The organism is Acetivibrio cellulolyticus CD2 (assembly GCF_000179595.2).
Classification (GTDB): domain Bacteria; phylum Bacillota; class Clostridia; order Acetivibrionales; family Acetivibrionaceae; genus Acetivibrio; species Acetivibrio cellulolyticus.
The window spans coordinates 214,799-272,469 of sequence record NZ_JH556659.1; the positions used below are offsets into that span (position 1 = coordinate 214,799).

Below are 57,671 nucleotides of genomic sequence, written 5' to 3' on the forward strand. Positions count from 1 at the left end.
AAAATACTTGTTCAGTTTTGATAGTTCCTTATTTGAACTGTTCAAGCTCTCTTCCAAAGGATAAAAGTAGAAAAGAACAGCCATTTGGGGAAGTCCCGCTTGTTTGGAATACTCGTTAATAAATTTTATAAAAATATTATTTAGTGTCATTTTTCGTAGTTTAGTTAAAATAAGTTTTGAATTCCAACCTTCAATAAATGATTTGTAACAAAATACTAGCTTTTCATAAGGATTACCGTTTATTGTATTTAGGAATAGGAAGTCATATAATATTATTTCTCTGTTTAGGGTCATAACATCATATAACAGGTATTCATCCTCCATATTTTTGAGGAATACATATTCCGACTTATAGCACTCAAAAACCATTCTTTGATAATAAAGTTCGTACTGGTCAACTATTTTGCAGAACAAGTCAACATATTTTATCTTATAATAATCTGTATTTTCAGATTTCATGGTAGTTCCATATAAGTTTGTGTTTTTTTGCATCTGTTTTTTACGTTTGTATTTATTATAATAGTATTCCAGCATATATAAATCTGTCCTGAAATATAACCATGTCAAAAGCTCCTTGTCGGACAAGCTTGAATTACTTAGATCGAGGTTTTCAAATGCTGCTGCAAGTTTGATAAAATCATTCTCACAGAGCGAATTCAATTTTATATATCCAAGCATTCTATTCCTATACATTGGAAAATCATTAATTGTCATTATGTATATCTCCTTTAAAATCAAAGAAATTCAACATAATTATATAATACATACATAAAAAACCCAAATACATTTTTGTCAAATTTCATATTAACATATAAATATTTTTTTCTGACGGTTTTTAATTAATTATAAATAATTTTTATTAATCAGAATTCAAATCAAAGTTTGATATATTGTTCATGACATTAATATTGTGCAGACATTTCACAAAATTTATATTTTATGTGGGGGGAATATTATGAACAAGAAAAGTATGGTTAAAAAAACACTGGGTATTGTTTTGACTACACTCATGCTATTGGGTTTGATTTTGAATCCTTCAGCAGGAGTAAATGTTTTATCAGCACCTAAGGACGATTTGAAGGTAGAATTTTTCAATCAGGTTAAGACTTCTACAACCAACTCAATTGCACCAAGATTCAAACTATCCAATACTGGGACTTCAGCAATAGTTCTATCAGAAATAACCCTTAAATATTATTATACAAACGAAGAAGAAAAGGCACAGATTTTTTTCTGTGACTGGACTACCGTAGGAAATTCAAATGTAACAGGGATTTTTGAGCAAATTATACCTGCTGTAACCGGGGCTGATTGCAGCCTTAAAATAGGCTTTACAAGTGGAGCAGGCAGCCTGATGCCCGGACAAAGTATTGAAGTACAGACAAGATTTTCAAAATCGGACTGGTCTAATTACAATCAATCCGACGATTACTCTTTCAATATTACAAGCAGCAACTATTCAGAGTGGAACAAAGTAACAGCCTTTTATCAGAACACTTTAATCAAGGGAAGCGAGCCTTTTGTTTCTGTTACACCAACATCAACACCAACTCTAGCATCAACACCAACATCAACTCTAACACTAACACCAAAATCGACTCCTACTCCAACTCCCATAGCGACGGATAACAATGATTTGAAAGTAGAATTTTTCAATCAGGTTAAGACTTCTGCAACCAATTCAATTGCACCAAGATTCAAACTATCCAATACTGGGACTTCAGCAATAGTTCTATCAGATATAACTCTTAAATATTATTATACAAATGAAGAAAAAAAGGCACAGATTTTTTTCTGTGACTGGACTACCGTAGGAAATTCAAATGTAACAGGGATTTTTGAGCAAATTATACCTGCTGTAAACGGGGCTGATTGCAGCCTTAAAATAGGCTTTACAAGTGGAGCAGGCAGTCTGATGCCTGGACAAAGTATTGAGGTACAGACAAGATTTTCAAAATCGGACTGGTCTAATTACAATCAATCCGACGATTACTCTTTCAATAGTACAAGCAGTAGCTATTCAGAGTGGAACAAAGTAACAGCCTTCTATCAGAACGCTTTAATCAAGGGAACCGAGCCTTTTGTTTCTGTTACTCCTACTCCAACTCTAACACCAAAATCGACTCCTACTCCAGCTCCCATAGCAACAGATTACAACAATTTGAAAGTAGAATCATATAATGTAGATATAGGCTCCTTAAGCCAACAAATAACAACACAGTACAGAATAACTAATACTGGTACTTCTATAGCAAAATTATCAAAAATAAAACTGAAATATTATTACACAAACAAAGACAATTCCAGTCAAACGTTTAATTGTAATATGTCATCCGTAGGACTTATTAATGTGACAGGCACCGTTGAGAATATTCAGCCAGCTCTAACGGATGTAAATTGTATTCTTACCGTAGGTTTCACTGAAGCTGCCGGAAATCTGATTCCTGGAGAGAATATTGTAGTTCGAACTATGTTAAAAAGAGGAGATCGCTTACAATATCAGCAATGGGATGATTATTCATTTAATAGTACGGCTGCAAATTATACAAACTGGGACAAGATCACCATGTTCTATAATGACAAAAAAATCAGCGGACAAGAACCTGTAGGCTTGCCTTCACTTACTCCATCGCCAACTCCCAGCAATATAACTACTCCGACAGTTACACCCACACCCACACCTATAATGGTGGATTTCTCTTGTGGCATCGGAGAATGTTGGAAGGAATTGCATTATGCCGGTGTTATGGGCAAACCGATTGATGTTTCCCGGGATTTTTATAATGGAACACGTCCGGGTAAATTCCAACAGTTCCCCGAGGGCTTTATCGTTTATTCAAACGCTACAGGCGCGGTATTTATCTCAAATAGAGCATTTAACAAATGGTCAATAGCTGGTGGTATGACTACGACTGATAACAGAAACATGTATATAGCAATGGGATTTCCAAAAGAACATTCACAAAATGATTCCGGAATTGAGTATACAGAGTTTGAAGGAGGTACAATTATAAACGTTGTCGCTCAAGACAAGCAGTATATTCTATTTGGTAAAAATGCAGTTTGCTACAACAACCAATTACAAGATATTAATGGCTTGACAATTAAAGATAAACTTGGCTTGCCTATCGCAGATGAAGTGCTTATACCATCCACAGGTGAACCTGGATCGGTATCCAGATCCTATCAGAATTTTGAACACGGTGCCATATTTTATATTGAAGGTTCTGCCAATAATGCAATTGCTATATGGGGAAAAACATATGAAACATATATAAGTACAGATCCAAGCATGATGTATGTTGGTTTTCCTTTAGAGTCACCTCAGGATATTATAAAAGATTCAAAAGTATTTTACCAAAAGTGCTTGTTTGAAAACTTTGCGATGTATTATGACATGGTAAACGAACCATATTTTATGGATTTTAGGATTTCAAATGTGTATGAAGCGAATGGCGGAGTTTTAGGCTGGATGGGATTGGCAAAAGCTCCGGAAGGTATTACTGCAAAGGGAACAAAATATTTATATTTTGCAAATGGTATTATTGTTGCAAATGGCCTAGGTACTGCTGCCTTCAAAGACTTGTCCATATGTGTTGACAGTTATACGGCCTATGGAAGTGATGGCGCAGCCGGAGCCAATGATTTATATGTAAATGGAAGCATAAAGGGTTCGGATGGTCATGTGACAAATATTCATCAGCCTTATGCTCAAGGACGAGAAACTATTGTAGTAAATAAAAACTACTTAATAACAAGCAGTTTAACTCATGATTATTCGGTAGATGTATATCTTGAAGGAAAAGATGCAGATGATACCAGTCCAGATGATGATAAAGGAGTCATTGAAAAGAAATATGATATTGAAAATTTATGGGGATACTTTGAAAATCCATCTAAAAGAAAGAACAATTTTGAGGCAGTATATCGTTTTGACAGTGTAAGTATACCTTATAGCTTATCAAATTTCAGAAGGAGTGTTTTTTGGTCTTTTAGCAACTTCAGTACCTCAAGACTATCTCCGGATCAATATGCAGATACTTTTGCAGATGTTGATCATGACGAGTCATGGTATTGGCATCCATTTAACAGCACTTTTTACCACCAGGTGTATAAGACAAATGCAGCTTCAGGCAACTGTTTCGGGATTTGTCTGGAAGCGATCGATGCCTTGTCGGGTAATTCAATGTATACTGAGCCGCTATTCTCCAAATACTTCAGCGATACATTGGACGGTAGAGATTTAACTGCGATTGATGATGCCCATAAAGGACTTATTAATGAAATTAATATTAAGCAGGCATACCAAATAGGAAGTAAAAGCATTAACAGTGTTTTTACAGAATATTTTGACAGAGGTTTGTCAAATCCTGGTTATACTTTCGAGGATACCTATGAAGCTTTTAAGAAAGGCAACTATTGTATAGTAAATATATCTAAAGATGGAGTGTTGGATAGTGGAGGGCACTGGGTCTTACCATACAGGTGGGAAACAGATAATCCAAAATATCCCGGAAAATGGTTGATGTACGTTGCAGATCCCAATAAACCTGCCGGACTTAAGGGGACTGATAATAAAGGTGTTATTCATGATTACACCAGTGACGAATCGAGTATAATATTCATAGATCCTATTAAAGACACCTATGAGTACGAAATGCCCAGTGGAGAAAAGTGGCATGGAAGATTTTATGCATTGGATTATAGCATTCTCAGAAACCCTCAAAACCTTCCATTCAATTCAATATGTTCGTATATAGGTAATTATGTTAATATGAACATTTATGGAGCCGTTTCATTGTATAGAGGAGATATTCCTTTGGTCAATTATTTTGGAGGTTCCCTTGATAATGGCGTTCAAACAGGTGATACAGGTTATTATTTTGGAAAAGGCAAGGGTCAGATTTATTTTGATCTTGAGACCAAGGATATTGATGACAGGAGCCAAATTGCATTAGAGACATCAGCATTTTCTAGTGAAATTACCTTATATGGAAAAGGTAAGGATAACATATCCCTACTTAATATTAATGGATATAGTAATCACTATACTGATTTCAATAATGACACTCGAGGTATTATTGTATACAATTACTCAGATTCCAGTGATCAAAAAGTGGACATTTCGCTTCAAGCTGTTAATAAACAAAGATGGATAAAGCTTGAGAATGTTTCATTGAAAGCTAGCGGCCGTTTTAGCATTAATGTAATAAACGGAGGAAAATCGTTAGACGTGGAATATTACGGAAATGGATCTACACAATGCAAATTGATATACAAAGAAGATGGTAATAGTGAGATAAAGGAAATTGAAAATGTTTGGTTAAATCCGGGTAATAACAGAATCTCCATTGATGGAAAAGTAGTTGTTCCGGAGCCGCCAAGACAAAGGCAAACAACTGAAGACATGAATGGTATACTGGCTTATTGGAAATTTAATGATTTTGACAATGTTTTGGCAAAGGACTCTTCCGGTAACAACAATCTCCTTGACACTTCATCCACCTATAATGAAAATGGCGTAAGCGGAAGCGGAAAAGCTATCAGCTTAAATGGTGTAAATCAGTATGCATTTATGGCAAACAAGGAAGATTTCAATTTTGACTCCAATGAAAGTTTTTCAATTTCAACGTGGGTTAATGTAAAAGATCCTGAAAGCACCAAGCTTCAATCAGTATTTTCCAAGGGCTCACCTGCAACATCAAGCAATTGGTTTGGAATTTGGATTAATAATAAAAAGTGGTATTTTGGTGGCAAAGTGGGACTTAGCGGAACTTCTAATGTCTTGAAAGGATGGAATCATGTAGCTGTAGTTCAGGATGGTTCGGCAAATATGAGATATCTTTATGTAAATGGAGTTCTGGAAGCAACCGGAAATGCCATGAATGGCGCTTCAGTTGAAGATATAAGGGTTGGCGGATCTACAGCCGGAAATGATTTTCTTAATGGATGTGTGGATGAAATGTATGTGAGAAGCTATCCTCTATCTCAAAGCGATATAACAAAAGAGTATAAAAGATACCATGAAGGAGTACTGGCAAGATGGAATTTTAATGAGACATCCGGAACAACTGTAAAAGATGAGATGGGCAACTATGACGGTATTTTAAAAACCGATTCCGATTGTGAGAATAACTGGAGTGGAAAGGGTTACATAAAGCTCAATCCATATTATAGAGATCATGTTGTAATTCCAAATGACAAGTGTTTTTACTTTGATAGGGATGACAGTTATATGATTTTTGCAAGAGTATACATTCCTGAGCCAATAGAAACCTTCCAACAGGGAATATTCAGCAAAGGGCGCTCTACAAGTGTATGGAAAAATTATGCCAACTGTTGGGAAATAGGATCAACTTCATCTCGTATTGACCCGTGGGGTAGTGCTACTTTATCACCAGGATGGCATGATATTGCATTGAAACAAAACGGACCGTACAAAAATAGAGAACTGTTTATTGATAATATAAAAATATTAACAACTAGCTCAATTAATGATATCAGTGATTTTAATTATGATATGATAATTGGTGCAATATCTGATTACGATTGTAGTTCGTACGGATTCTTTAATGGGTATATTGATTATGTGGAAGTTTGCAATTACAGCGATCAGCTGGTAATTCAGTAAATTTTTACGTAAAGAACGATACTTCCCGAAAGTTCTTCCAAAAACAAATAATGATTCTAAAAAGGCAGTGTATGGGTATTAGCCCTACGCTGCCTTTTTAAGTAATTTGTTTGGAGTGAAGAAAATTCTTATATCCTTTTTCCTTTTTCTTGATTACTCTGTCCTTCCTAAGTATTCTATTAATTTCGATAATTCGACCTGAATCTCTGAAAATCTGTCTGATTTCCCTGATATTAAGAGACTTGATAATCCTGTCATCCTTAGCAAGCCATATGGCTTGTGAAACCACGCCTTTAGGCGTAGCAAGTAAAAAAGCAAACCACCCTTTGAAAGGGTGGTACAGCGTGATTATATAATACATACATTCCGTTGAATTCCTTTGAACTTTCCAATAATGATATTTCACATAATTAAAGGGTTAAAAGATGCAAATTCGTGAATTGAATTTGCATGGTCAATATACTGATTCAGAATGTAAACAAAATGGCAGGTCGCTATCTATAATTATATATTTGATTTTTTTAAAAATAAGAACAGCAAAAGTATTTCCACCTATTTTCTCGTTATTGACAACTGGTGAGAATTTTGATAACATATTTTAAAAATACTTAAATGCGTTGATAGGGATTAAACTCTGCATTATGGTGCTTTAGAGAGCTGTTGGTTGCTGAAAAACAGTGCGCGTGGCAGAAGTGAACTCACCCTTGAGTAGTCGGCTGAAAGTTTTATTGGAATGAGTAGGTTCGAACCGGTTTCTCACCGTTATGCTGAGAGGCGTTTTACGTTTTGTCAAATGCCGTATAGTGGGTATGGTAAATACCAAAAAGAGTGGTACCACGGAAGTGTAATGCTTTCGTCTCTAGCAAAAATGCTGGGAGACGAAGGCTTTTTTATTGAGAAATTTACGTGGTAAATTTCTTAAAACCGAATGGGGCTATGCCACCAAGTTTTTTATATTTGAATATGCAGGGCCGCACTAATAGACGGACCCAGAAATTTATAGGAGGAAAATTATTATGAAAATTGCGTTTTCAACTCTAGGTTGTCCCGACTTCAGCTGGAACGACATATATTCAATGGCTAAGGATTTTGGATTTGATGGAATCGAAATCCGTGGGCTTGGCAGTGAAATATTTGCTGTTCATGCGCAGCCTTTTACAGAAGCTCAGCTGCCTCATACTGTAAAAAAGCTTTCTGAGTTGCGTCTTCAAATTCCATGTCTCTCTTCCGGCTGCTGCTTGAAGATTGCTGAAAATGCAGAACAAAATCATCAGGAGATTATGCAGTATATTGACTTGGCATCAAAGCTTGGAACGCCATATATACGTATATTGGCTGACCTTGAGCCTCAACCTAATGGCGAGGTAGATGACAGTGTTGTTCTTGCTGCTTTAAAGCGTTTGGCTCCGATTGCTGAGGAAAAGGGCGTGACACTGCTTGTAGAAACAAACGGTGTTTATTCCGATACCTCACGTTTGTGCTCGCTGCTTGACCACGTTGCAAGTGATGCGGTTGCAGCTTTGTGGGATTTACACCATCCTTACCGATTTGCAGGAGAAAAACCTGGAAAGACAGTACAAAATCTTGGTGCATACATTAAATATGTGCATATTAAGGATTCAGTAATGGAGAATGGCGTGCCTAAGTATCGTATGATGGGAGAAGGAGATTTGCCAATTGACGATATGATGAGGGCATTGCGTTCGATTAACTATGAAGGATATGTTTCGCTCGAATGGGTTAAACGATGGGCTGCTGACCTTGATGATGCGGGCGTTGTATTCCCGAATTTTGCAAACTATATGGAACGCTATTTGGAAAAGAGTGCAATAAAGGGTCACCTGTATGACAATAGCGCAAAAACCGGGAAATATGTGTGGGAGAAGGACACATTAATTGATTTGACTTTTCCGCAGGTACTTGACCGTATGGTAGATGAATTTCCAAATCAGTATGCTTTTAGATATACCACATTGGATTATACAAGAACTTATTCAGAATTTCGTGACGATGTAGATACATTTGCCCGCACGCTGATCGCGTTGGGAGTCAAACCTGGTGATCATGTTGCTATTTGGGCAACCAATGTTCCCCAGTGGTTTATTACGTTCTGGGCAGCTACTAAGATTGGTGCTGTTTTAGTTACTGTAAATACTGCATATAAGATTTATGAGGCTGAGTATCTGCTTCGTCAGTCAGATACACATACGCTTGTAATGATAGATGGATTCAAGGATTCAGATTATGTCGGAATTATTAAGGAACTCTGCCCAGAACTTGAAAGTTCAGAGGCAGGAAAACCACTGCATATTAAAAAACTGCCTTTCCTGCGTAATATTATTACTGTTGACTCGAAGCAGAAAGGCTGTCTGACATGGGATGAGGCTATAGCGATGGCTGACAGTGTTCCGGTTGAGGAAGTATATCGCCGTGCAATTTCCATCAATAGACACGATGTTTGTAATATGCAATATACTTCGGGAACAACTGGATTCCCTAAAGGTGTTATGCTTACTCACTACAATGTTGTGAATAACGGTAAAAACATTGGTGACTGTATGGATCTTTCAACTGCTGACCGCATGATGGTTCATGTACCCATGTTCCATTGCTTTGGTATGGTACTTGCAATGACGGCTTCAATGACTCATGGAGTTACTCTCTCTCCGATACCTTATTTCTCTCCAAAGCAGTCACTTGCATGTATTAATAAGGAGAAGATAACTGCTTTCCACGGTGTTCCGACTATGTTTATAGCAATGCTCGAACATGAGGATTTCGCCAAGACAGACTTCTCGTACATGAGAACCGGAATTATGGCAGGAAGTCCGTGCCCTGTAAAGGTTATGCAGGATGTAGTCGAAAAGATGAATATGTCACAGATTACGATAGTGTTTGGACAGACTGAGTCTTCACCAGGATGTACTCAGAGCCGTGTGGATGATTCCATTGAACTGAGAGTTAGTACAGTCGGACGTGCACTGCCTGGTGTTGAGTGTAAAATTGTTGATCCTGAAACAGGAAAGGATTTACCTGATAATGTAGATGGCGAATTTGTTGCACGTGGCTATAACATCATGAAAGGTTACTACAAGATGCCTGAGGCAACAGCGGCAGCTATTGATGAAAATGGATGGCTGCATACCGGCGATTTGGCAAGGCGTGATGAAAATGGGTATTATAAAATTACCGGCCGTATCAAGGATATGATTATTCGAGGCGGAGAGAACATTTATCCTAAGGAAATTGAAGATTTTATATACACACATCCAAAAGTAAAGGATGTCCAGGTTATCGGTGTTCCTGATAAACAGTACGGTGAGGAGATTATGGCCTGTGTTATACTTAAGGATGGTGAAGCGCTAACTGAAGAAGAACTAAAGGATTACATCCGTTCACACATGGCGAAACACAAAACTCCGCGTTACATTGATTTTGTAACTGAGTTTCCAATGAACGCTGCTGGAAAGATTATGAAATATAAGATGCGTGAGCAGGCTGTTGAAAAATTAGGTTTGCAGGCTGCAAGTAAAATAGTAACTGCATAACAGATATAATAAAGGAGCGGAGAGTATGAAATCTCCGCTCCTTTTAAATTTTGGTTCTTTTTTATGTCCAGAATAATAATCGCAAAGTCTATAATGTTTAAAATATAGATTTTATGAGTCTAAAAAACCTTGGTAATATTGCGCCTGGAAAAAATACAAAAGGTTCTTTTGTGGGAAACAAAACTGCAAATCTTGCTACATAGACCCCAAAAATAACTACTAAAAGAGAAATAATCAATCCATTATATAGTTTTTTATTAGACCGAATTTTCTCATGCATAATAAAAATAATTACAAAAGGCATAAGAAATAAAGGATGGTAGCTAAACGCCTGTGATAAGTTTCCCCTAAATAATGAAACATAAGCTCTTGTCATTCCGCATGAAGGACAAGGTATTCCAGTTAGATTTAGAAATAAACAAATACTTCGTTTAAATATTAAACTATATAAAAGACTAATACTTCCTATAATTAAAAGCAGTGCAAAACCTTTTTTCACTCAATCAACTCTACATAAAAATATTTTGTTACATTACATTTTAGACATATCCAGATTATTCATATTATTTTGCATAATAGCCAAAGAAACAATACCTAATCCAAAGATTGAAAGAATTAAATACAGTATTGAGTCATCGGAAGCAGAAGAACCTGAGTTTAGGCGAGCCTGTAAAATTCTTTTACCCATTTTGTAATTCCAGTAAATGGAGTAAATACCGCATGTAACTAATGAAAGAACAAGCTCCATCCCTGGGTTAGCATTTTCATGGTTATATTCGGTTATTTCCTGTGTTACTTTGTACATCCAATAAAGCGAATAGATGCCACAGGTAACAATAGACAAAAGAATACCCACCCCAACATTTCTTTGAGTCATAAATTCACCCCCTAAAAAATTAAATTATGCATATTATTTTGCATAGAAATAAGAAAATGTATTTTTTCTATGAATATATTCTATATTGAGATGGCTGCATAGTCAAACCTTTTGTGCGTATTTTATCAATATTTTGTCAATCGACTATCTTTATGGCGGTTTATAGCAGTTTATAGCAGGTTATAGCAGGTTGTTTTCGCGACAAAGGATGCAAAAAAGTAACCAATTCCTTAAATAAAGAGCAATAATTTTTGAAGTGCAATTCGTAATTATGATTACTTGAATATATTGGACATTATTGATAGAATAATGTTACTAATTGCTTGATTGTTGCAAATGTAATATTAGTTTTCTGTTATAAAGATATTATTATGCAATATTTAAATTCATCTTGTAATGAGAGTATTGCACAAAATATAAAAGAAAAAATGCAAAGGGGAGAAGTACAAAATGTTCAGAAAAAAGCTTGTAAAACTTCAGGCGCTAGCCCTGTCAGTAGCAATGCTGGGAACATTGTTTCAAGTCAGTTTGGTATCTGCAGAAACTGCAGAAGATGTAATTTATCAAAATGATTTTGAAGCAGATGAAACTGCAGTACTTATTGGTGGAAACAAGGCATTGGAATTTACAGCAGAGGGCGACATAACTAACAGTTGGGTCAGTGTATTTCAACAGGATTTATACACTGAATATACAAACAAAATAAACTCAGGAGCAACATTGAGCTTTGATTTGTATCTGCCTGCTGAAAGTACATACGCTGGTACATTAAAAGCTCAGGCAGTTACAAAAATGGGAAGTGCCTGGACATGGACACAGTCGGCAACAATCCCGGAAATTGGTATTAATAAGTTCGCGGATTCGGGAGATGGATATTTAAAAGCAAGTGTATCCATTCCATTTGGAAGCGAAATTGAAGAAATTCAAGGACTTAAATCAGTTGTACCATGCTTGGCAGCAAGTAATTGCGATTATACCGGCAAAATTTATCTTGATAATGTTAAACTTGTAAATAGTGTAGTACCGGTAGTAGAAGAGGTAATTTACCAGAATGATTTTGAAAAAGATGCAACAGCAGTAGCAATTGGAGAAACAAAAGCATTGGAATATACAGTTGCCGGAGATGTAACTAACAGTTGGGTGAATGTATTCCAACAAGATTTATTTACTGAGTATACAGGCAAAATATATGAAGGCGCAAAATTAAGCTTTGATTTGTATTTGCCTGCTGAAAGTACATACACAGGTGCATTAAAAGCTGTGGCAGTTACAAAAATGGGAAGTGCCTGGACATGGACACAGTCAGCAACAATTCCGGAACTTGGTATTAATAAGTTCGAAGATACAGGAGACGGATATTTAAAAGCAAGTGTATCCATTCCATTCGGAAGTGAAATTGAAGAAATTCAAGGACTAAAATCAGTTGTGCCATGTTTGGCAGCAAGTAACTGTGATTATACAGGTAAAGTATATCTTGATAATGTTAAACTTGTAAATGGCATATCAAACGAAGAGCCTCCTTTACCTGAAGTAACTCCTATTGTATTTGACTTTGCAAAAGCAGAAGATATTACCGGTTGGGCAAATGGCGGCAGTTACGCTTATAACGGCGGTTTGACAATTGGACATGATGCTGCAGTTGGTGAAGGTTCAATGATGTTGGGTGTTGATTATTCAGCAGATTCTGCTGCATCATGGAGCGAAGCAAAGGTTATGTATTCATTTGCAGAGCAAGCACAGTTGGAAGGATATAATCAGTTCTCATTTGATTTCATTTATGATCCTGCAAAAATGACAATGGGTTCTTTTAAGGTTAAGTTGTTTGCTGGAACAATAGACAAAAACGCTAATATCACTGATGTAGAAGATTACGGAAATGGATTAAAAAAGGCAACAGTAGTGATTAACTTTTCAAGTTCAGCCAATTCTATTATTAATTTTACACTTGGTATAGTAGGAAGTAATATAGATTATAAAGGAATTATCTATATAGATAATGTTACATTTAGTCAGGCAGTAATAGAAGATAATTATGTGTTAGCTACAAAGACTGTTGAAGAGCAAATCCCTGTCAGCGTAACTTCTGATTCTGTTACAGCTAATGGCATGACACAAGAAATACCAAATAGTGTAAAACTGACTGATGATAAAGCTATTAAATCTGCTGCACAGCTTTATGCATATCTTGAAGCAGTAGGAAAAACAGATAGTGTGTTGTTTGGACATCAAAATGATATTACTTGTAAGGCTGGAAATGTTGCATTGTCCAAATCGGATGTTGAAGATGTAACAGGTTCTACTGCAGCAGTTATGGGTATTGACGCACTTGCACTTACAGGTAACGAGCTTTCAGTAGCACAGTGGAATGCAACCTTGGAAGAACGTGTTGCTGCATGTGCTAAAGTCACAAAGGAAGCTGCCGACAAAGGTGCTGTTATTACTTTTTCAGCACATATGCCAAACTTTGATGTAATTGATAAGAGAGTTAAGCTGGGCATAGGTTTAGATAATCCTACATACGGCAACAATTCAGAAAAAGTAGGTATATTAGCAGACGGTTCATACAATTTCTCCGGATATACTCCAAATAATTGTACAGGTGATGTTGTTGCTAGGATTATGCCACGGCAGGATTTAAACAAATATTTTACTGCTTATCTGGACATGATTGCTGATTATGCTAAGGTTTTGGAGAAGGATAACATCAGTGTATTATTCAGACCTTTCCATGAATGTACAGGTGGTTGGTTCTGGTGGGGTAAAGGTAATTGCGATGCAGAAGCATATATAAACCTATATAGATACACAGTATCATACCTCCGCGATGTAAAAGGGGTTCACAACTTTATTTATGTATATGGACCAAGCAGTGAAGCAGCAAGTACTGCTGAATATGGTATCCGCTATCCTGGTGATGATTATGTAGATATGGTTGGATTTGACATGTATCATCAAACACCTGCAGAAGGAGATAGCTTCATCAGCAATTTCACTACTGAGTTGAGCATTGTACAAAAGTTCGCTGAAGAGCATAACAAGCTGTTTGCTGTGACAGAAACAGGTATGGCTAGTGGCAGTACTCCGGTTTTGATTAAAGGAAATCCAAGAAAAGACTGGTACAATGAAATACTCGATGCTGTTGTAGGTTCAAAGGCTTCATATTTCTTGGTATGGGCAAACTTTGATACTACCAATTTCTATACACCTTATGTAGTAAGTAATGCAGGTGAGCCTATGAAAGGTCATGAAATGCTGGATTATTTTATTGACTTCTATAATAAGCCAAATTCAGTATTTGCTAAGCAGATAGGTGATTATACTGCAATAGATGTATCTATCCAAACAAACACTAATACTTCAGGCTATATTATGGCACCGACATCAGGCAGCCGTGTACTTGAACCAATGACACTAGAAGCAAATGTTTCAAATGCAAAGGATAGCTCAGTTGTTAAGTTTATTGCAAAAAACAAGACAGGTGCAGTAGCAAAAGAAATAACAGCTGCAAAAAATGAAAGTGGAATTTATACAGCAAGCTTAACTAAAGAAATACTTAATGCTGTTGGCGAAACATTAGGAACTATTTCACTTTCAGTTGACGGGAAGGTTGTTAATACAATTAATGCTAAATTTAATATGCCGGAACCTGTAATTGACCCATTAGTAGTAGATACTTTTGAATATTATTATGGAGATAATGAGCTCCTTAATTCAAATTGGACTATGGGAAATGGTACAGGTTGTACGCTTGTTCCTTCGTTAACAAGCAAGAGCTATGAAAGCAAATACGGCTTGGAATTCAAATATTCACTAGCTTCCAACGGCTATATAGGTATAGTGAAGAATATGAATGGTGCGGATTGGTCCAGCAAAAATGCCGTGCAATTATGGACAATTCCTGATGGTAAAAAACAAAAAGTTGTTATTCAGGTTACATCCGGCAGTAACGTATTTGAGGTATATCTCAATCAGTATGCGGATTATTATGGTTCAACAGAGCCTGTTTTAGTAACCATTCCATTCTCAAGCTTTGTTGGAAGAGATGATAAGACAGCAGTGTTCGATCCAGCTAATATTGAGAGCTTTGGCTTGTGGAGCAATACAATAGTTCCAGAAGGTGAAGATGCTTCAACATATAAATTGGATTCTGCTCTTTATTATGATGACATCAAAGTGGTAACTTCGGATGTAACAACTGTTACGTTTAAGAAAATATCAACTGGTGACGAAATAATTTTAGGTGATGTTAATGGAGACACTCATGTAAATTCAATTGACTTTGCACTGTTAAGGTGGCATTTATTAGGGTTTGAATATTTGGAGGGAGATGCCCTGAAGGCTGCTGACGTTAACAAAGATGGTAATGCAAATTCCATTGACTTTGCATTAGTAAGAAAATATATTCTTACAGGCAAGTTTTAAAGCTTATTAAATAACGTTCCAATCTCAAGGGTAATGCTTTTACCAATGAGATTGGGCGTTTTTTATTTACGATAATGTTTTCAAGGCAGCTGGATAAAGTTTTAACAAAATAATTGGTTTCTGAATAATATATAAAGACAGGAATTTAACATTGCCTGTCTTCCTTCTTGGGGAATTTTCAAAGCAAATGTAATAAAATCAAAGAGGTAAGTACTTTCGGAATTTTGATTGTTTCTTGCCAAAACCTTGTAATGTCAGTGTATTTCACAATTATTTTACTCAAATACAATTTGTTGCAAGTAAGCAGCAGGCTGTTACCTGACTTTTTTTATCAAAGTTGTAAAATGTGTGACATTTATGACACACATAATCAATTTAGGGTGTATAATTATTCTTGAATATGTCATACTGCTGTCAAATCTGAATGAATACAATTAAAAGAAGCCGATTATGGTTGAAAATAATGAAATGGGTTTTATCAAGGTTTTGCATCCTATGAACATATACAAGGAACTAGTTTGGTGATAGTAAGGAGGTGAGAAAAAATATAAACGTTAAATAAGGAGCTTAAACAATCACTTTATAATTATAGTTGAGGATATATAATTATTCACACAAAACAACGCACTTATGTTTTTGCCGAAACAGGTTTCTTTAAAATCACGATTCATATAGGAGAAAAGTAATTACCAGGTTAATTAAAAAGCTTGAATCCTTTCGCACTAAGACCCAATAAATATTTATTAAATTTGGATATAAATCATCAGCTTGAATCACTCGAAAATATTAGTGAACTTAAAATAGTAGCTAAACTATTATGAGGATAATTTATGGTATAAATAACTATGTTAGTATTTACTTACACGTTTGATATTGTGGAATGAGGTGGAAGGTAGTGAATATTGTAGTTTTGAGTGGAAGTCCCAAGGGAAAATACAGCATTACGCTTCAAACCGTGCTTTATATCCAAAAGCGTTTTCCTGAGGATTGCTTTGAAATTATATATGTTGGACAGCAGATTAAACAATTTGAAAGAGATATGAAATTGACTATTGAGAAGATGCTGGCAGCTGATCTCATATTATTCTGTTATCCGGTTTATACTTTTATTGTGCCATATCAGCTCCATAGGTTTATAGAGTTGATAAAAGAATACCAAGTGGATTTGAGCGGAAAATTCGCTGCGCAGATCAGCACTTCAAAACATTTTTATGATATGACAGCTCATAAGTTTATTGAACAAAACTGTTCAGATCTTAACATGAAATACATCCATGGTCTTTCGGCTGAAATGGACGATTTGTTGTCTGAACAGGGGCAAAAGGATGCGCTGAAGTTTTGGGATTATGTACATTTCTGCTTCAAATCGAATTTGTATGAACTTCCAAAAAAGTTGCCAGAACCTGAAAAAAAGCTTTATCAGCCGGTTTTACCTGTAGTAAAAAAATCAGATCAATATAATACGGTTATTGTTACGAATTGTGAAGACAATGACCAAAACCTTTTAAATATGATTTCTGACTTTCAGAATGTTTATGCCTACAGTACACAAGTTATCAATATCAGCAAGTTTGCATTTTCGGGTGGATGCCTGGGATGTTTTAATTGTGCTGCTTCCGGAAAGTGCTCATATAGAGATGAATTTGATGTTTTCCTAAGGGAAGAGATTCAGAAGAAGAATGCAATTGTTTATGCTTTTACTATCAAAGATCATAGTATGGGTGCATCTTTCAAGCAGTATGATGACCGTCAATTTTGTAATGGACACCGTACTGTAACAATGGGAATGCCAATGGGATATATCGTCAGCGGAGCGTATAGCAGCGAACACAACCTTAATGTCATTATAGAAGGGCGCTGTGAGGTAGGGCATAATTTCCTATGTGGTGTAGCCACTGATGAAGGGGATACGCCAAGGGCGCTTGTGATGCTGGCTGACAAACTTACCTATGCTCTGCAAAATAGACTGGTATTGCCTCGGAATTTTCTGGGGGTAGGTGGTATGAAAATTTTCAGAGATATTATTTATCTTATGAGGGGACTGATGAAGGAGGATCATCGATTCTATAAAAAACATGGAATCTATGACTTTGTGCATAAGAAAATTGGTACTATTCTTAAAATGAAAATTGTCGGGATGTTGCTATCTAAGCAATCTATTTGGAATAAACTTAACTTCAGGCTAAATGAGGTTATGCTACAACCTTATCAGAAGGCTATAAATAAGGATTAACACTTATCAGTTTTTCATACTGAAAAGGCATTTCGTTAAACTATTTTAATTTTGGAACTGCACTCCATTTTGTATTAATAATTAATTAAAAACACCTAAGGAAGAACCTAAAGAAAAGGACTTGCCCATAATATTACAGACCCAGTCCTTTTCTTTGAAAGTTTGCCGTAATTTTATTATAGTATATTTACAATAAGCTTTTGTGATTGTTTGGTGAACATTCACAATTAATGAATAGAATGTAACATGAGCCAATATGTTAGGTATTGCGAGCTTCTCTGCCTATGCAAATATAGTGCATTTACTATAAAAGGCAGAAAAATAAAACAACCACCCTTTGAAAGGGTGGTACAGTGTGATTATGTTAGGGGAACAATATTTCCCCAATTTGTTTTTTGAGATACACCTATTTGCTTTTTCGATACTAAATGAGCTTTCAGATTTTCTGTATTAAGCTTTAAGATGTCACCATAATTACTATAATGTTGTAAAATACTATCTGCTAATCCTTTAATTTTTTTACCTGATACAGGCATAGTACAGAATTTCTTTATTGATGGGGCGAAATAAGATCCATCTTGCGCCTGCTCATATTTTTTCAATGAATAGCTTCCATCGGAGTGTTTTAAATAGGTAATTGCTGAGGGAACAATTCCACCTGAGCCTTCGGTAACCAATTTACCATAAAGATTGTAGGCAGAAGCATAGGTAGTAACAAATACTTTCAGCTCATTTCCTTCTTCATAGCTGCCGTGAACATGAGGTGCCACAATTAGAAAGCCTCCGTTATATTTCATGTTCTGGTTCTTCTCTATTTCAGTTTTATAAACTAATTTTAAAATAGGATCATTACCTTGATAACTAAAATCAGGCAAAATAGTTTGCTCCTTGATATCCAGCTTCGAATACCATTCTATTGGCGGTAAACTTTCATCTGTAACATTATTCTTTGGACCCAGAAGCTCCTTACACAACCGCATCATAATCTGCCCACGCAAGTCATTTTTTGCTTTACCATTTTTGAATTCTTGCAGCATATAGTCTAGTGCATCCGTTCCTCCATATTTTATAATGTTTGCATATTCTTTTTTATGAGCCGAAATGTAATCAGCAGGATTTGATGAGCTTAGTGGTGAGGACAAAATAACCTTCAAGCTCTCCTCAACAGAAAACGATGTCTCCTTTGAGGCATCTCCTATATACTCTGTCCTATTATTCAAATAGGATTCCGATTTTAAAACTGACTCTGGTTTTTTAATTTGAGGATTGGATATGAGACCTATTCCAATCACGATAATAAGAATAGCAACTGCTATCGCAACCCAAAATGAAGGCTTTTTGTAGTTTAATACATTTTTTATTCTACTTTTTACATTACTTTCACCAAAGGCAAGAGGACTTCCAGATACAAATCTTCTGTTTACAGCCATTGTAAGAAGAGATGTACTATATTCGCGCTTAATCTTATTTCCAAGCTCTTTAATTACCTTTTCATCACAGGACATTTCCATATCACGGCTCATTAAAATAAAGCTCACCCATACAAATGGGTTAAACCAGTGAATGCATAGCACCAAAAAGGCAAACGGCTTAACAAGATGGTCTAATCTTTTTATATGTGTCTGCTCATGCTTTAAAATATACGTTTTCTCATTCTCGTTAAGACCTATGGGTAGGTATATTTTTGGCTTTAAAATTCCTAAAACAAAAGGTGATTTTATGTTTTCGCACTCAAAGACATTATCATATACCAAAATGGCAGAATATATTTTCTTCTTAAGAACTATATAGGATGTAATACTGTAAATAACCATAAGTAGCAGGCCAATAATCCATATCACGGAAGCAATGGACAAAATAATTTGCATTGGATTAGCACTGGCATAAGGTGTTGCAGCAGGTAACGAATTGTTCATTATGTTGTTTACTCCGTTAATGCTACCACCAATAGTGGTCTGTTCCGTTAGTCCTATGTTTATTGGAATATGGTTAGTTTTATTACTTGAAAATGAAAAGGATCCTAAAAGACTAAATGCTGATGAAAATGAATATGGGCAAACAAGCCTAAAAATCACAACGCTCCATAGACTATAGGAAAAAATCTTCGGCAACCTCTTTAAAGGAAATCTGATTAATAGCACAAATAGAATCACATAGGTTCCTGTTAAACTCATATTAACAATATTAATAAGAAGGTTTTGCAAGTTAAATTCCATTGTCAATCCTCCTTATAGCTGTCTATTAGTTTTTTTAGGTCCTCTGCCTCTTGCTCGCTAATTTTTCTATTTCCCATAAATGCCGTTAAAAATTGTGGAAGCGAACCGGAAAAAGCTCTGTTGATAAACTGTTCACTCTCATACTTTTGAACCTGTTCCCTTTTAACAAGAGAGTGTACTATTGAATTTTCATTTTTTAGAACACCACGTTCACATAGTTTTTTTAACACTGTATATGTAGTAGATTTTTTCCACCCAAGCTGTTCGAGACACAGTTTAACAAGCTCTCCAGATGCAATAGGTTCATTATCCCAAACTATAGAAGCAAAACGATATTCACTTTCGCAAATTTTCAGTTTATCCATTATTGTATTCACTCCTCGCAGGTCTATAGTGATAGACTTAAGATAAAATTAGTCTATCACTATAGACCTGCGTTGTCAAGAATAACAGTCATGTATATTTTTGGTTATATATAATTGATGTGTTATTATAAAAGTTATTGTGCGTGTTGGCTATACAAATCGTAAAACGTCAGCTCATTTAACATTAATGCTTTAACTACTGCATCAACTCTGCTGTTGGCGTTTAGCTTTTTAAATATGAGCTGATTGTGATATTTTACTGTAGCTAAGGACAAGTTTAATTCCTGTGATATATGTTCATCTGAAAATCCCTGTGCTATCATGCCTAAAATCATATTTTGCTTTTCTGTAAGCTTATGGGACAGATTTGGATCTTCAAAGCCGGAATAGTTAATTTGCGGACTTTCGTTATAAATATTAATTGACAGCAATTCAACAAGACCAACCAGAGCATTCATTATAGGATTGCACAGGCTTATAACTGATATATAACAATAGGTTTTGTTTTTATGTGAAATTGGAATACAATACTCATACCAGTTTTTTAATTTGTTGCTGTAATGGAAAGCAGGGTATATGTGAACAGGTCTTTTGAGCAATTTTGCCAATGAAACAGAGTTTGTTCCAATACTTTCTTCATAAAATGAAACTCCAGGTTCGAGGAATTCATTATATTCGGACCAGCATAAAGTTGAACCGGGCCTTTTCTTTTGAGCTATCAGATAGCCTTCCGAATTAAACAGTAGAAAACAGTATTCACCCTTAACATTCTTTATTGTATCTAAATATCTATACATAAAATCATTAAACTTATTTGTAAAGTCACTTTTTTTAACAGCTGTTTTGAGCTCATCAGCAGAAAGCTTTAACAATGGTTTTTTTAAATCTCTGGAAATACCTTTCTCACTGCACACTTCCCATGATCTTAATAAGCTTTGATATAATTGTATGTCATTTGTCATGCTGTATGTCCCCCTGTAAACTAAGATTGAATGATTACATAAAATCACTTTTATCTGTTTGCTGCTGTATGATTGTTGGGTAAAAAGTCAGGATAAATAATCTGACTTTTCCAAGGAGCTTAGTATTTCAACACCTAGATCAACAGTTTTTTCAGAACCCATAAAGTTTAGAGCAACTTTAGCTCTTCCCCTTCTTTTGTCTACTTTTCTTATTAGCCCTTCCAACCCTAAAAGTGGGCCCGAGTTTACCGATACTTTAGAATTCTCGATGAATATTTTTGAGTAATCGATAAGGTCACTATCTTTTAAAAGTTTTAAAAGAGGATTTATCTCTTCATCGGAAATTCTGGAGTAGTATTCACCATCTTGCTTTAAAACAGTATAAACATTGGGAATTTTCCTGATTATATAGTATATATCTGTGCTCATATCCAAATTTATAAGTACATAGCCTGGGAAAAATATTTTAATCACTTCATAGCACTTACCTTTTCTTACTTCAGTGAGTTTTCTTTTTGGCACAATAGAATGACATTCATTACTTTCAAAGTTGTAATGGAGAAAATTCTCAACGTCGTTTTCAGCTCCGGTTTTTACATGAAGTGCATACCAACTCATCTAACTCCCCCTTATAACACAGCAAATATTATTAAATATACTTTAGCACAGTAATACTTTTGTTATAACAGCTTAACTGCAGACTTATTCTGCTTATTTGCAGGAAATAGCCGATGTGCTGTTTTCTGAATATAGAATATCATTGATATTTTTTATCCTGTACTATACTTTTGATAAAAAAATTCCTGTTTTTATGAACTTCTTCTCGTAATAACGAATTGTCAGAAGCTCAAGATATTATTATAAATGTATTCTTGGTTGTTTGGGACTTAATGCGATAAACGGCAGAACAATATCTTCTAAAGGAGTGGTCAAAAAATAATCTTTTTAGAAGAATTGTAGACTCATACTAAAGTATAGTAAAAAATTGAAAAATTTGTATTATGATTTTAATTAAATAAAATCCAAGGGAAGTTAATCGATGTTGCGACACGTTAGCGGAACGAAGATGGCATAATTTCTTTTATCATTCGTAGTGCTTCGGTTTTTGGGGGACGAAAGGGCGAAGCTATATTGCATGGGTTTGGAAAAAGTCTAAAAATAAGCAGAGCGAATCGTAAATTTATCTTTACAGTTGGTTATCTATACGAAAGGGTGGTTTTAGTGTTTGATAGTGGGTTATCACTAACAATTATACTTGCATGTGGAGCGGTTACTCTTGTAACCCTTTATTTTATTGGAGTTATAATATGGGAAATTATAAAAAAAGAAAGAAGTTTCCAGGGAAACGGAATTAAAGGATTTTCCGCTTTTTTAATGTCACTTTTAATGATGGGGGGTATAGCTTTTTGTCTTTACAATGCGCCATATATTCTATTTGATGGAGTTTCGTGGGAAATGATTGAAGAGGCGGGGCCATCGGCTCTTATTTATGCAGTATCGGCTTTTTCTTTTGTAATACCGGTATTTTTTCTATATTTCATGCTTACGAATTATTTCGTAAAGCCTAATGACAAGCCTTTTCTAATGATTATTGTCTTAAGCATAGTAAGCGGGATCGGGAATTCGCTTGTTGTGTTCATAATCAATGAAGCACTCAATAGGAATCTTGACTCTGAAACGAGGAACGCAGCCTTAAAGAGTGGCCTGTACGTGTATTTTATAATGGGGATACTGCTTTTTACCATATGTGCAATGATAGTTAGAAAGAGGTTAATTAAGATTACCAGCAACATCGTATACGAAAAGCGTATGGAGATAGTTAACAGTATTCTTAAAGCTCCATATCATAAGTTTGAGGCTATAGAAAATGGTAAGGCGCATGCAGTTCTTAATAATGATACTGAAACTGTCAGCGGATTTGTCAATATGTTTGTAAGCTTCTTTTCAGGTGTAATCACAATGCTTACATGCTTTATTTACCTGGGCACGCTAAATCTGTACGGAATGATACTTTCGGTATCAATAATCATTTTGGCAGTTGGCATGTTTTTGAAGATCAGCCAGTCGGCTGAAAAACTGTTTGACAAGAACAGGGATATACAGAATATTTTCTTTAAGTATATAAACGATATGGTAATGGGATTTAAAGAACTTTACATAAACAAAAAGAAGCGGTTTGAGTTCAGGAACGATATGCAAAATAAATGTGAGATGTACAGAGATACACGGGTAGAAGGTGAGTATAAATTTGTAGGTGCTTCTATCATAGGAGAGATTATGTATATCTGTGTAATAGGAATAGTAGTTTTTACTTTTCCGGTGATTTTACCTAATATACAGGGAAGTACTTTGAGAAATTATGTGCTTGTGTATTTATATATGGGTGGGATTGTAAATCAGGTAATATTCCTTATTCCTGAATTTGTACGTGTAATGGTAAGCTGGAAAAGAATAAATGGTTTTATAGAAGAGATCAAGTCTATTGAAGAAGAATCCGTTGAAACTGCGGAGATCGAGGAAAAGCCAACTATCGAACTCAAAGGGGTAACATATCAGTATAAAAATGAAAATGGTGAAAAGTTTTCTGTTGGACCTATTGATTATAGTTTTAAACCTGGGGAGATTGTTTTTATTTCGGGCGGAAATGGAAGTGGGAAATCAACACTGGCAAAGTTAATCACAGGCTTGTACAAACCAGATAATGGAGAAATCACTGTTAACGGAAAGAATGTAGATACAGAAACTTTGGGTGGTTATTTCACGACTATTTACAGTGATTTTCATCTCTTTGACAGGTTGTACGGTATACGACAAGAGGAAAAACAGGAGGAAATTAACAAGTATTTGGAGATCCTTCGCATTGATGACAAGGTACAAATTGCTGATGGAGCTTTCAGTACATTAAAGCTTTCAACCGGGCAGAGAAAAAGGCTGGCTCTATTGGTAAGCTATCTTGAGGAGCGCCCGGTATATCTTTTTGATGAATGGGCTGCAGATCAGGATCCCGAGTTCAGAAAGTTTTTCTACAAGACACTTCTTCCGGAGTTAAAAGCCAGGGGGAAAACAGTTATAGCAATCACTCATGATGACAGCTATTTTAATGAAGCGGACAGGCTTATCAAAATGGAGATGGGGAGATTTGCAGAAAAAAGGGAGGAAGTAGGATGATAAAGAGATTTATATGCTGCTGCATGGTGTTTTTGCTATTTTTGCAGGTTGGATGCACCAGAGTTGTACCTGTGATTAAAGGAACAAGCAGCTATCAGGAGAAAGGAATTACAATTACAGATAAAGGTAATTATTTTGACGCAGTATTAGATTATACAAGCGGATTAACACCTAGAGATATGGGAGCAGCTTTTGCCAGGGGCATTCTTAAGGTGGTGCCCGATTATGAAACCCTGATAGATTCTTATATTGCTGAAAGCCTTCCTGACTACGAATATTCTTTTATTTTCCCAAGAGTAGATGATATAAAACCTCAATTGGATCAGAATTATATAGAAGAAATTGAGGGGATGGCATCGGTATTTTCAGGAGGTAGTGAAAATATAAGAAAGGATAACAAGATATCAGTCGGAGAGCTTTATGTTCTGAATTTGTTTACAGATGTACTGAGGGGGGCTCAGTGCAGTTTTGTGTCGGTATATGGTGCGCGTTCGGATACGAATAAAACTATTACCGGACGAAATCTTGACTGGTTTGGAGGACGTCAAAACCAACTTCCAAGGATTCAGGCCGTTATAACTATCAAAAATAAAGAGAGTAAAATTTGCTCTGTCGGCTACCTTGGATATATGGGGATATTAACAGGATTTAATGACAGCAAAGTATTTGCCGGAATTCTGGATTCAATAGTCGGTACAGCATATAGTTCTCAAGGCAGGAGGTCATATACTTTAGATCTTCGTTATGCATTGGAAAATTACAAGACCATGGATGAAATCGCTGAATTTATGAAGGATGCTAAAAAACTATATGCAGTTAATCATATAATTGCATTTTCCGATCCTGACAGAAGTGAAATTCTTGAGAATAATTTCAGCGGCAACCGGACAGATGGACGAAAAGTTCAAAGGGCACTGAGAGATGCGGACTCAAAGCTTAACAAGGGAGTTACATGGGGAATAAGTGATGCTGTAGGCAGCGTTAATTCCTTTATTTTAGATGGAAATTACGATAACCACACAACAAACGGATATAACACAAAGAGATGGAAAAATATGAAGAATGAACTCCTCTCAAAGGGGACTGCAGTAAGTGCCCAGGAGTTGAAAGAGATTATTTCCTTTAAACGTGGTGAACCGGATGCATTATCTGAAGCGTCAGATTTATATAACAAGATGACTCTTTATATGGTTTTGTTTCAGCCTGACAGTCTTTCACTTGAAGTGTATTTCCGTCCGAGGGGTATTAGGGAATCGCCTGATAATCCTGTCTTTGAGAAAATTGAAGTTTTTAAATAGACTATTTGAAAAGGGGAATAAGTGAGATGTATGGTTATAAAACTCTAACCAATATGATTGTTTCCAGAGAGAATGAGGATAATAGAGGAATTACTTTTATATTAAGTGATACAGAGGAGTGTTTTGTATCATATAAGGAACTGTATTTTTCAGCGCTGAGCCTTTTACACAGGCTGCAGTCTGCGGGGTTTAAGCCAAAGGATGAGGTAATTTTCCAGATAGATGACAATCATAAATTTGTATGTACTTTCTGGGCCTGTATATTAGGTGGCATGATTCCGGTTCCGGTAACGACCGGCACAAATGATGAACACAAACTAAAACTATTTAAGATTTGGGGAGTTCTAAATAGCCCTAGAATAATTACAACAGAGGATTTTATCGGAAAACTTGCAGCTTACGCCAATAAAAACGGCCTTTCGGACCAAATGGAAGTTATAAAGGACAGAGCTGAGTTTGTATATGATAAATTGAGTATAGGATGTTATGGCAAAATTCATGAGGCACAACCTGATGACATAGCCTTCATACAATTCTCTTCGGGCTCTACAGGAGACCCGAAAGGGGTCATTATTACGCATCAGAATGTTTTGATAAACCTGACTGCTGTTATTGAGTGGACTAAAATGGATTCAAATGATGTGGGCTTGAACTGGATGCCACTTACACACGACATGGGACTCATCGGAACACATATTAAGGGAATTCTGGCATGTATGAATCAGTATAATATCCAGACCCAGTTGTTTATAAAACATCCTACCTTATGGCTGCAAAAGGCAAGTGAACATAAGGCTACTTTGTTGTATTCGCCTAATTTTGGGTACAAACATTTTATGAAGTTTTTTAATACAGATACTAAAAAGGATTGGGACCTGTCTAATGTAAGAATTATTTATAATGGTGCAGAACCTATATCACTGGATATATGCAATGAGTTCCTGGATTTGATGGCACCCTATGGACTGAAAAGGAATGCAATGTATCCTGTTTATGGCCTTGCCGAAGGAACAATTGCCGTAACCTTCCCAAAGCCGGGAGATGAGATTAACCCCTTTAACTTTAACCGGAATAATCTTGGTGTAGGCGATACTATAGTCGAAACAGTCAAAGATGACCATAATGGTGTCATGTTTGTAGATGTAGGCTATCCCATATATAACTGCAGCATGCGTATATGTGACCGGAATAACGTAGATTTGGGAGAAAACCGAATAGGTTATATACAGATACGAGGTGGAAATGTAACAAAAGGTTATTACAATAATAAGACTGCTACAAAAGAAGCTATTACCGATGATGGATGGCTTAATACAGGCGATTTAGGACTGCTTAAGGATGGCCGCCTCATTATTACGGGCCGAGCAAAAGATGTAATATTTATGGCCGGTCAAAATTATTATTCACATGATATAGAGAGGGTAGCCGAAAGTGTTGACGGTATTGAACTTGGGAAAATAGTTGCTACAGGCGTTTATAACCAGAACACGAAGTGCGATGAACTCGTGCTCTTTGTTTTATTTAAGCAAAAAGCCGAGAATTTTATGAACCTGGCGGCAGAACTGAAAAGTACTATAAATCGTGCAATAGGGATTGAAGTGTCGGAGGTTATTCCTGTTAAGAATATTCCCAAGACTACCAGTGGAAAGGTTCAGCGTTATAAGCTCCGGGATAGCTTTACTAAAGGCGAATTTGACAGGATAAGAAGTGAATTGGCTGTTCTAATGGATAATGAACGAAACAACAGGAAAATTGATTTGCCGCAGAATTCTACTGAAGAGAAGCTTGTTGCCATATGGTCGGAAATGCTCGAAACACAAAGCCTCGGAACACAGGATAACTTTTTTGAACTGGGAGGAGATTCACTGAGGGTTACGCAGCTTATTTCCAGAATTAAAGAGATTTTTGGCATTGAAATGGAACAGACGGAAATATTTGAAAATTCCGATATTGTAAGTCTGGCTGAAGCAATCCAAAAGCATAAAAATAAATGTGTAAGGGAACATGATATTATACCGCAGACAAGTGCTGAAACTGGCAATCTGTCGCTTTCCTTTTCACAAAAAAGGCTGTGGTTCCTTGACCGTTTAAACGAAGGAAGCGCGCAATACAACCTTCACACAGCTTTAAGATTACACGGGAATGTGGATAGAGAATGCCTTGAAAAGAGTCTGAATGAAATAATGGACAGACATAAAATACTTAAGATGACCTTTAGGGAAGAAAATGGACAGCCGGTTCAAGTATTTAATCAGGAAGTAAAATTAAGTTTACCGTTGGTTGACTTAAGAGAGGTTCCAGAAGAAGAAAGGGAAAAACAGGCATTAGAAATTGCAAGTAGAGAGGCAGCTAAGGTTTTTGAACTTGATAAGGCTCCTCTTTTGAGAGCTAAGCTATTATGCCTGAATAATGATGAGCATATTTTAGTTATGGCTGTGCATCATATTGTATTTGATGGCTGGTCATTTGGAATCTTTCTAAAAGAGATGACCAATTACTATGAAATGTTCACAACCGGAAAAGGTCAGAATTTAAGAGAGTTGGAGATTCAGTACCCTGACTATGCTTACTGGCAAACCCGGAGACAGGTTGACGGTCTTCTTAATAATCAATTGGAATATTGGAAAAACAAGCTTTCGGGAGATATTCCGGTATTGGATCTTCCTTTAGATGGTCAAAGACCTGCTATTCAGACGTACAACGGAGCAAAATTTACAGCTTCTATTCCGCCGGATCTGGTGAAAAAACTTAAAAAGCTTGCAGCGAAAGAAAATTCCACTTTATTTATGGTTTTGCTTGCAGCATTTAAAGTACTTCTCCACCGTTATACAGGACAGGAAGATATAGTAGTGGGCTCGCCTATAGCCAACAGGAACAGAAAAGATATTGAAGATTTAATAGGCTTTTTTACAAATAATCTGGTTATGAGATCTTGTTTTTCCGGAAAGATGAGCTTTTTGGAACTATTGAAGAGGGTTAGAAGCACAACACTGGAGGCATATTCGAATCAGGATGTACCGTTTGAAAAGTTGGTGGAGGAGCTTCATGTTGAACGTGATATGAGCCGCAACCCACTGTTTCAGGTATTGTTCAGCCTTCAGAATACGCATATATCCCTTGAAGGTTTTTCAGAAATAAATGCTTCAATCATAGATACTGACAGCGGCTTTGCAAGGTTTGACCTGGCCTTGGATATCCGGGAGGTTGGAGAAGGGCTTGCTGCTGATTTTGAATATAACACCGATTTGTTTAACCAAGACACAATAAACAGAATGGCAGGACACTACAGGCAGCTTTTAGAGAGTATAGCACAAAGCCCGGAAAAAGAAGTGGATATGCTTTCAATTCTGACAAGTGAAGAGAAGAACACAATGGTCAGGAAGTGGAACAGCACAGAAGTTGATTATGGAGACGTTCCATGTTGGACTAAGCTTTTTGAAGAACAGGTGAAGAAGAATCCACAGGCATTAGCCGTTAGGGATAAAGAACGCAGTTTGACTTATGGTGAGCTAAATAGCTGTGCTAACAGGCTTGCACACTATCTGGTTTCTAAGGGAGTTGGACCTGAAACGGTAGTAGGTGTTTATCTCGATCGTACTGTACGGATGATCATTGCGCTGCTTGGCATTCATAAGGCCGGTGGAGCTTACCTGCCTATGGATCCTATATTTCCTAAAGACCGTTTGATGTATATGCAGGAAGATGCAAAGGTTGGAATAGTTTTATCGGAAAGCGGGCTTGAAGGAACATTGCCGCAAAATGGTTCTCAGATAATTTGCCTGGATAGTGAATGGGAGACAATTTCGCGGTTCAGTGAAGAAAATCCTGAAGCTAAAAATAATGGGGAAAGCCTTGCATACCTTATTTATACGTCAGGTTCAACCGGAAATCCGAAAGGGGTCCAGATTGAACAGCATGCACTTATAAACTTCCTTTTATCAATGGCGGAGAAGACAGAGCTTAAAGAAAGTGACACTCTCCTGGCAGTTACTACACTATCCTTTGACATTGCCGGGCTGGAGCTGTTTATGCCGCTTATATCAGGAGCTGGTATTGTACTTGCCGGAAGAGATGAAGTAATAGACGGAAGTAAGTTGATTGCTTTGCTAAATGAGCACTCTGTTTCTATAATGCAGGCTACACCTGCTACGTGGAGACTTATGGTTGAAGAGGGGTGGAAAGGAAGTAAAGGGCTGAAGGTTCTTTGCGGAGGAGAGGCACTGGCGAAAGAACTGGCGAAACAGCTTCTAGATAGATGCGGTACCCTTCTGAACGTATACGGACCTACAGAAACCACCATTTGGTCGACGATTGCAAAGTTGGAACATGGAACAGATACAATAACGATTGGACAACCTATTGCAAATACTCAAGTTTATGTCCTGGATGGTAATATGAACCCTGTTCCGGTTGGGATACAGGGAGAACTTTACATAGGTGGAGATGGTTTGGCTAGAGGCTATTTGAACCAACCCCACTTAACGGAAGAAAAATTTATTAAGGATCCATTCAGCAATAAAACCGGTGCTCGGCTTTACAGAACCGGGGATACGGTAAAATTCCTGCCCGATGGAAATCTTGAGTTTATAGGACGAAATGATCATCAGGTAAAGATTCGAGGTTTCAGAATAGAGCTTGGAGAAATTGAGAACCTTTTGAACCTGCATGAGGCTGTAAGGCAAAGCATTGTGGTTGCAAAGGAAATTGTCCGTGGAGAAAAATCTCTTGTGGCATACATAATTCCAACTGATGAAAAGACGGTTTTAGCTTCAGATAATTTAAGAAGCCGCCTCAAGGAAAGGCTTCCTGATTATATGGTTCCGGCCGCTTTTGTAATGATGGACTCTTTTCCAATGACGCCAAATGGCAAAATTGACAGAAAGGCACTTCCAATGCCGGAGAGTTTTCGCCCGCAGCTAAGAAACGGTTATACAGCACCGGAGAGTGAGATTGAGAAAAGTATTGTGTCTATCTGGCAGGAAGTTTTAAAGCTTGACCGCATAGGAATAAATGATAACTTTTTTGATTTGGGAGGCCATTCACTGTTACTTGCACAGGTTAGAAATAAAATTGCCGGTGTACTTGGAAAAGACGTCACAATGATGGATCTGTTCAGATATCCAACGATAAATGCATTGTCGGAATTCCTTGAAGGAAAGCAGATATCCGGCTCGAAAGGCAAAATAGATAAAAAGGGTGTTACAGGAAAATGTGATATTGCTGTCATAGGCTTAAGCGGTAGGTTTCCAGGTGCCAAAAATACAGAGGAATTCTGGAATAACCTTTGCAATGGCGTTGAGTCAATTACACGGCTAACAGATGAAGAGATTATCGCCGAGGGAGTTGACCCTGATGTAATTAAGAAGCCCGAATATGTTAAAGCCTGGGGTGCTTTGGATGAAGTTGATAAGTTTGATGCAGGTTTCTTCGGTTACAACCCGAGGGAGGCAGAAGTACTTGATCCCCAGCAGCGAATATTCCTGGAGGAGACCTGGAAAGCACTCGAAAATGCGGGTTATGATCCGGCAAGGTTTCCTAGGAAAATAGGGGTATACGCAAGTGTGGGCATGAATACATATGCACAAAACCTGTCTGAAAACTTTAAAGAAAAAGGTTTAGCGAGTGATTACCAGATTATGATCAGCAATGACAAGGATTTTATCGCCACTCGAGTTGCATATAAATTAAACCTTAAAGGACCTGCAATTACTGTACAGACCGCTTGTTCATCCTCTATGGTTGCAGTTCATCTCGCAAGCTCAAGCCTTATAAATGGAGAATGCGATATGGCTGTAGCGGGAGGGGCAAGTATAAGGCTTCCACAAAAAACCGGATACTTGTATCAGGAAGGAATGATTTTATCTCCGGATGGACGTTGCAGCGCTTTTGACGAAGAAGCAAAAGGTACTGTTGGAGGAAACGGTGCAGGTGTTGTTGTACTCAAGAGGTTGGAAGATGCTGTTGCTGACGGAGATTCTATCTGGGCTGTTATTAAGGCTACAGCTATTAATAATGACGGGGCTTTGAAGGTAGGATATACTGCACCGGGAATAGACGGACAGGCCGGAGCTATTTCAGAGGCACACTTAAAAGCAGGTATAGATCCTGAAACTATAACATATATTGAGGCACATGGTACAGGGACGCCGTTGGGAGATCCGATTGAGATCGAAGCACTAAGACAGGTTTTCAATAAAAGCACGGAAAAGAAAGGCTTCTGCGCTATTGGTTCAGTTAAGACAAACATAGGTCACCTTGATGCGGCAGCAGGAGTTTCGGGATTGATAAAAACCGTTCTTGCATTGAAGAATAAAATGATACCTCCGAGCTTGAATTTTAAGAAACCAAATCCCAAGCTGGATATTGATAATAGTCCTTTTTATATTAACAATAGTTTGAAGGAATGGAGCAGCAGTATAGGTCCGTTAAGGGCAGGCATAAGTTCCTTCGGAATTGGAGGCACAAACGCGCATGCTGTGCTTGAGGAAGCTCCTTATACAGATTATAAACCATGCAAAAGTGGTGTAAGTTTGCTTGTGTTCTCTGCCAAAACCCGGTCGGCTCTAAATAAAATTACTGCTGACTTTTTAGATTTCCTGAAGAAAAACAGTGATATTAATATGGCTGATGCAGCCTATACTTTACAATTAGGCCGCAGAGAAATGGAACATAGGAGGTTTCTTGTTTGCACATCAAGGGAAGATGCTATTGAAGCACTTGAAAACATTAATTCAATCCCCAAAAGGGTTTTTGATAGTATTGAAGGACAGAGTGAGGCTGCAAGGGTCAGGGATGTTAATCCGAAGGATTATTCGCTGGAAGACTTGGGACATCTCTGGCTGACAGGTGCCGGGATTGATTGGACAGCACTATATGAAGGCGGCCAGAGAAAAAGAATTCCTCTTCCTGTATACCCGTTTGAAGGCAAATCCTACTGGGTGGATAGAGTGAAGAAAGATAAGGTTGCAAAGGCAAATGGGAAAATAAGTGATATTTCAAAATGGTTCTATACTCCGCTTTGGAAACAATCAGCTAATGGCGGTTTATTAAAGAGTGTAAAATATGCAAACAGGCAGGACGTTATACTTGTTCTAACAACAGAAAGCAGTTTTTGCAGCAGATTGGTTCAGCGAATCGGAAAAACAAACGAGAACATAATCATAGCTAAAGTAGGAGTGAACTTTGGAAAAACAGGAGACAGAGAATATCTGTTTAGACCTAATAAAAAAGAGGATTATGATAATTTGTTAAATGAAATTTCAAAGGTTTCCAAAAAGCCGGATATAGTCTTGAATTTACTTGGAGTTTCCGGCAACTGTAGAGACATGGAGGACGAAAACGGTATAAGCTGTGGCAAACAGCTTTTCTACAACATGATTTATCTGGCACAGTCTTTTGGAAATCAAGGCTGGAATACGCCGGTACAGTTTAAGGTACTGACGGACAACGCCTTTAAAGTATTCAATGAGAAGAATTTATACCATGGAAAAACACTTGCCGTTGGACCTTGTAAGGTTATACCGAGAGAATATCCTAATATCAGGTGTAGTATGATCGACTTCGAATTACAACACGCAGAAAGCTTGCAAGAACAGGATATAATTGAATGCCTTTTAGCTGAAATATATGAAAAAGGCACAGAAAATATAACTGCTTACCGTGGTTTGGAACGATGGGTACAGACCTTTGACAGTACCCACGTTGAAGAGAGTCCGGATTCTCTGGTGAAGAAGAATGGTGTATATCTGATTACCGGCGGATTTGGTGGAATTGGGCTGAATCTTGCAGAATACCTGGCTAAGGAAGTGCAGGCAAAATTAATTCTGGTAAGTCGTTCAAAATTTCCGGAAGTTGAGAAGTGGTCGGATTGGCAGTCAGAGCACAGTAAAAATGACGGTGTATCAAAAAAGATAAAGAAGCTGCAAAGCTTTGAAAGTCTCGGTTCAGAAATCATGGTGTGTCAGGCAGATGTTACTGATACCGCACAACTTGAAGTTATCAGGCAAAATGCTTTAAAAAGGTTTGGCAGGCTTGATGGTATAATCCATGCAGCTGGAAATCCCGGCGGTGGCATGATCCAGATGAAAACAAAAGAGTTTTGTGAAAACGTCTTGGCACCAAAGGTCAAGGGTACGCTTGCACTCTACGAGACATTTAAGAATGACAGGCTGGATTTCTTTGTGTTCTGTTCTTCACTGAATGCTATAACCGGAGGGTTCGGGCAGGTTGACTATAGTGCTGCAAATGCTTTTCTTGATGCTTTTGCCGCAACACATGATTCATACAGGGGAACACGGTTTATATCAATTGATTGGGATAGGTGGCCGGGAACAGGTATGGCAGGCGGAACGGGACAGCAGAAAGATGCAGATGATCAGGTTATGCATCCTCTATTGGGTAAGAAAGTCTCAAACACTCCAGAAAAGGAGGTTTTCCTTGCAGAATTAAGCCCTAAGAGGGATTGGGTATTATCCGAGCACCTTGTAATGGGGACACCTACCATAGCAGGTACAACCTATCTGGAAATGGCGAGAGCCGCTTATAAAGAAGCCACTGGGCAGGATTCCATGCAAATAAGCGATGTGGTTTTCCTGACTCCGATGGTTGTAAAGCAGGAAGAAGCACGAGATGTATTTACTATTTTGACTAAAAACGGAGATGTTTACGATTTCCAGGTGGCAAGCAAGTTGAAGGGAAGCGAAGGTGAAGAGTCAAACTGGTATGAGCACGTAAGAGGAAAGATCAAAGCTTTCGGTGAAGAAACTTTGAAACAGTTTGACATTAAGGAAATAAAAGCAAGGTGCTTTGACAGAATGGAAGCAGGTGAGGTTCAGGGCAATAAAACTAAGGAGTTTATCAGCTTCGGAGACAGGTGGAAATCGTTAAAAGGCTTTGACCTTGGGGAAAATGAGGGCTTGGTCGAGGTTGAACTTTCAGGTGAATTTATCGGTGATCTGAAGGATTATGAACTCCATCCGGCTCTGCTTGATGTAGCCACGGGTTCGGTAAGATTGGCAGCTGGCGGTAATTATCTGCCTTTCTCATATGAGAGGCTGATCATAAAGAAGCGGTTATCTGGGAAAGTATATGGATTTATAAGGTTTAAAAACGGCTACAGTGCCGCGCAGGAGATAATAACCTGTGATATAGACATAATGAATGATAAAGGTGAGCAGGTTGTTGAAATAAGCAATTTTTCAATGAGGCTGACTGGCGATGCTGCCGCTGCAAGCATCAAGGCGAGAGCATCAGGACAACGGCAAACCGGAGGGACTGATTTTGAAAGTTTATATAAAATGGCAGCCAAAAAGGAATTCGGATTCTTAAATGATGGAATATCGGCAGCAGAGGGCAAAGAAGTTTTCAAACGAGTTCTGAACGGTTTCTGCAAGTCACAGATAATTGTATCTGTAAAAGATCTGAATACCGCAATAGAGCAAGCTAATTATGTAGACCAGCCCGGTGTAAAAAAAGAGGCCGATGAGGAGGATTTAAAACCGAAACATCCAAGACCTGAACTTGATAACGATTATGTACCTCCCAAGAATGACATAGAACAAAAACTTGCAGATATCTGGCAGAAAACACTGAGCATAGAAGCGGTAGGTATTCACGATGAATTCTTTGCATTAGGAGGGGATTCCTTAATGCTTATAGAGGTACATACTAAAATTAAAGAACTATTCACAACAAACTTAGCGGTTGTAGACCTATACAAATACAATACAGTAGCATCTCTTGCAAAATATTTAAGCAGTGAAAATAAAGAGGAAGAGCAGCCTACCTTTGAGAGTGTAAGTCAGAGGTCAAACAGACGGCTTGAGGCGATGAAACAAAAAAGACAGCAAATGAAACAAAAAAGAGGAGTGGTTGAAGTTGAGTAATTATCAAGACAGCAATTATGAGGGAGCAATAGCTATAATAGGTATGAATGGCCGCTTCCCTGGAGCAAAAGATATGGAAGAGTTTTGGGATAATCTTTATAACGGTGTGGAATCGGTTAAATTTTTCAGCCGTGAAGAGCTTTTGAAGATGGGGATAGATGAACATCTGCTTGACAATCCAAGGTTCGTGGCCGCTGATGCCATATTGGACGATATGGACAAGTTTGACGCATCATTTTTTGATTATTCTGCCAGAGAAGCAGAGATTATGGATCCTCAGCATCGATTGTTTCTTGAAAGTGCATGGGAAGTATTAGAGAGTGCTGGATATAATTCTGAGTTATATGACGGAAGAATTGCTGTATATGCGGGAGCAAACTTAAGCGGATATATGATCCGAAACCTTTATTCCAATCCGGAATTGGTAGAGAATCTGGGCTCATTCAAAATAATGATAGCCAATTCACAGGACTTCCTGGCGACACGTGTATCCTACAAGATGAATCTGACAGGTCCAAGCGTTAATGTAAATACCCTCTGTTCATCATCAATGGTTGCATTACAGCTTGCATGCCAAAACCTTCAGAACTATGGATGTGATGTAGCCCTGGCTGGCGGTGTGAGCTTTCAGATTTCCAGAAATGAGGTTTTCTTTTACCAGGAGGGCGGGATAGGCTCTGCTGACGGGCATTGTAGAGCTTTTGACTCCAAAGCAAACGGAACAGTAAGCGGAAGCGGTCTTGCAGTGTTAGTGCTAAAAAGGCTTGAAGACGCTATAGAAGATGGAGATCACATTCATGCAGTCATAAGAGGTATAGGTGTTAACAACGATGGTTCGGAAAAAAACAGCTTTACAGCTCCAAATGTGGAGGGGCAGGCTGAATGTATTGCTGAGGCCATTGAGATGTCAGGAGTTGACCCGGAGACAATAAGTTATATTGATGCTCACGGTACAGGAACAGATCTTGGAGATCCTATTGAAATCTCCGCACTGACAAAGGCTTTCCGTGCGCATACGAAGAAAAAGCAGTTTTGCGCAATAGGTTCGGTAAAAACAAATATAGGCCATCTGGTAACCGCCGGAGGCCTTGCAAGCCTTGTAAAAACCGTGCTGGCTATGAAGCATAGAGTAATACCTCCTAGCTTGAACTTTGAAGAAGCAAATCCGAAGATTGATTTTTTAAACAGTCCTTTCTATGTTAATACGAAGCTTTCCAGATGGGAAACCGATGGATACCCACTAAGAGCAGGTATCAGTTCCTTTGGTATAGGAGGCACTAACACCCATGTAATTATTGAGGAGCCACCTAAAGCTAAAGCATCTGAGGAATCTGCAAGACCATGGCAGTTGATAACATTTTCTGCAAAAACGGCTGCTGCCCTTAAAAAGATGACTGAGGATCTTGCTCAGCACATAAGAAAAAACCCGGATGTAAACCTTGCTGATATAGCATTTACCTTAAAGGTAGGACGCCGCAATTTTAACCATCGAAGAATGGTGGTTTGTAAGGATACAAAAGACCTGCTCTCAAAACTTGAATCACTAAACGGGGAACAGGTATTTTCACGTTTCCAGAAACCGAGAGAACAACCTGTTGTATTCATGTTCCCGGGAGAGGAAAGTCAATACGTAAACATGGGACGTGAACTCTATGAGACTGAACCTGCTTTCAGTAATGCTGTAGACCGATGTGCAAAGATTCTCGAGCCGTTGATGGGTTTAGATATACGCAAGGTGCTTTACCCTGATGATCAGAAAATGGAGTACGCAGTTTCTAAAATGAAAGAAGAAGCTATAGCACGTACAGCAGTGTTTGTAGTTGAATATGCCATGGCAAATCTCTGGATTGAATGGGAAATCGAACCTGCATGCATGATAGGAAAAGGTTCAGGTGAATATGCAGCGGCCTGCATTGCAGGAGTGTTTTCACTTGAAGATGCACTTTTACTTGTATCTGCCAGTGAGGAAGAATTACAACAGAAATTAAGCAATATTTCTTTAAATTCAGTAAAAATCCCGTTCATTTCCTGTATTACAGGTTCATGGATTAAGGATCATGAGGCGTCGGACAGAAACTACTGGATACGCCAGAGAAGAGCGAATTTATTTGAAGCGGGATTAAAGGAAGTACAGAAAGATCCTGACCAAATACTGATTGAAATGGGACCCGGATGCGAGTTGTATAAAATGGCTGTGGGCAATGCAATGACGATAGATGCGGGAGAACAGGATACGAAGCGGACAATACTTTGTACGTTGCCAGATGTGGAGGACAAAGAGCAGGATGGATATTTATTACTAAACAGCCTCGGACACTACTGGCTTGCAGGGAATAGGGTGAACTGGAACAAGCTCTATAAATATGAGGCACGCCACCGTATCCCGCTTCCAACTTATCCGTTTGAAAGACAAAGATATTGGATTGAACCCGGGAAACGCAATGCTGTTGACAATCAACCAAAGGTATTGATATCGGGAAGTCAGGAAATCACAGATTCTATTACAAGCTCCAAATTTGAGGAGGGGGTTATTACCATAACTTTGAAACAAAGCATTGGAAGCGGTGAGCCGGACTCAAATGGGGAGGTTAAGCAGCAGCTTGAAAATATTCTTAAGTTTAAAGATGACCTGGAAAAATTCTGTGAAGGCAATGAACATATCAAGGGAAAAGTTGAAATATCTCCTTTAGGATTAAAATCGCTTCAAACGGATGGACAATCAGGCGTAGGGGGTTCAGAGCAGCTTAAGAAAAGGCCAAGGCCAGACCTGCAATCAGCTTATGTAGCACCGCGCAATGAAGTAGAGAAAACAATAGTTGAATGCTGGCAAAATGTTCTGGGTTTTGACATGATAGGTATTCACGATGATTTCTTTGAGCTTGGGGGACACTCCTTGATTGCAGCTGCTGTAGCGAGTGAACTTGGTAAGGTGCTTGACGTTCAGATACCTCTTCGTAAATTAATGGAGACAACCACAGCCGAGGGGGTTGCAAATTTGATAGAAACATATCGCTGGGTGTCTCAGGGCACAGATGATGCGAAAGTTAACGAGGAAGAAATTGAAGAATGCACAGTATAAAATATTATTTCATTTTACAGGGGCTGTCACAAAATGCCTTATATCCACTCCATATTGTACTTAAACTTTTTAGAACTGCACAATATGATGGTGATTAAGTGACGTTTTGCAATAGCCCTCTGTAGGGTGATGTTAAAGTTATTCAGGAGGCAAATATGTCAATAGTGGAGTTTCTATTAAAACTGCGTAACAGTGGTGTGAAACTTAGGGTTGAGGGTGACTCACTTAAGCTTCAGGCGCCAAAAGGGGCAGTGACAGGGGAGTTAAAGGAAGAAATTTCAAACAGGAAAGCGGAGATAATAGAGTTCCTTAAAAGAGTTGATTTTGAAGCCCGTGCCAATAAAGACCCTATTTTACCGGTACCACGGGGAGATGGCGATGAAATACCGCTTACTTATTCTCAGAAGTCCATGTGGTTTTATCACCAGCTTACGGGGGGCAGCCCGGTATTTAACATATCCAACGCAGTAAGAATAAAAGGAAATATTGATAAGGGCAGCATTATAAAATCGCTTGGCAAGCTTGTTGAACGCCATGAGACGATGAGGACTATTTTTAGAAGTGTAAACGGGAGCCCTGTACAGGTTATTCAAAAAGCAGAAGAAATTCTGCTTTTTGAAATGGATTTAAGACACCTTTCGGAGGATCAGCTTGAGGTTGAGCTAAAAAGGCTGTTAAAGGAAGAGGCACGACATATATTTGATCTTGAGAAAGGCCCGCTGTTCAAGTTTTGCTTGATTCGCCTGAAAGAAAACGAGTATGCACTTTCCATGGTTATTCATCACATCATATCGGATGCATGGTCGAATGCAATTTTTGTTGGAGAATTTTTTAAACTTTATGAATTGTTTGCACAAGGCAAAGAAGAGTCACTGCCGGAGCTTACGGTTCAGTTTGCAGATTATTCCCAATGGGAGCAAAAAAGGCTTCAAGGGGATAACATGAATGAACTGCTTGATTATTGGAAAAAGCAGTTGGATAAGCCCACGACACTTCAGATGCCTACCGACAGGGTAAGGCCAAAGAGTCAAACATACGAAGGCGGGTTTGAACCGGTTGTACTTTCTAAAGAGCTGGCTCAAAAACTTAAGACTCTTTGCAGCAGTGAAGGTACTTCTCTTTTTATGGTCATTCTTGCAGCCTTCCAAACTTTGCTTTACAGATATTCGGGTCAGGATGACATATTTACGGGAACTGTTGTTGCAAACCGTAATAGAAGGGAAATTGAAAATGTAGTCGGATTTTTCATGAATACATTGGTATTGAGGACTAACTTCACAGGCGACCCCAGATTCCGTGACGTACTAAAGAGGGTAAAGGAAATGACCCTGGATGCATATAGCTATCAGGAACTGCCATTTGACAAGATGCTTGAAGAGCTTAAGCCGGAGCGCGATATTAGCAGAACACCTTTATTTCAGGTAATGTTTATATTGCACAATACCAAGCAGGTTGAGCTTGAACTGGCGGGTGTAAAAATGGAGCCCATCGATGTTGAGAGTGGTCTGGCACCCTTTGATTTGAGACTTCAGCTTACAGAGGGTGAAGAAGGAATAAAAGGCGGATTTGACTACAGTGCAGCTTTGTTTGATGCTGACACTGTAAAACGCATAGCCGGACATTTACAGAGCATACTTGAAGCTATTTGTGCCAATCCTGACGAGAAGGTATCAAAAATTAAGCTTCTTCGAAAGGACGAAGAGGAAAAGATTTTTCTGGAATTTAACAATACCAGGGCGTATTACCCCACAGACAAAGTTATATACCAGCTATTCGAAGAACAGGCAGCTAAAAATCCCGACAGCACTGCTGTAATATTTGGAGACAGGGAACTAACCTACAGACAGTTGAATGAAAAGTCGAACCAACTGGCATCAGTGCTTGCAAATAGAGGGGTAAAGACAGAAAGTATAGTGGGAATTATGCTGGAACGATCTATGGAAATGATCATAGGGATAATGGCCATTGAAAAGGCAGGCGGAGCTTATCTACCTATAGACCCCAACTATCCGGAAGACAGAATAAACTATATTCTCGAAGATAGTGGGGTATCAGTGCTGTTAACAAGCAGTAAATTCCATGATATGGATATATGCGGAAATATTCAAAGAATTTTTCTGGAGGATAAATCTCTGTATCATGGTGAAGGTAATAACCCGGTCAATGCGGCATCGCCAAGCAATCTCGCATATGTGATTTACACGTCGGGGTCTACCGGAAAGCCCAAAGGTACACTAATTGAGCATCATTCATTAGTAAACAGGTTAAACTGGATGCAGAAAATGTACCCTATTGGGTCAAACGATACAATACTTCAAAAAACGCCTTTTACATTTGATGTATCGGTATGGGAGATGTTCTGGTGGTCTACGCAGGGAGCAAAAGTATGTTTTCTTGAACCGGGTGGAGAAAAAGATCCTGAAAAGATCCTGGAAGCAATTGAGAAGAACAAAATTACTGTAATGCACTTTGTGCCTTCCATGCTAAGCACCTTTTTGGAGTATCTGAAGGAAAGCGGAGAGGCAGACAGGGCAAAGGGATTGAGGCAGGTTTTTGCAAGCGGAGAGGCACTGACTTCTGCACAGGTAAGGCTATTCAACAGTTTGCTGGGTAGTAACGGTACCCGATTGTCAAATCTATATGGTCCTACTGAGGCAACTATTGACGTATCATATTTTGATTGCCCGGTGGAAGAAGTTCCCGACATTATACCGATTGGAAGAGCAATTGATAACACTCAATTGCTGATAATGGATAAAAATATGCAGCCCCAGCCGGTAGGAGTCCCCGGAGAATTGTGCATAGCCGGTGTTGGATTGGCCAGAGGATATCTGAACAGGCCGGAGCTGACCGCTGAAAAGTTTATAGCAAACTCTATGGTACCGGGCAGGAGGATATACCGAACCGGCGACCTGGCAAGGTGGATGCCCGATGGTAATATTGAATACCTTGGGAGAATGGATTTTCAGGTTAAATTGCGCGGCTTGAGGATAGAGTTGGGTGAAATTGAGGGAGTACTGCTTTTACATCCGTCTGTTAATGAATGTATTGTAACAGCATGGGAGAAGGAACCAGGTAATGTTCATCTTGTCGGCTATATAGTGTGTGATAAGGAGAATCCGATAGAATCAGGTGAACTTCAGGCCTTTTTAGGAGACAGCCTGCCGGAATACATGGTACCGAGGATATTTGTGTTTCTGGATGCAATGCCTCTGTCATCAAATGGAAAAGCAGATCGCAAAGCACTGCCGGTTCCTGTACTGTCTAAGAGCTCAGGGTATGTTGCTCCACAAAATGAAGTTGAAAAGATACTGTCGGATATATGGAAGGAAGAGCTTGGTCTTAAAAACGTAGGAGTGAATGATAATTTCTTTGAAGTTGGCGGACACTCACTGCTACTGACAAAGATACACAGCCGTATAAGAAAGCAGTTTGACAAAGATTTTCCGCTGGTAGATATGTTTACTTATTCAACAATAAGTTCACTTGCAAAATTTATTAACGGTGAACAGGAACAGCCATCCTTTCTAAAAAATGAAGACAGGCTTAAAAAGCAAAAGAGAGCCAGACAGAATAAATTCAGGGAGTCTGACAATTGTGAAACACCTGCAAATGAATCTTTTGGAGGAGTAGCTATTGTTGGAATGTCCGGCCGTTTCCCCGGAGCTAAAAATATTGATGAGTTCTGGGAAAACTTAAAGAACGGAGTGGATTCCATTACCTCGTTTTCGAAGGAAGAAGCAATTAAAGCCGGGGCCAGTGAAGAGGATGTAAACAATCCTGATTATGTTTTGGCCAGTGGTATTTTAGAAGATGTTGAATATTTTGATGCGTCTTTCTTTGGGTTTAATCCAAGGGAAACTGAAAACATGGATCCACAGCATAGACTGTTTCTGGAATGTTCGTACGAGGCCTTGGAAAATGCAGGATATGCAAAAAATGAATATGAATATCCTGTAGGTGTCTATGCAGGTTCAAATATGAGTACATATTTTTTATATCATCTTATGGCAAAGGTCGGCCTTAAGGACAACTTCGGGATGCTTTTAAGCAATGATAAGGATTATCTGGCAACCAGGTTATCTTACGAGTTTAATTTCAAAGGGCCAAGCATTAACGTGCAGACAGCCTGTTCAACATCTGTGACTGCTATTGCATTAGCTTGTGAAGGCTTGTTGAATTATAACTGTGATATGGCACTGGCTGGTGGAGCGGCAGTAAAACTTCCGCAAAAGCTCGGTTATTTGTATCAACCAGGTATGATAGCTTCACCGGATGGACATGCCAGACCTTTTGATGCTGATGCACAGGGGACCATTTTTACCAGTGCTGTCGGGGTTGTTGTGCTAAAGAGGCTCGAAGACGCTATAGCTGATGGTGATAACATTTATGCTGTTATCAAAGGTATAGCAGTTAATAATGACGGTTCAACAAAGGTAGGATTTACTGCTCCAAGCAGAGACGGTCAGTCGGAAGTAATTGTAGCAGCTCAGAGCCTTGCAGGAGTGAACCCGGATGATATCGGGTATGTTGAAGCTCAAGGGACGTCAACTTCTATTGGAGATCCGATAGAGGTGTCGGCACTTAATCAGGTATTTGCACAGAAATCTCAGCGCAAAAACTTCTGCGCATTAGGATCAGTAAAGGGAAATGTAGGACATACAACATCAGCAGCAGGTGCAGTTGCTATAATTAAAACGGCACTTGCCTTAAAGAACAAACAGATACCGCCCACTGTTAATTACAAGATACCAAATCCAAGTATAGATTTTGAGAACAGTGCTTTTTATGTAAATACCAGGCTGACTGAATGGGCCAGCAACGGGAAACCTCGGTTGGCGGGTGTAAATTCCTTTGGTTTTGGCGGTACCAATGTTCATACAGTTCTTGAAGAAGCGCCGAAGATTGAAGCTTCTACAGAATCAAGAACTCATCAGCTTATAACACTGTCGGCCCGCAGCAAAACTGCATTGGACAGGATGTCATATAATCTGGGAGGATTTTTAAAGGAGAACCTGGGTCTCAATTTTGCAGATGCTGTTTATACTCTGCATGTAGGCAGAAAAGAGTTTGAACACAGAAGGACGTTGGTATGCAGGGATGCCCAAGAAGCTGCGGATTTGCTTGTCAACAAAAACGTTGACAGTTCTATTTATGATTTGAATGGAGGTACTGCTCCGTCAATCGTATTTGTTTTTACAGAAGGGAAAAATCTTAAAACCAGTACTACTATTGATTTGTACAATAACTTTGAGGTGTTCAGACAAGAATTTGATAGAGGAGCTAGAATTCTTGAATCGTATTCAGGAGAAGACCCTATTGGAATTTTATACCCTGAAGATCAATTGGATAATACATCAGACAGGTATTTGAGCGATATGAGAATTGCATGTTCAATAAATCTGATAATAGAGTATGCAATGGCAAAGCTTTGGATGTCATGGGGAATTAAACCTTATACAGCAATAGGAAAGGGAACAGGTGAATACACAGCAGCTTTGATAAGTGGTGTTTTATCATTGGAAGATGCATTGCTTCTTGCTTTTTCTGACGAGAACAACTTAAGTATTAATCTAGACAAGGTAACATTTTCACCGGCAAGCAGCCCTTATGTTTCAAGTGTTACCGGAACATGGACAGATAATAATGAGATTACGGGAAGAGAATATTGGGCAAAAGTAAGCTGTTTGGACAGGTTTGACAAAGGCATAGAGACTCTGGAGGAAGATAACACAGTGTTATTTCTTCAAATGGGAATACCTTTGCATATTGAGGGTATTAACGGCGCAAAAGTATTTTCATCCTTGCCGGATGAGGTGAATAGCCAGTCGGAAATTGAAGCTGTGCTTTATGCACTTGGAAAGTTGTGGGAGAAGGGTTCAAAGATAAGGTGGGAGGAATTCCACAATGGTGAGAAAAGGCATAGGGTACCTCTTCCTACCTACCCGTTTGAGAGGAAAAGGTATTGGGTTGAGCAGTTTAATATGGGTGAGTACATTAAAAACGGCAGTGATTACTGTACTGACAATGTGGAGAATGCTTACACCAGACCCGATTTGTCTACTGAATATGAAGCTCCTTGCAATGAGGTTGAGGAGTGCATTGCAGAAATCTGGCAAAACCTTATGGGAATTGAACCTGTAGGAACAAAGGATAATTTCTTTGAGTTGGGTGGAGAGTCACTGTTATTTGTAAATATGCATACCGAGCTGGAAAAGCATTATCCCGGGAGGACAAAAGTAGAGGAGATTATTACATGCCCTACTATATCGGAGATTGCAGCCATAATCGGAAGTGAAGGTGAAGATGGTACAGATAATAGTGAGACCGAATCATATGGGTACCAGATGTATTTTAACGATTGGAGATGAAGATAGATGAAAAGAATTGCATTGTTATTTCCCGGACAGGGATCACAATATATTGGAATGGGAAAGAAACTCTATGAAAATTATGCGACAGCAAGGGAAGTTTTTGATGAGGCTAATGAAGCTTTGGGATTTGATTTGAAAGAGCTTTGCTTTAATGGTGATATTAATGAGCTTACAAAGACAGAGAACACGCAGCCGGCAATACTGACAGCCAGTGTGGCTGCATTCAGGGTTTACATGGAGAAGTACGCGATTGAACCGGTATTTCTGGCGGGACATAGCTTAGGAGAATTTTCAGCACTGACCTGCTCGGGAGCAATATCCTTCAGAGATGCAATTAGAATTGTCAGGAACCGCGGAAGGTTTATGCAGGAGGCCGTTCCACAGGGAATTGGTGCTATGGCAGCCATAAGCGGTGTAGATAAGTCAGCACTTGAAGATACGTGCAGAAAGGTTTCGGATGAAAACCATCTGGTAGTGCTATCAAATCATAACTCAACAGATCAGATAGTCATATCAGGGCACGCATCCTCCGTAAACGCTGCAAGTGAAATACTTAAGAAATCTGGAGCTAGGGTAGTACCTTTAAAAGTGAGTGCGCCGTTTCACAGTCCTTTGATGCAGCCGGCTGCCGATCGACTTAAGGAAGAACTTAACTCTTATTCTTATAATGAGTTGAAATGGGATGTAATATCGAATGCTACGGCATTGCCGTACAGAGGACAGGACAAAATAATTGAAAACTTGACATTACAAATTGTAAGCCCGGTTCGCTGGCATGAATCCATGAAATTCCTTGAGTCTAAAGGGATTGATATGGCTATTGAGCTTGGACCGCAGACTGTATTGAAAAACCTTATGAAAAGGAATGTGCCGGGTATCCCGGCATTATCATTCGATAATGAGGAAGATATCCCGGCACTTGAAAGGAAACTTTCAGACATGGGAAAGAATACAGAAGAAAGCAAAGGAAAAGGATTAAAGCTTTTGAAAATGTGTCTTGCAACTGTTGTGTGCACTAAAAATACTAACTGGGATGAGAAAGAATATGCAAAGGGTGTGGTTGAGCCATACCGCAAGATTCAGAAGATGAAGGAGGAGTTGGAGGCTGATGGCTGTGAACCTTCAGTTGAGCAACTCAAAGAGGCTGTTGAAATGCTCAAGTCGGTGTTCAGAACAAAAGGTATAGAATTAGGCGAACAGAGTGAAAGATTTGGCACAATATTTAAAGAAACAGGTTTTGAAAACTTATTTGAAATGTAAATGGGGGTGGAGTAAGTGTATGGCAAAAGTTTAAGATTGTCAAGAATTATGAATATTGATACAGGACGTACCTGCATAGTTCCTATGGACCACGGTGTAACATTAGGTCCGATTGATGGAATCCAGGACTACGTTGGTACAATCACACAGATATTAAGTGGCGGTGCAGATGCAATTGTCTTGCACAAGGGACTTTTGAAATCTGTTGCAAGTCATACCGAGCTCTCAAAAGGCCGGTATATTATGCATTTATCGGCTTCAACTTCACTGAGTAATGATTCCACCCACAAGGTATTGACCGGTTCGGTGGAAGAGGCTGTGAAGCTTGGAGCTGATGGGGTTTCCGTACATGTAAATCTTGGAGTTTGGTCGGAGGGCGAAATGACCAGGGATTTAGGAATTGTTGCCAGAGATTGTATGGAGTGGGGAATGCCCCTTTTAGTTATGATTTACACACATAAGAATCCTAAGGATATTAATGCCATTATGCACTCTGCGCGTGTAGCTGAAGAGCTTGGAGCAGATATTGTGAAGATTGGATATCCCGGTTCTTTTGAAAATACTGAAAAGTTGATAAGGGGTGTGGGAATACCGGTAGTTATTGCAGGCGGAGCAAAAATGGATAGCGTAGAAAAACTGATGTGTACCATTGATGATGCTCTGAATGCAGGTGCATCAGGTGTTGCAATAGGCCGGAATGTTTTCCAGCACAAGAATCCTGGATTAATTACAGACCTTATAAGCAAGCTGATCCATAGGAAGTTAAAGCTTGGACAGTGCTTAAGTATGCTTGAAGAATTGGAGGGTGCTTATGCAGAAGAATGCAGAGTCTAAACTAATATCTATACTGAACGAAAAATTCGATGTTGATTATAATTCAGGGATAAGGCTTGAGGATACTCTATCGAGCCTGAATATAAATTCGATAAGCTTTATCAGACTGGTAGTTGAGATTGAGAAGGAATTTAATATTGAGTTTCAAGACGACATAATTGACGTAAATAATTTCAAAACGCTAAAAAGTCTGGTGGAATTTATAGAAGAAATGGGAGGTTAATGTGACGACAATTGCCAACTATTTAAAAAATGTGACCAAGCTTGTCTCATCACTCGATCAAATGCCTTATGACAGTATTCTATCCGAAATCAAACGGGCTGTTCAGCAAAGACATACAATATATCTTGTGGGGAATGGAGCAAGCAGTATAACAGTTTCACACTTTGCCAACGATCTTATGAAAAATTCCGGCGAAAATATTTCCAACATGCTTGGACTTGGTATCAGGGTGATTGCACTTTCGGATAATATGCCATTTTTTACAGCTGTTTCAAATGATATTTCAATGGACAGCGTATATGTAGAGTACTTAAAAGCCTGTGCCCTACCCGGTGACCTGGTAATAATATTTTCGTCGGGTATACCCCATAAAAATTTGGTAGAAGGTGCGAAATTCAGCTTCAAAAAAGGACTTCGCGTTGTATCTGTAACAGGTGATTTGTCAGAAGGTCTGAAGGAATACTCACATGTACTCTGCAGCGTAAAAGGAGAAACAACAGAGCAAATCGATTCTGTGCATACATTTTTATGCCACAGTTTGGCGGTTCAGCTTAAGAGAGAACTAAAAATGCCTGTGGTTTTTTTAGATAGGGACGGAGTGATAAACAGGAATAGACCGGACTATATTAAGAGTTGGGAGGAATTTACGTTCCTTCCCGGTGTTGAAGAAGCAATCCGAAAGCTCAATGAGAAGGGATATGCAGTAGTTGTAGTAACCAATCAGGCTGCGGTCGGGCATAAAATTATTGGACACGAGGAGCTTAATGAAATACATACCAGAATGGATAGCGCTTTATATAGTCAGGGTGCAATGATAAGTAAAATTTATTATTGTCCGCATACACCGGATGACAACTGTAAATGCCGTAAACCGAAGAATGGAATGATTGTACAAGCTTTTGAAGAACTTCCCCTGGACAGGGAAAAAGGAATAATGATTGGAGACAGCTATACAGACATTGAAGCAGGGCAGAGAAGCGGGCTTACAACTATCTTGCTATCCGGTGACAGAATAGTTTCTGACAGCCGGAACGTGGTTCCTGACTATTATGCTCTCGATTTGCCTGAAGCTGTAGATTTGATTTTAAGTAAAAGTTTCAAACGCAACACAGAAAGGTTTGAAGAACAATCATCTTTATTGTGTAGTATCAAATAAGAGTTTGAGAGAAGTTATTTGTAAAATTATTACTCAACTTTCCTATAGCATTTTTGGACTTCCTTAACATGTGAGCAACCGGAGCCTTAAAAGGTTATATGCGGGAAAGTTGAATCATTATTAGAATATTTTTTTAGGAGGGTTTTTATGTTAGCACTTGTTACAGGTGGGGCAGGTTTTATCGGTTCACATATAGTAGATGCATTGCTGGCTAAAGGATATAAGGTGAGGATACTTGATGCGTTAACCGAACCTGTGCATCCGGGAGGCAGAATACCTGATTATTTATCTAAGGAGGCAGAACTCATTATAGGTGATGTCCGAGATAAAGCAGCAGTATCAAAAGCACTGGAAGGTGTTGATGTTGTATTCCATGAGGGAGCTCATCAAGGGTATCTTCCCGACTACAGCACATTTTTTGATGTTAACAGCGTTGGAACATCAATGCTTTTTGAAGTAATAGCGGAGAAAAAACTAAATGTAAAAAAGATTATAATTGCTTCTTCACAGGCTGTATATGGAGAAGGCCAATATTTTTGCCCGCAGCACGGCGAACTTCAGCCAATGCCAAGGCCGATTGAACGTCTGGCTAAAGGACAATGGGAACATACCTGTCCCATTTGCGGAGAAACGCTGAAAAACCTTCAGGCTACAGAGAAACTGGTTAATCCAAATACACAGTATGCCATATCAAAGTATTCTCAGGAGCTTATCGGTCACAATCTTGGCCGCAGGCACGGTATTCCTGTGGTATGCCTGAGGTATTCAATTACACTTGGTAAAAGACAGTCATTTTATAACATGTATACGGGGATATTGCGAAGCTTTGCTACGCTGCTGACATTGGGCCAGTCTCCTATTATTTTTGAAGATGGAATGCTTATGAGGGATTATATTCACATTGATGATGTTGTAAGCGCCAATATGTGTGTACTCGAAAGTCCTGATGCCGATTATCAGTCTTTCAATGTAGGAAGCGGTATAAGTACTACAGTATTGGAGTTCTATAAAGAAATATCGGAATATATGAACAGCAGTTTGAAGCCTGTGATGAATGGTGAGTTCAGGGTTGGAGACGTGCGCCATATAGTATCGTCACCAGCGAAGCTTGAGGCTTTGGGATGGAAACCTCAAAAGAATTTGCGCAATATGATTGCGGATTATCTTGAATACCTGAATAAAGCAGAAAACCTTGAAGACTATTTTGCATCTGCAATGAGAGATATGAAGAATAAAACAGCTATCATGAAGTCACAGATATAGAAGAAAAATTCAGCTATTCCTAAACTGAATATAGGGGGTGATACCTTGATTATAACAAGAACACCGCTCAGAATTAGCTTTTTTGGCGGGGGAACCGATATGGAAAGGTTCTGGTCGTTAGAGGACGGTTGTGTTTTGAGTTGTACGATAAACAAATACATATACGTTATCTTGAAGGAAAGCTATGACGGGCGGATACATATAAGATGCTTTGAAGATGAAAATGTTGATTCGGTTGAACAGATCAAGCATGACTTGATAAGAGAGGCTTTGCGTTTAACAGGAATTAAAAACGGTATTGAAATTACAATTCTTTCGGATATTCCACATACGGGAAGCGGATTAGGGTCTTCAAGCAGTTTAACAGTTGGTCTTTTGAATGCTTTATATACTTTTAAAGGAATTGAAGTGGAGGCAGATACACTTGCACATCTTGCATGCAATATTGAAATCAATGTTCTCGGTAAGCCTATAGGAAAGCAGGACCAGTATATAGCTGCATTTGGAGGAATGCGTGTTTTGACGTTCAAATCTGATGGAGACGTAGAGGTAAAGGCTGTCGAGCCTGAATACGACATTTATAAAGTTTTGGAAAAGCACCTGCTGTTATTTTACACAGGTGTTGGACGTAAAGCGGAAGGAATCCTTAAAGAGCAAAACCGGCTTATAAATGATACAAGACCCATTTTAAGGGACATGAAAAATCAGGTTGTAAAGGCCATTGATATTATAACAAAGGCTGATATCAAAAGATTTGGAGATTTAATGTACGAAGGTTGGATGATGAAGAAGCAGCTTGCCGGTGAAATAAGCAACAGTTGGATAAACGAAACTATTGATAAGGCATTTGATGCGGGTGCATCGGCGGCTAAGATTACAGGTGCAGGCGGTGGTGGGTTCCTTTTGATTTTTTGTCAGCCGGAATTTCATGATTCTGTACGCCGTGCATTGGGAAATCTTAAAGAGTTTCAATTCAGCTTTGAAAGACAGGGCACTAAAAAGTTTTTATGTAGTTAAGCAACGAGTGATATATTACTTCCGTTTTTCACTATTCGTGGGATAAAAATAAATGAGCTAAGGAAGGTTTTTAAAATGACATTGGCACCTATGATAGATTGTTTTTGCAAAGGCATTGATGACATACCTGTGCAGAAAGTTGAAAGTGCTGCCCGTCTTGTGCTTGATACCGTAAATATGAACAGGCGTGTATTTGTTTGTGGTAATGGAGGAAGCGGATCTAATGCAAATCTTTTTGCCGGTGTATTGTCGAGAATTATAAAAAGAAATAACTCCGGAGCATGCATACTTAGCCTTAACGCCAATATGGCCATAATAACATCTGTTGCTGAAGGTGAGGGCTATAACCAAGTATTCCGTTCACAGATTGAAAATATGGCTTATCCGGGAGATTTGTTGATTTGCATAAGCGGCAGCGGAAATTCGCCCAACGTATTGGAAGGGGCTTCAGCTGCACAGAATATTGGAATGAAGATAATAGGGCTCACGGGCATGGGCGGAGGAAAGCTGTCTAAAATGGCTGACATACCTGTCGTTGTTGAGTCGGATAATATGGAACAGATTGAAAATATACATACTGCAATAATTTATGCCATTACAATGTGGGTGGCTGAACATTAAACAGGTGGTCTGTAAGTATAAAAAATGTAGTAATGCAGACCACAGACATAGGAAGTACATTTGCAAAATCTCTAATTAATGTAAAAAGTGAGATTTTGCAAACGATTACAGACAGGGAGTGAAAATATGAGTGTGGATTTTTCCATGGGAACTGCAACTTTTGTAATGGCTCACTGGAGAAACGATAATGAAGAAAGCAGGTTTTATCTGGATCAGGCGGTAGACGGGATATTTGCACAGACCGATACAAACTGGCAATTAGTTATTGTTGATGATTTATCACCTTGCGCTGAGGCAAGGGAGTATTTAAAAGAAGTAAAGGAACGGTGTCCGGAAAAGATTCACGTAATTTTTAAGGATACAAACGACGGACCAGGCATATGCAGAAACGTAGGTATAAAGTGGGCTTATGAAAAAGGATCTCCATTTATACTTTTCAATGATGCTGATGATATATCCCATTCTGAAAGGCTTGAAACTGTAAGAAAGGAATTTCTGCAAAATCCTCAGGCAGCAGTAGTCTATTCTACGTTCCAGGTTATTGATGAAAAGAATAACCTTGTTGATGAAAAGTATTTGACCCAGTCAATACTGGAAATACTTGAGGGACATAGGGAAAACCCTGTTTGTGGCAGTGATGCCTGGATACAGATAGGAGTAGAAAAGGGGTATACAAATCTGACTTCTTCAACGGCTGTAAGAACCGATGTTGCATATAAATATCCATTTCCGGCACAGATAGTATCGGAGGATCAACATGCCTGGCTTAGGTATTCTGCAGGAGGAGGGGATTACATTTATTCTCCTGATATTCCTTCTCTGTATAGGATACCGCAAGGTACACCTACAGTTTCACGTGCGAGAATAATGCACTATTATGAACAAAAAGCAGCTGTTGACACTGATGGATTCCTTGAAGCTTTAAGGCTTGCGCAGGAAAGTGGAAAATTTTCGGGAGATAAGGACAGCCTGCTGGTCAAATTTTACGTGAAGCTTGCTGAAACGTTGGGAAGAGAGAATCAAAATGAGCTGGCGGCAGATCAGATAGCAAAAGCTGCACGTATTTCTTTGGAAAAGACAAAGGATATTCTGAAGTCAAAAAAGCTGCAAAACTTAATATGGGCGAAATTATAAGGACGGTAGGTAGGATTTATGTCGGAATTGCGTTGGAATCCATTAACAAGAGATTGGGTGATTATTGCACCTAAAAGACAGGGAAGACCTGATGTGCCAAAGGATTGGTGCCCTTTTTGCCCGGGATCGGGGAAGGTTCCTGAAAACTATGATGTACTAAGTTATGACAATGATTTTCCGTCTCTGTCTAAGGAAGCATACATAGACAAAGGTTATGACGGAGAAGTATACAGACGTGAAAAGGCATATGGAAAATGCGAGGTAGTATTATATTCAAGCGAGCATACCAAAAGTTTATGGCAGCTTCCCCAAGATCAGATAGAAAAACTGGTAAACCTTTGGGTGAAAAGGTTTAGATCCTTGAAGGAAGATAAAATGATTAAGTACATTTATATGTTTGAGAACAGAGGGGAAATGATAGGAGCTACAATACCTCACCCTCATGGCCAAATATATGCCTATTCGTATATACCTAAAAGAATTGAACTTGAGCTTGAGGCATGCCATGAGTATCATGAGCAGAATAATTCCTGCTTAATTTGCGATATGCTCAAAGCTGAGACCGCATCAGGAAGAAGGGTCATAACAGAAAACAAGGATTTTTCCGCTTTTGTGCCTTCTTTCAGTGAATGTCCTTATGAAGTCTATATCGTGAGCAAAAACCATAGAAAAAGCCTTTTAGAGTTTGATGAAAGCGAGAAGCTAAACTTTGCGAGGATTTTAAAGGAGGTTACAGGAGCTTATGATGCTCTGTTCGGCTTTAGGTTCCCATATATGATGTGTATGCACCAGGCACCTGTTAATAGCGGTGACTATGGAGAACACTATCATTTCCATGTAGAGTTCTATTCACCCGTAAGGTCGGAGTTTAGCCAAAAATACAATGCAGCCGGTGAGACCGGGGCTTGGGCCCATGTCAATCCTACAGAACCTGAGGAAAAAGCAGAGGAACTGCGAAGAGCATATATCCGTTATAGAGATAATTGCGGTAACGAATGAAATTTATTAAGGCATGATAAAAGACTAAGAGTATTTGAAGATTGAACAGCAAGATATTTGATGTCTGTAAAAAGGGGGAGAGTGTGTGCAATGTGTTAATGATGGGGTTGAAAATGTGATCCATGCAGATACTTTCATAAGTGAATTTAGTGCCGTAAGGCATGAAAGCATGCAGAACAGCTGTAAATTTGACAGGGTTCCTGCAAGCACTTATATGGAAATTGCAAAGGATGCTTTTATTAAATACTATCAGGATGGATTTATGGAGCTAAGAGATGTAGTGCTTTTTGCTCCATTTGTGTCAGATAGTGAAAACCCCGCTGAAATCCGTACTTTGATAAAAAAAGAAACTGATCATCTAAAATTTATTATTTCCAGCAAAACGCTTGAGACTGATGGGCATGGGAATTTTAAATGGATAAAGCATGCCGAAGGGTTAATGTATAAAGTTAATGCTTCAAAAACAACCGGCAATGTGCCAAAAGACATTAAAAGCGGGTACAGCGGAGGCAAAAATGTCACAAGTATAAATGCGTATACAAAACAGTCCGGGCAGGATAAAGTGTGGAATATTAATTTGTGCACTTGCAAAGGCGACAGAGAAGCACTTTTAGAATTTGAAATTCCTGAAGAAATGGTGGAAATACTGCAAGGATATATGCTAACTCCCAATATAATCGATTGCTTGGTTGAAGAGTCTGTTGGGTGTGTGGCAGAAGGAAGCTGGAGCACTGCAGCATATGACAGTTTGGTTTGGTATGGCGCTATACCACAAAAAGGCTATATAAATATTGAGAAAATAACCCATGAAGATATGCCTGATAGCAGCGGTTATGACATTAAACTGTTCGATCAGGATGGAAATATCCTGGTAGATATCAGGAACTATAAAATCATATTCCATAATGAAAACCAAAAAGAAATCTGCAATGAAAGTGCTTCAGTTAAGGAAAAAACAAATCCTTTTGGAGGCATATATGATGGCTACTCAACAGCCAAACACTCAAGAACTGTTGATGATATAAGCAGTGAGAACAATGCTGTAAAGTATGTAAGCAGCTTGTCATGGAGACAGATGAACTGCAGGGATAGAAGCATTGCTCTTCTTCTAGGTCATAAAGACGATATGCTTGTAAATTACTTCAAGTTCTTCATTGGTGCGAAAAGAGGCTATGATTTGAAAGGCTGTGGCCTTGAAGAATCTGATAATTGGATGGAAGAAATTTTTCACAGCAAGGTATTGGAAAAACTCGGGTATAAACTGAGAATTACTGATATAGATAATCAAAAGAATATACATTCTGCGGTTTCACAGGTAATTGATGATGAAAGACCGGTTTGTGTCTGGTTTGATGAATATTATCTGTTCTATACACCTTTTTATTTAAATTCTCATACTGGTCATATTGCAGTGGTTAATGGTTATAACAAAGAAAAAAAGCTGTACTCGGTTTTTGATCACAACCATTTACGATCATTCAATACTTCCAGAGAAATTGAGTATGGCCGCTTTTACTGTACTTTTGAGACTCTCGAGAATATTTACTCCAATCAGGGTAAGGAGCAAAGCTTTATTATCACACTGGACAAAATTTCCGATGAAGATCAATTGGAGACAGGTAAATTGCATGAGCAATTTATGGATACGGTTAAATTCCTCATATTGAACAACAAAGCTGGCAAAGATGCTTACACAGTATATAACAGCGTAAAGGAAAAAGGAAACAATCTTGACATCGGATGTATTGACAGGCTATATGCCCAGTTAGGTGGAAAAGAGCTGCTTATAGATACTCTGCTTAAGTATTTCTGCCCCGATAGTAAGGAGAAAAAGCATATTCAGGACTTATCTATAAAAATAATAAACGATTCGAATATGCTGATTAACAACTATGTTACAAGTTTGTACAGGGGAAAAGCAATGCACGTTGACAGGGTGGAAGAATGTATTAAGGTGATTGAGAACAGCACCTTGGAGTTCTTTAAAGTAATTCAGGGAGTTTGATTAACAGAGGCGTAGGAAGGATGAAATGTATGACGAAGTCCATAGTAAGATGTTTTGAAAAACGGGTAGAAGAACATGGTGACAGAATAGCAGTAAAAACGGATACGAGTGTTCTCACATATAGGCAATTGAATGATAAAGCAAACATCATTGCCAGTCATATCACCGAGGTTTGTGAAAGCAAAGGGGAGTTCACTTCCTTGGACAATACAGTTGCAATGTTGTTTGAACATGGTGCGGATATGATTAACGGCTTGATGGGAGTTTTAAAGACAGGCAAAATATATGTTCCCCTTGATCCATCCTATCCCTTTGAGAGACTGGCGTATATGTTAAAGGATTCAAATGCGGATTTGATTCTGACTAACAATAAAAATTCAGAGCTTGCAAACAAGCTGGTTTGTGATGTACGTTCTTCCATTCGTGTGATAAATGTTGATTTATTAATTGAGTCACCAGAAGTAGCATATATGGGGGCTGAATTGAAATCGACACAAAAGGTATATATCCTGTATACTTCAGGCTCAACCGGCAAACCAAAGGGAGTAGTGCAGACCGACGGGAATATTCTGCACTTTATAGACTGTTATTCAAAAAAGCTGCATATCACACCGACGGACAGAATTGCATTATTTACATCCTACAGCCATACTGTAGCAGTGATTGACATATTTACAGCATTATTAAATGGTGCTGCCATTTATCCTTACGATATAAAGCTGGAAGGCAGTATGGGAAGGCTCGCCGGATGGATAAATGATGAAAAAATTACTGTCTTTCACTCAGTTCCAACAGTCTTTAGGCTCTTTATGGAAACTGTCGCCAAGCCTGTTCAAATTTCATCAATCAGAGCTATGGTTATTGGAGGAGAAGCAGTATATGCAAATGACCTGGAGCTGTACAAAAGATATTGTTCGGACAACTGCTTATTTGTCAACTTGTTTGGTTCTTCGGAGGTCATTATTGCGACAGCAAATATACTTGACAAATCGACAGAACTAAAGTGTATTTCAGTACCTGTAGGCTTTTCCGTGGATGGCGTAGATATTACACTTGTAAATGATTCAGGATTAGAGGTCGGAATAAATGAAACAGGTGAGATTATGTATAAAAGCCTGTATCTGGCACCGGGTTATTGGAATATGGAGGACTATAGCAAGGGAGTTTTTTCGGCAGATAATAATGATATAAGAGTACTTTCATATCGGAGCGGCGACCTGGGAAGGCTTTTGCAAGACGGCAGTATCGAATATTTGGGCAGAAAAGACTTTCAGGTCAAGATCAGAGGAAACAGGGTGGAGGTAGGTGAAATAGAAACTAAACTGTTAAACCACCCATCGGTTAAGGAAGGCGCAGTTATTGCAAAGCGGGATCATAGGGGGAATAATTATATTTGCGCCTTTATCGTATCAGGCGCGGAAGTATCTTTATCAGACATAAAACAGTACCTTAAGTCGGAGTTGCCGGAGTATATGGTGCCTTCATATGTGGTTCAGATCGATAAAATGCCTCTTACCGAAAATGGGAAATTGGACAGAATGGCATTGCAGAGTATAAATATAAAGATTGCCACAGCCGGTATTGATGCTAAACCTGCTAATGATCTGGAAAAGCTGTTGGTAGATGTATGGAAAGAAATACTGGATGTGGAACAGATCAATATGAATGACAGCTTCTATGATATGGGGGGCAATTCCATACTGGCTATAAAATTCGAAGTGGAAATGGAAAAGCGGAATATTGATCTGGTGGCCTCGGATGTCTATGAACTCAAAACTATAAGAAATCTTGCTAAGAAAAATGAAAGCAGGGAAACAGGAGGTATGGATAAAGAACATAATATAAATCCTGTTCAAAAGCATGAGGCTGGAGCTTATTGTTCAAATAATCCTGAAGCAGCAACATTAACTGATAGCAGGATAATTAATAATGTTGAGCCTTTCAATGATGTGTTTTACAGATCCTGCTACCTGAATTCACTGATTCCGATAGTCAGGCATTTTAATAAGGATTTAATGCCTCTTTTGGTAAATGACATTATCGGATATCAATATAAAAACGGAGATATGCAGAATATAATTCAATATATGCCTGTTGAGCCG

General features: G+C 38.5%; 28 protein-coding genes and 1 other annotated feature (2 of these 29 running past the window's edge). Of the genes, 20 read left to right on the plus strand and 8 right to left on the minus strand.

Annotated features, from left to right (window positions below; genetic code table 11):
• Positions 1-714 carry the 5' portion of a hypothetical protein gene (locus tag ACECE_RS0221105; protein ID WP_010250857.1) on the minus strand. The gene continues 162 nt to the left of window position 1, outside the view, so only the first 714 of its 876 coding nucleotides appear in the window; its start codon is at positions 712-714; its stop codon lies beyond the left edge, outside the window.
• A 241-nt stretch (positions 715-955) separates the two neighbouring features.
• Between ACECE_RS0221105 and ACECE_RS0221110 the strand changes: the two genes are divergently transcribed.
• Positions 956-6,631 (plus strand): cellulose binding domain-containing protein, encoded by a 5,676-nt coding sequence (locus ACECE_RS0221110; protein ID WP_010250859.1) that lies wholly within the window; start codon positions 956-958, stop codon positions 6,629-6,631.
• Positions 6,632-6,728: 97 nt separating this feature from the next.
• Here the strand turns inward: ACECE_RS0221110 and ACECE_RS0221115 are convergent, their stop codons facing one another.
• Positions 6,729-6,992 carry a hypothetical protein gene (locus tag ACECE_RS0221115; RefSeq protein WP_010250861.1) on the minus strand — a complete coding sequence of 88 codons (264 nt, stop codon included), beginning with the start codon at positions 6,990-6,992 and terminating at the stop codon, positions 6,729-6,731.
• Positions 6,993-7,239: 247 nt separating this feature from the next.
• Positions 7,240-7,495: a binding site (T-box leader), on the plus strand.
• 152 nt (positions 7,496-7,647) lie between these two features.
• On the opposite strand from ACECE_RS0221115, the gene ACECE_RS0221125 reads away from it, so the two are divergent.
• Complete coding sequence (locus ACECE_RS0221125) at positions 7,648-10,179, plus strand: AMP-binding protein (RefSeq protein ID WP_010250863.1); 2,532 nt, start codon at positions 7,648-7,650, stop codon at positions 10,177-10,179.
• 97 nt (positions 10,180-10,276) lie between these two features.
• Here ACECE_RS0221125 and ACECE_RS32450 read toward each other — a convergent pair whose 3' ends face one another.
• The gene (locus ACECE_RS32450) at positions 10,277-10,678 is read right to left on the minus strand and encodes a DUF2752 domain-containing protein (protein WP_010250865.1); all 402 of its coding nucleotides are present in this window, start codon (positions 10,676-10,678) and stop codon (positions 10,277-10,279) included.
• 33 nt (positions 10,679-10,711) lie between these two features.
• Positions 10,712-11,056, minus strand: a complete 345-nt coding sequence (locus ACECE_RS0221135; RefSeq protein ID WP_010250867.1) for a DUF4234 domain-containing protein — start codon at positions 11,054-11,056, stop codon at positions 10,712-10,714.
• A gap of 450 nt (positions 11,057-11,506) precedes the next feature.
• Between ACECE_RS0221135 and ACECE_RS28445 the strand changes: the two genes are divergently transcribed.
• Together ACECE_RS28445 and ACECE_RS0221145 are read left to right on the plus strand one after the other, a co-directional pair.
• Positions 11,507-15,478 (plus strand): glycosyl hydrolase, encoded by a 3,972-nt coding sequence (locus ACECE_RS28445; protein WP_010250869.1) that lies wholly within the window; start codon positions 11,507-11,509, stop codon positions 15,476-15,478.
• An 895-nt stretch (positions 15,479-16,373) separates the two neighbouring features.
• Complete coding sequence (locus ACECE_RS0221145) at positions 16,374-17,711, plus strand: NAD(P)H-dependent oxidoreductase (RefSeq protein WP_010250871.1); 1,338 nt, start codon at positions 16,374-16,376, stop codon at positions 17,709-17,711.
• Positions 17,712-18,070: 359 nt separating this feature from the next.
• Here ACECE_RS0221145 and ACECE_RS29730 read toward each other — a convergent pair whose 3' ends face one another.
• The 4 genes from ACECE_RS29730 to loaP form a co-directional block, all read right to left on the minus strand.
• Complete coding sequence (locus tag ACECE_RS29730; protein ID WP_010250874.1) at positions 18,071-19,927, minus strand: M56 family metallopeptidase; 1,857 nt, start codon at positions 19,925-19,927, stop codon at positions 18,071-18,073.
• A gap of 2 nt (positions 19,928-19,929) precedes the next feature.
• On the minus strand, positions 19,930-20,292 hold the full coding sequence (locus ACECE_RS0221155; RefSeq protein WP_010250875.1) for a BlaI/MecI/CopY family transcriptional regulator: 363 nt from the start codon (positions 20,290-20,292) through the stop codon (positions 19,930-19,932).
• A gap of 134 nt (positions 20,293-20,426) precedes the next feature.
• On the minus strand, positions 20,427-21,254 hold the full coding sequence (locus tag ACECE_RS0221160; RefSeq protein WP_010250877.1) for a response regulator transcription factor: 828 nt from the start codon (positions 21,252-21,254) through the stop codon (positions 20,427-20,429).
• A gap of 87 nt (positions 21,255-21,341) precedes the next feature.
• On the minus strand, positions 21,342-21,872 hold the full coding sequence (gene loaP / locus ACECE_RS0221165) for an antiterminator LoaP (RefSeq protein WP_010250880.1): 531 nt from the start codon (positions 21,870-21,872) through the stop codon (positions 21,342-21,344).
• A gap of 603 nt (positions 21,873-22,475) precedes the next feature.
• Between loaP and ACECE_RS0221170 the strand changes: the two genes are divergently transcribed.
• From ACECE_RS0221170 to ACECE_RS29740, 16 genes are all read left to right on the plus strand, one after another.
• Positions 22,476-24,422 (plus strand): cyclic peptide export ABC transporter, encoded by a 1,947-nt coding sequence (locus ACECE_RS0221170; RefSeq protein ID WP_010250882.1) that lies wholly within the window; start codon positions 22,476-22,478, stop codon positions 24,420-24,422.
• Positions 24,419-25,720 carry a C45 family autoproteolytic acyltransferase/hydolase gene (locus ACECE_RS0221175; RefSeq protein WP_010250884.1) on the plus strand — a complete coding sequence of 434 codons (1,302 nt, stop codon included), beginning with the start codon at positions 24,419-24,421 and terminating at the stop codon, positions 25,718-25,720. The genes ACECE_RS0221170 and ACECE_RS0221175 overlap by 4 nt, the downstream gene beginning before the upstream one ends.
• 26 nt (positions 25,721-25,746) lie before the next feature.
• Positions 25,747-35,604, plus strand: a complete 9,858-nt coding sequence (locus ACECE_RS0221180) for a non-ribosomal peptide synthetase (RefSeq protein ID WP_010250885.1) — start codon at positions 25,747-25,749, stop codon at positions 35,602-35,604.
• Complete coding sequence (locus ACECE_RS0221185) at positions 35,597-38,683, plus strand: type I polyketide synthase (RefSeq protein ID WP_010250887.1); 3,087 nt, start codon at positions 35,597-35,599, stop codon at positions 38,681-38,683. The genes ACECE_RS0221180 and ACECE_RS0221185 overlap by 8 nt, the downstream gene beginning before the upstream one ends.
• Before the next feature lie 155 nt (positions 38,684-38,838).
• Positions 38,839-45,054, plus strand: coding sequence for a hybrid non-ribosomal peptide synthetase/type I polyketide synthase (locus ACECE_RS28455; protein WP_010250889.1), 6,216 nt, complete (start codon positions 38,839-38,841; stop codon positions 45,052-45,054).
• A 6-nt stretch (positions 45,055-45,060) separates the two neighbouring features.
• Positions 45,061-46,317: an ACP S-malonyltransferase gene (gene fabD, locus ACECE_RS0221195; protein WP_010250891.1), complete on the plus strand. Its 1,257-nt coding sequence runs from the start codon at positions 45,061-45,063 to the stop codon at positions 46,315-46,317.
• 15 nt (positions 46,318-46,332) lie between these two features.
• Positions 46,333-47,151: a 2-amino-3,7-dideoxy-D-threo-hept-6-ulosonate synthase gene (locus tag ACECE_RS0221200; protein WP_010250893.1), complete on the plus strand. Its 819-nt coding sequence runs from the start codon at positions 46,333-46,335 to the stop codon at positions 47,149-47,151.
• Positions 47,129-47,374: an acyl carrier protein gene (locus ACECE_RS0221205; RefSeq protein WP_010250894.1), complete on the plus strand. Its 246-nt coding sequence runs from the start codon at positions 47,129-47,131 to the stop codon at positions 47,372-47,374. Before ACECE_RS0221200 ends, ACECE_RS0221205 begins: the two co-directional genes overlap by 23 nt.
• A gap of 1 nt (position 47,375) precedes the next feature.
• Positions 47,376-48,530, plus strand: coding sequence for an HAD-IIIA family hydrolase (locus tag ACECE_RS29735; protein WP_010250896.1), 1,155 nt, complete (start codon positions 47,376-47,378; stop codon positions 48,528-48,530).
• Between the two features lie 147 nt (positions 48,531-48,677).
• Positions 48,678-49,793: an NAD-dependent epimerase/dehydratase family protein gene (locus tag ACECE_RS0221215; RefSeq protein ID WP_010250898.1), complete on the plus strand. Its 1,116-nt coding sequence runs from the start codon at positions 48,678-48,680 to the stop codon at positions 49,791-49,793.
• A gap of 45 nt (positions 49,794-49,838) precedes the next feature.
• Positions 49,839-50,810 carry a GHMP family kinase ATP-binding protein gene (locus tag ACECE_RS0221220; RefSeq protein WP_010250900.1) on the plus strand — a complete coding sequence of 324 codons (972 nt, stop codon included), beginning with the start codon at positions 49,839-49,841 and terminating at the stop codon, positions 50,808-50,810.
• A 75-nt stretch (positions 50,811-50,885) separates the two neighbouring features.
• A complete protein-coding gene (locus tag ACECE_RS0221225) occupies positions 50,886-51,431 on the plus strand; it encodes an SIS domain-containing protein (RefSeq protein WP_010250901.1) in 546 nt (181 codons plus the stop codon).
• Between the two features lie 126 nt (positions 51,432-51,557).
• A complete protein-coding gene (locus tag ACECE_RS0221230; RefSeq protein ID WP_010250903.1) occupies positions 51,558-52,565 on the plus strand; it encodes a glycosyltransferase family A protein in 1,008 nt (335 codons plus the stop codon).
• Positions 52,566-52,583: 18 nt separating this feature from the next.
• Entirely contained in the window at positions 52,584-53,564 is a 981-nt protein-coding gene (galT, locus tag ACECE_RS0221235; protein ID WP_010250904.1) for a galactose-1-phosphate uridylyltransferase, read from the plus strand.
• A gap of 85 nt (positions 53,565-53,649) precedes the next feature.
• Positions 53,650-55,569 carry a BtrH N-terminal domain-containing protein gene (locus ACECE_RS0221240; protein WP_010250905.1) on the plus strand — a complete coding sequence of 640 codons (1,920 nt, stop codon included), beginning with the start codon at positions 53,650-53,652 and terminating at the stop codon, positions 55,567-55,569.
• A gap of 29 nt (positions 55,570-55,598) precedes the next feature.
• On the plus strand, positions 55,599-57,671 hold the 5' portion of the coding sequence (locus tag ACECE_RS29740; RefSeq protein WP_010250906.1) for an AMP-binding protein. The gene runs 810 nt beyond the window's last position; 2,073 of the gene's 2,883 nt are visible here — the first part of the coding sequence; it begins with the start codon at positions 55,599-55,601; its stop codon lies off the right edge, out of view.

What these genes read in the sequence shown, in the direction of transcription:
- ACECE_RS0221110 (WP_010250859.1), top strand. Translation starts at nt 956, where the DNA reads ATGAACAAGAAAAGTATGGTTAAAAAAACACTGGGTATTGTTTTGACT.
- ACECE_RS0221115 (WP_010250861.1), bottom strand. Translation starts at nt 6,992, where the DNA reads ATGTATTATATAATCACGCTGTACCACCCTTTCAAAGGGTGGTTTGCT.
- ACECE_RS0221125 (WP_010250863.1), top strand. Translation starts at nt 7,648, where the DNA reads ATGAAAATTGCGTTTTCAACTCTAGGTTGTCCCGACTTCAGCTGGAAC.
- ACECE_RS0221135 (WP_010250867.1), bottom strand. Translation starts at nt 11,056, where the DNA reads ATGACTCAAAGAAATGTTGGGGTGGGTATTCTTTTGTCTATTGTTACC.
- ACECE_RS28445 (WP_010250869.1), top strand. Translation starts at nt 11,507, where the DNA reads ATGTTCAGAAAAAAGCTTGTAAAACTTCAGGCGCTAGCCCTGTCAGTA.
- ACECE_RS29730 (WP_010250874.1), bottom strand. Translation starts at nt 19,927, where the DNA reads ATGGAATTTAACTTGCAAAACCTTCTTATTAATATTGTTAATATGAGT.
- ACECE_RS0221155 (WP_010250875.1), bottom strand. Translation starts at nt 20,292, where the DNA reads ATGGATAAACTGAAAATTTGCGAAAGTGAATATCGTTTTGCTTCTATA.
- ACECE_RS0221160 (WP_010250877.1), bottom strand. Translation starts at nt 21,254, where the DNA reads ATGACAAATGACATACAATTATATCAAAGCTTATTAAGATCATGGGAA.
- loaP (WP_010250880.1), bottom strand. Translation starts at nt 21,872, where the DNA reads ATGAGTTGGTATGCACTTCATGTAAAAACCGGAGCTGAAAACGACGTT.
- ACECE_RS0221175 (WP_010250884.1), top strand. Translation starts at nt 24,419, where the DNA reads ATGATAAAGAGATTTATATGCTGCTGCATGGTGTTTTTGCTATTTTTG.
- ACECE_RS0221180 (WP_010250885.1), top strand. Translation starts at nt 25,747, where the DNA reads ATGTATGGTTATAAAACTCTAACCAATATGATTGTTTCCAGAGAGAAT.
- ACECE_RS28455 (WP_010250889.1), top strand. Translation starts at nt 38,839, where the DNA reads ATGTCAATAGTGGAGTTTCTATTAAAACTGCGTAACAGTGGTGTGAAA.
- fabD (WP_010250891.1), top strand. Translation starts at nt 45,061, where the DNA reads ATGAAAAGAATTGCATTGTTATTTCCCGGACAGGGATCACAATATATT.
- ACECE_RS0221205 (WP_010250894.1), top strand. Translation starts at nt 47,129, where the DNA reads ATGCAGAAGAATGCAGAGTCTAAACTAATATCTATACTGAACGAAAAA.
- ACECE_RS0221215 (WP_010250898.1), top strand. Translation starts at nt 48,678, where the DNA reads ATGTTAGCACTTGTTACAGGTGGGGCAGGTTTTATCGGTTCACATATA.
- ACECE_RS0221225 (WP_010250901.1), top strand. Translation starts at nt 50,886, where the DNA reads ATGACATTGGCACCTATGATAGATTGTTTTTGCAAAGGCATTGATGAC.
- ACECE_RS0221230 (WP_010250903.1), top strand. Translation starts at nt 51,558, where the DNA reads ATGAGTGTGGATTTTTCCATGGGAACTGCAACTTTTGTAATGGCTCAC.
- galT (WP_010250904.1), top strand. Translation starts at nt 52,584, where the DNA reads ATGTCGGAATTGCGTTGGAATCCATTAACAAGAGATTGGGTGATTATT.